Source organism: Cyanobium sp. Cruz-8D1 (genome assembly GCF_024345975.1).
Classification (GTDB): domain Bacteria; phylum Cyanobacteriota; class Cyanobacteriia; order PCC-6307; family Cyanobiaceae; genus Cyanobium.
In genome coordinates, this window is sequence record NZ_JAGQCD010000024.1 from 1 (window position 1) to 51,866 (window position 51,866).

Genomic DNA, 51,866 nt, shown 5'->3' on the forward strand with positions numbered 1-51,866 from the left:
GGGTGATCAACACCTGGGCCGACGTGCTCAACCGTGCCGGGCTCGGCATGGAAGTGATGCACGAGCGCAATGCACACAACTTCCCGCTCGACCTGGCGGCTGCCAGCGCCACCCCTGTGGCCCTGACTGCCCCGGCCATCGGCTGATCCGGTTCACCCCGTTTCCCTGGAATCCCCCTGATCGTCTGATCCTGGTTCGTCCTTGATCGCTTTGAACCCCCTGCCTGCGCAGGGGGTTTTTTGTTGGCTTCAGGCGCCTGCTCTGATGTCTGGCAGGCTCCAGATGGAAACCCGCCGGGCCGATCCCGGCAGTTTCTGGGTGGGCCACACCATCCTGGAGGTCAGGGCCCGCCGGATCTGAGCACGTCAAAACAACCGCTTCGTAGTCTCGCGCCAGTCACAGGACGCCATGGGCAGCAGCTTCGGCCACCTCTTTCGCATCAGCACCTTCGGTGAATCCCACGGCGGTGGCGTGGGCGTGATCGTCGATGGCTGCCCGCCGCGGTTGTCGCTCGATCTGGAGGCCATCCAGGCGGAGCTCGACCGCCGCAAGCCTGGCCAGAGCCACATCACCACCCCCCGCAAGGAAGACGATCGGGTCGAGGTCCTCAGCGGCCTGCTCGATGGCGTCACCCTCGGCACGCCGATCGCGATGGTGGTGCGCAACAAGGACCAGCGCCCCCAGGACTACAGGGAGATGGAGGTGGCCTTTCGGCCCTCCCATGCCGATGCCACCTACCAGGCCAAGTACGGCATCCAGGCCCGCAGCGGCGGCGGGCGCGCCTCAGCCCGGGAAACCATCGGCCGGGTGGCCGCCGGCGCCATCGCCAAGCAGGTGCTGTCCCGTGCCGCCGGCACTGAAGTGATCGCCTGGGTGCGCCGGATCCACGACATCGAGGCCGTGGTGGATCCGGCCACGGTGACCCTGGAGGCGGTGGAGCGCACCATCGTGCGTTGTCCGGATCCGGCGGTCGCCGCGCGGATGATCGAGCGCATCGAGGCGATCGGGCGGGAGGGGGATTCCTGCGGCGGGGTGATCGAGTGCCTGGTGCGACGGCCGCCGGTGGCTCTGGGCATGCCGGTGTTCGACAAGCTGGAGGCGGATCTGGCCAAGGCACTGATGTCCCTGCCGGCCACCAAGGGCTTCGAGATCGGCTCCGGCTTCGGCGGCACTCTGCTGCGGGGCAGCGAGCACAACGATGCCTTCCTGCCCAGCGAGGACGGCCGCCTGCGCACCGCCACCAACAACTCGGGCGGCATCCAGGGGGGCATCAGCAACGGCGAGGAGATCCGGCTGCGGGTGGCCTTCAAGCCCACCGCCACGATCCGCAAGGAGCAGCAGACCATCGACGCCTCCGGCGCCGCCACCACCCTGGCGGCGAAGGGTCGCCACGATCCCTGCGTGCTGCCCCGCGCCGTGCCGATGGTGGAGGCGATGGTGGCCCTGGTGCTGGCCGATCACCTGCTGCGCCAGCAGGGCCAGTGCAGCCTCTGGTGAAGCCGCCCACGCGAGCGGGCTCCCGCTGGATGCACGAGCCCCGCTCAAAGGAGGTAGGCCTGCTCACCACAGGCTGTTCACATGGTCATAAGAGCGGATCTTGCTGTCGGCGCTGAGCAGGGGAATCCCCAGCGCGCGGGCCTGGGCCACCAGGAAGCGATCGGCGGGATCGGCGTGGAACGGCTGCGGCAGGCGCGTGGCCGCCACGGCCACGGCGGGATCCAGAGCCAGAAAGCGCACGGCCGGATGGGAGGCCAGCAGCGCCAACCAGCGCTCCACATCAAGGCTGAGGGCGAGCCGACCCCGGTTCACCAGCATCGCCACTTCCCAGCAGCTGATCGCCGACACCAGCAGCCCTGGGGAACCGCCCGGACGGACGGCGCTCTCGATCTCCTGATCGATGGCGGCCAGGGCAGTCGCTGACAGCCGCAGACGATCCCCATCCGCCCACCAGATCAGCGCATGGGAATCAAGCAGGATCACGCCAGGGCTTCCCAGTCGTTCTCGCCGACGGGCGCGAACGGATCGTCGAAGCGCAGGACCGAGCCGCGCAGCTGTTCCAGTGGGTCGGAGTCGGGCCGGGCCGGGCGATAGGGGCGCACCTCCAGGGTGGGGCGGCCGTGATCGGTCACCACGAGCGGTTCACCGCTGGCCTCCACCTGGCGGAACAACTCCAGGGCATGGGCCTTGAAGTGGGATTTCGAGACCTGCTGCGGCGTGGCGGATGGCGCAGGAGGAGGGGAATCCATGCCACTCAGAATGACCATGGTCTTAAGACTATGGCATCCGGAGCCTTCCAGGGGTGACGGACTGAATCGCCTGCTGGGAGGCCAGCACCGTCGCCCCTGAACAGGAGAACGGGGGATTTCTGGCTCAGCCGTGCGTCGGACGACACGCCTCTGCCGGCGGGCAGGGAGTACCACTCCGCCAGGCAATGGACGAGCAAGATCACAGCCATCTGTTGTCAGCCCACAAGGGAGCGGCCCGAAGTGAGGCCCAGGGCTTCTCGCAGGGGAGCGCAGCGCCTGAGCACAACCGGAAAGCCCAGGCGCTGGAATCAAACCTGGGGCTGACGCACGGCCGGCGCTACACCGCGGAATCGAGGCCAACAATCTGCCTGTTGGGTTTCGCTGCGGGCTGCTGGCGTCACTGGAGAGTCTGGTGAGGCAGCTGGGCACGGGGCACAGCCAGCCGTCGCTCGGATGTTGATCTGCTGGTAATGGGCCGGGCAACGCCAGGCCCGGGTGCTGGACAAGCTCTATGCCCCACCCGCACCCCGGATGCCCTGGGCGATGAACTGCCCGCCGATGTCTTCGGGCCAGAGGATGGGTGCGGCAGCCCTGCAGACAAGTCGAGGCGCTGCTCTCCTGGGCCTGTCTGCTACCGACGCGCGGCGTCAGCGGCGCCAACCAGGGCTCCGCGCGGCCAGGGCATCAGCAGCCGTTCACGAGCAACAGCCAGGCGCAACCCGGAATTTTCCTCAGAATCTTCGCCGAACTGATCCCTTTTCCGCATGGCGGAGCGCCCAGAGATGGGGACGGCCGGATCACTGGCACACCCCCCCCCCCCCACAAAAACGCGCCGGAGGTCAGCATTGCAGCGTCTTTACGGCTTAGATGATGGCGATCGGCGGCATGCTCAAGCGACTAAGGTTTCCCATCGCTCTCTTGACGGCTTCGGCATGCACTGTGATCAACGCGGGCGATGCCGATGCCCTCCTTGTTTTTGAATTCATCCAGCAAGGCAGCGATGTTGGATTGAATATTGCTGGCTCACTCTCCGGTCTTCCGTCTGGCACCAACGGCAGCACCAGCCTTGGCTCAGTTATTGGACCAGACCTTGCTCTGGTCTCAACCGGCAATATTGCCAGCGGCCTGCAACTTGCAGTCTCAGGACCGGCCAGCTTTGGCCCCGGGGGCAGCACCACGTTCTCATTCAGCAGCTACACGGGCGACAACGTTGTTTTGTTTGGAATTTTTAACCAACTAGTTCTCGACAGTAGCTACGTCCAGGGAAATGTAATCAACGGCTCAGGTTTGTTTTCAGGGCAAACCCTGGCCGGCCTCAATCTGAGTGCCACCCCAGGCCTGCTCGGCACCTGGACCGTGGGCAGCGACAGCATCGAAGTGCGGGTTGGTACCGCTCCTCCACCCAGTTCCGTCCCGGGCCCCCTTCCCCTGCTCGGTGCGGCGGCCGCCTTCTCCCACAGCCGTCGCCTGCGGGCCCGTGTGCGCGCCGGCTCCGCGTCACAGGCCTGAGCTCTCGGCTTTGTCTTCCCTCTTCTGGCCCCGCCACGGCGGGGCCTTTTTGTTGACCTGATCCGTTGTTCTCCCCGTGGTGCCCGTGATGCCGGTGCGCAGTTTCAGCCAGCTAGCCCTGGTGTTCGCCCTGCTGTTCGCCCTGCTCGTGCTCGGCAGCCTCTTCCCCTTCCAGCCCCTCGATGCCGCCTGGCAGATCCGCCTCGGTGCCGTGCTGGTGAATGTAGCCACGCTGCCGCTGCTGGCCCTAGCGCTGCTGCAGCTGGCCCGCCACCTCGAGCCCCGCGATCCGCGCATCAGGGCGCGGCAGGAGCGTTTCGCGCAGCTGGCCATCGCCGCCAGCCTCGGTTTTCTGCTGCTGGCGCCGCTGCAGATCAGTGCCGGCCTGCGGCTGCAGAGCCGCGGCGGCGCCGAGCAGCGCAGCCAGTTGCAGCGGGCTGAGCGGCAGCTGGCCGGCCTGCACCAGGCGGTGGCCCAGGCAGCCAGCAAGGCCGACCTCAAGAGCCGCTTCCAGGCCTTGAACGGCCCCGGCGTATCGCCGGCCGATCTGGAGCTGCCGCTGCCACAGCTCAAGGCCCAAGCCACCATGGCGCTGGATCAGGCCCAGGTGCAGTTCGCCCGCCAGCGGGCGGCGTTGCCGGCCACGGATCCGCTGCGGTTGTTGCCGGAGCAATTGCGCAACACCGGCGCCTGCCTGGCCCTGGCCTGTGGCTTCGCGATCTTCGCGCGCCGCCGTGGCTCGGAGCTCTCGTTGCTGGAGGAAGGCCAGCGCAGTCTGCTCCGGATGCGGATGCAGCGGCCGAGCCGTTCAGCCACGGTCAGCCACAAGGAGTACATCCGCCAGCTCAGCGGCGAGCAGAAACGCGGAGATTGAGCCGGCCTAGGAGCGACCCCCTGTCGCCGATCGGCAGAGCCTGTTGGCACAGCCAAAGGCCGCCACGATCCCGGCGTGCTGCCGCGGGCCGTACCGATGGTGGGCCCTGGTACTCGCCGACCACCTGCTGCGCCAGCAGGGTCAGTGCTGCCCCTGGTGAGGGGGCTGCACTGACCCAGAAGCGGTTGTACCCGGAGTGCCTGAAGCTCTTCGGCAGGCGGCTGAGCTGATCTGTGGCAACCTGCCGAACAGTCGCTGCGCAACCCCGATCGGGTGATAGCCCGAGTGATCGACATCGGCGACTTCAACAGTGGGCAGCTGCTGCGACAGCCTGTGGGCGATGGACTTCGGGCCGAGTGCTGCAAGCGGGCCGAGGCGGGGTGGTTCTCGCCGCGTTCCTGGACCATCTGACACCACAAACTCGCGCTCACCGCCTTCGGGACTAAATCCTCCCAGCACCAAAACCTGGCTGGCGCCGATCATGTTTCACAACAAGAAAGCGAATCTCAGTGTTGTCTTGCCTGTAAACAACGGTATAAGGGAAAATCGCCATTGTCCTTCCACGCACAGGCCTCGAGCTCGCGGCGCTCCGAGCTCTGGATAAGCGGCGATGAACTCTACGATACGTCGAAACTCATTGACAAATCGAGAGGCGATGAGCGGTGATCCCTGCTGCCGATAGAAGGATGCTGCTTCGCTGACATCATTCTCGGCGCTTGGATGAATCGTGACCCGCATCAGGGGAAAAGGCTCTCAAGACGGCTGATCACCAGTTCGGCAGGCTCAGATTCGAGCCGTCCTGATTGCACGTCATCCAAGCGCCGTATCGCCAGATCATCCCAGTCACGTTCGAGGGGCTCATCCTGATCCAAGCCAGCGATCAGTTGTTCGAGCAGTTGCAGCCGCTCTGCTGATGACAGGCCCATGATCTTGACCTGCAATGAATCCAGTGAACCGCTCATGTTGGGTACTCGTCCTTCGAATTCCATTATGGCGAGGATGGCCAGAAAGCCACGACGTCTGCTCCTGGATCACGGATCCACGGTGCAGCCACCATGGCTCGGCCAAGGTGGCACCTTCTCATCAAATCGGTGGTTTTCGCCGAAGGTGGCCCAGCCCAGTTGAATCCGGCCGTGCGGTCAGCGCCTGGAGCAGGCGGTGCTGGCTGGGACTGACGGCGACAATCCGCAAGGCCAGCAGACGATTGATTCCAGCGGCACCGCCACCATCCTCAAAGCCAAAGGCCGCCACGATCCCGGCGTGCTGCCGCGGGCCGTACCGATGGTGGAGGCGATGGTGGCCCTGGTGCTCGCCGATCACCTGCTGCGCCAGCAGGGGCAGTGCAGCCTCTGGTGATGGCCTGATCAGGGCCGCAGTGCCAGTTCCGCCAGGAGCTGCCGCACCGGTTCCGCCGCGAAGGAGGCCCCCAGGGCAACGGCGTCGACCCCGGCCTCCAGCCAGGGGCGGACATCGCTGGGCCGGAGGCCGCCGGCCGCGATACAGAAGGGCAGCGGCGCGCCGAGGGGATCCCGCAGGCGCTGCCAGTAGCCCATCCCCACCGCACTGGCGGGAAACAACTTGACGATGGCGCAGCCCAGGGCCCGAGCCCGGTTCACCTCCGTGGGTGTCATCACGCCGGGCACCAGGACGAAGCCGGCCGCCGCCGAGCTCTCCAGCAGGGCACTGTCGAGGATGGGGGAGACGCCATAGGCAAAACCGGCCTCCAGCACGGCCTCCAGGGCCGCTGCGCTGCAGATCGAGGAAGCCCCCAGACGCAGATCGGGGCAGGCGGCGATCAGCTGCCGGCACTGGGCGATCCAGTCGGCGCCGGGACCCCAGGCGATCTCGACGTGCCGCAGCCCCAGATCAAACAGCTGCTCCAGCTGGGGAACCAGCAGGGAGGGCTGCCGATGACGAAGCACCACCAGCAGGGGCTGGTGGTGCAGGGACGCGATCAGGGACGCGCAGGTGGAGCTAGACGTAGGCCGCCACCGTCACGTCGCGGGAGATGAGCAGCTCCTGGAGCTCCTCCGCATCGACTGTCTCCTTCTCCACCAGGATCTCGGCCAGCTCATCCAGCACGGCCCGGTTGGCGAGCAGCACATCGGTGGCACGGCGGTAGGCGTCCGCCACGAGCTGGGAGACCTCCTCATCGATGGCGGCGGCGGTGTCCTCGGAGAAGTCTCGCTCGGCCGCGATGTCGCGGCCGAGGAACATGCCCCCCTGGGCACGGCCCAGGGCCACCGGGCCAAGGCGATCGCTCATGCCGAAGCGCGTGACCATCTGGCGGGCGACGCGGGCCACCTGCTGCAGGTCGTTGGAGGCGCCGGTGGTGACTTCGTCTTCGCCGTAGACGATCTCCTCAGCCACGCGGCCACCGAGGGCCACGGCCATCTGGTTCTGCAGGTAGGAACGGGAGTACAGGCCCGACTCCATCCGCTCCTCACTGGGGGTGAAGAAGGTGAGGCCACCGGCCTGGCCGCGGGGAATGATGCTGATCTTCTGGACGGGGTCGTAATCGGGCATCAGGGCACCCACCAGGGCGTGGCCGGACTCGTGATAAGCGACCAGACGCTTGCGGCGCTCGCTCATCACCCGGTCCTTCTTCTCGGGACCGGCCATGACGCGCTCAATGGCGTCGTTGACCTCATCCATCGACACCTCGGTGAGCTGGCGCCGGGCCGCCAGGATGGCCGCTTCGTTGAGCAGGTTGGCCAGGTCGGCACCGGTGAAGCCTGGGGTGCGGCGGGCCACCTTGTCGAGGTCCACGTCCTTGGCGAGGGTCTTGCCGCGGGCATGGACGCCGAGGATCTGGAGCCGGCCGGCGTAGTCGGGGCGATCGACCACCACCTGGCGATCGAAACGGCCCGGCCGCATCAGGGCCGAATCGAGCACGTCGGGGCGGTTGGTGGCCGCGACGATGATGATGCCGGTGTTGCCCTCAAAGCCGTCCATCTCGGTGAGCAGCTGGTTGAGGGTCTGCTCGCGCTCGTCGTTACCGCCGCCGAGGCCGGCGCCACGCTGGCGGCCCACGGCGTCGATTTCGTCGATGAACACGATGCAGGGGGCGTTCTTCTTGGCCTGCTCGAACAGGTCGCGAACGCGGCTGGCGCCGACGCCCACGAACATCTCAACGAACTCCGAGCCGGAGATCGAGAAGAAGGGCACACCCGCCTCACCGGCCACCGCCTTGGCCAGCAGGGTCTTGCCGGTGCCGGGGGGGCCCACCAGCAGCACGCCCTTGGGGATCTTGGCCCCCACCGCCGTGAAGCGGTCAGGGTTCTTGAGGAAGTCGACCACCTCGGTGAGCTCGAGCTTGGCGCCTTCGATGCCGGCCACATCCCCGAAGGTGACCTGGGTCTGGGGTTCCATCTGCACCCGCGCCTTGCTCTTGCCGAAGTTCATCGCCGGATTGCCGCCACCGCCCTGGGCGCGCCGCAACAGGAAGAACAGGCCGCCAAGCAACAGCAGCGGGAAGATCAGGCTGCCGATCGCCTGCTGCCAGGCCGCCGGCTCCCGATTGGGCTGCACGGCGATGTCGACGTTGTGGTCGGTCAGCAGCTTGAGCAGGTCCTTGTCGGGGGCGAGGTTGACGACGGCGCGCTGGCCGTCGTTCTCCACCACCTGGGCGGTGCCGCGGTCGGGGGAGATCAGCACCCGGGAGATCTCGTTGGCCTGCACGGCCTCGACGAAATCGCTGTAGCGCAGGGTGCGGGGGGCCCGGGCCGGGTCAGGGCGCTCCAGGAAGGCGGTGCCCACCGCGATCATCACGATCACCAGGAGCACGTAGAGCCCCGCGTTGCGCCAGCGTTTCTTCACGTCCCTGTCTCCTGTGTGAGAATGAAAGTAACAGAATGTTAAACGGCGTCCGGTGGCGGACGGGGCTCAGGCTGCGGCCCTGAGCACCTCCACCACGCTACGGAAGGCGAACCATTCCGGGATCTCCTCACCGCCGCGCAACATCTGGCGGAACTGGGTGCCGCTCAGTTTGCGGATGTGCAGCCCCCGGGCCTGGGCATGTTCGGCGGTGACGTAACCCTCTTCCTCGGTGTAAACGAGGTTGAGCGACGGCACCGTCTCCATGCCCAGTTCGGTGGCCTGGTCGCGGGCGAAGTCCTGGGCCTCGTAGGGGCCGTAGAAATCCTCACCGCTCAGGGACGATTTGCAGCCCGCCATGTCGCGGCCGATGATGAAGTGGGTGCAGCCGTAGTTCTTGCGGATGATCATGTGCTGCAGGGCCTCCCGCGGGCCGGCCATGTGCATCGCATAGGGCAGGTAGGCCCAGCGGATGCGGGGGTTATCCACCTCGGCCGCCAGACGCTCATAGGTGGCGAAGCGCACCTCTCCGGCGATGTCGTCCTCCTGGGTGGGACCGCAGGTGGGGTGCACCAGCACCACCGCACCCTTGCTCACGTTGGGGGCCTCGAGGGCCCGGGTGAACAGTTCGTAGTGGGCCCGGTGGATGGGGTTGCGGCACTGGAAAGCCACCACGTCCTCGCCGGCTGGCAGGGTGGCGCGCACCTCGGCCGGGGTGCTGCAGGGGAACACCCGCTGGGGCAGGGCCAGACCCTGGAGACGTCCGCCAAGGTAGAAACGGCCCCGCTCGGTGGCGATCATGCGCACCGCCGGGTGCTCCAGGGAGGTGGTGCCGTAGCAGCCCTTGGCCTCGACCACCTTGTCGGGCTCCCAGCGGCTCTCCACGGTGAGCAGCGCCAGGTCCTGCCCCTGGTAGGTGAGCAGCAGCCGCTCGCCCACGGCGATGGTGCTGTCGTCGGTGTCGAAGACGATCGGCAGACCGAACAGCAGACCGCTGGTGGTGCGGTGGCCCGCCACCACCGCGTCGTAGTCCTCCTGGTGCATGAAGCCGCGCAGGGGCGAAAAGCCGCCCACGATCAGCAGCTCCACGTCGCAGGCGTTGCGGTGGCTGCACGCCACCACCCGGTCCACCGAGGCGCGCACACCCGCCTGATGGTCGGGCGGCAGCATCAGATCGACGAGGCTGCCGCCATGGGGGGCGATCAGGTCGGAATGAGGAGCGGTATTGGCGAGCGTCATGGCGACGGGGCGGGCGTCACAGGAGATTGGGACCATCCTCCCAGACCGGCGCTCGGCCATGAAAAAGGGGCCCGCGGGCCCCTTCGCTGAACGGCTGATGGCTGGGTGGGTCTGTCCCGCCCGCGTCTTCAGACCTGCTCGAGACGGCCGTAGAGCTCGCCGGTGATCTTGACGTCGACGACCGCCTTGGTGCCCATGTCGGTATCCGAGGGCTGGATGGCGGTGAACACCCCGGCGAATTCCCCGGTGCTGGGATCCACCTTGGTGATGGACAGGTTCATCGTGCCGGTGCCATCCACGTAGCGCTTGACGGTTTCGCCGCTGAACTCATCACCGGCCGGAACCAGGCCCACGGCACTGCTGTAGCCGGTGGTGAGACCACGACCCTTGGGATCGAGGAAGTTGCTGGTGCGGTAGCTGGGGGCCCGATAGGGACCTTCAAAGTCGGTGCTGGTGCTGAGGGCAGAACCGTCGGCCGTGGCCCGCAGCTCCTTGCTGGAGAAGGTGAAGGGCACCTCTTCTCCGCCGGGCAGCAGCACGGTGATCGGCTGGAAGTCGATGCCACCCAGCTCCTTGAAGCTGAGGCCATTCGCCGTCACAGCGAGGTCGCCATAGACCTGATCCAGGCTGGAGGTGAAGCGGGTCAGGATCTTGCCGGCAACGAACTGGGCCTCCTGGCGCTTGTTGGCGGGCTCCCCCTTCACGAACACCTCGGAGGGGTGCATGCAGATCTCCTTGAGCTGGTAGCGGGCCGAGGGATCCAGGGAGATCGTGCCGCGGGCGGAATCGGGCAGGGTCGGGCAGTCGTTGGCCAGACCGGTGTTGTGAATGTCTTCGTAGGTGAGATTGGCCCGATCAACGGCCTTGGCCCCGCCGCTGCATGCGGACACCAGGGTCAGGCACAGAGCCAGCACGAGGGCCAGCAGGGGACGGAAACGCATGGGGAGAAGCCGCAGAGACGGAACGGGAACTGGGCTGGCCGGGATCCTACCGGTGCAAAACACCCATTCCAGGCGGCTTGCCTGGGCTCTCAACAACCTGTATGAGAGGACGATGTCCCTGAGCCGCACCCACCCGATCGACGACTCCACCCCCTTGTCGCCGCCCTCTCCAGCACCGGCCGCCCCCGACCTCCAGCAGCCCCTCGACGCCCTGCTCCGGATCGCCGAACAGCGGGCCCAGGAGCCCGAAGCCCTGCTTGACCTGCTGCGTCGCATCGAACACCTGCACCGCAGCATCCAGGACGGCCCCTTCCGCAGCAGCCTGCCCAGCGATCGCAACGGCCTGTTCACCCTGCTCGCCGAGATGGAAAGCAGCGGTGGCTGGCCCTACATCCCGCGGCTGCAGCTGCGCACGTTCATGGATCTGCTGGCACCGGAACCCGAACCGGAGCCCTGAGCGCCATCACCTCGGCCAGCGCCGAGAGCAGCTCGTGGGCGAGGCCCAACTTGCCGGTGGGGACGACACGGCGCTCCCGTTCCCCAGGGCCAAGCAGCCAGCCCTCGTTGCTGGCCGCCGCGAAGCCCGCATCGGCGCGATCGATAGGGTTGGCGAACAGGAGGTCGCAGCCCTTGCGGGCGAACTTGGCCCGGGCCTCCTGGAGCACCTCGCCGCTCTGGGCCGCGAACCCCAGGATCGCCTGGGCCGGCGGACGGCGTTGCACCAGGCCCGCCAGCAGATCGGGCACCGCCTCCCAGTCACTGCGAAGCGCGTCCGCCATGGCCTGCTTGGGGAGCTTGGAGCTCTCCGGGGCGACGCGGCGATGGTCGGCGACGGCGGCGGCCATGGCGACGGCATCGGCACCGCCCTGCAGCCGCTCCAGTGCCGCCTCCATGGCCGCGGCGGTGGAGGCGGGATGGCAGCGCAGCCCCTCCAGCCATTCCGGGGCCACCGTGAGCGGGCCATGCACCAGGTCGACGCTGGCGCCGCGCAGGCGGGCCGCCTGGGCCAGCAGCACGCCCATGCGGCCGGTGCTGGGATTGGTGAGGCAGCGGGCCGGATCAAGGGGCTCCCGGGTGGGGCCGGCACTCACCAGCAGGCGGCGCCCCCGCCAGTCGCGGCGGCAACCGGCCAACAGCACGGATTCCAGGGCCAGCAGCAGCAGCTCCGGGGCGGCCATGCGCCCATCGCCCACCCGGTCGCAGGCCAGCAGGCCGCTGCCCGGCTCCAGGGGCAGCACCCGCTCCCAGCCCTGCAGCTCCCGCCAGTTGCGGCGCACCGCCGGGGCGGCCCACATGGCGCTGTTCATGGCCGGGGCGGCCAGTACGGGGGCCTCGCAGGCGATCAGGGTGCTGGCCAGCAGGGTGTCGGCCAGGCCATGCACCCAGCGGGCCAGGCTGGTGGCACTGAGGGGGGCCAGCAGCACCACCTCGGCCCACTCGGCCAGCTCGATGTGCAGGGGCCGGGCCGCCCGGTGGCTCCACTGGTCGGCCTCGACGTGGCAGGGGGCACGGCTGAGGCTGGCCAGGGCCACCGCGCTCACCAGCCGCTCGGCGCTGGGGCTGAGGACGCAGCGCACCTGGGCAAACCGCTGCACGAGGGCGCTGACCACCAGGGGCAACTTGACGGCCGCGATGCTGCCGCTGATCAGCACCAGCACCCGCCGCCCGGCCAGCGGATCACTGGGGCCCACGGCGGAGACGGCCGCGGCCTCACTCCTCATCGAAGGGTTCCTGATCCACCAGATGCACGTAGGGCTGGATCAGATCGGGTCGGTGGATGGCCAGGGCCCGCAGCAGGTGCCAGTCGGCGAGGCCCGCGAATGGTGTGGGGTAGTCGTCGTCGTCCAGACGCCGGGCGAGCTCGGCGATGGCCTCCTCGTCGAAGGCTGCAAGCCGCTCGGGGGTGATGGACAGGCTGGAGTCAACCAAGGTGGCGGCCGAGAAGGGGGACAGGATGGTGATAATGGCGATCGAAGGGGAATTAGCTCAGCTGGTAGAGCGCTGCGATCGCACCGCAGAGGTCAGGGGTTCGAGTCCCCTATTCTCCATCCACCAGTCTGGCCGGCGACAGCCAGCCGCCAGCCCAGTCGCCAAGGCCACCAGCCAGCACCAGACCCCCACTTCCGCACCGATGAACTGGAGCAGCGACGCGGAAACAAGCCTCAGGGAGATTCCCTTCGTGGTGCGGCCACTGATTCGGCGGCGGATCGAATCCCTGGCCCGCGAGGCCGGCCTGGACGGTGTGGATCTGGCCTTCTACGAGCAGGCCAAGCAGCGTTTCGGACGGAAGTGAGACGGCGATGGGGTAAAAGAGGGGGTTGATCAGGGGCCCGCTCCATGTCGCAGTCCAAGCGAGAACAGGTTGTCAGTCATCTGCGCTACATCCGACAGGAGCTGCGTGAGATGCACCAAGGGGTGATGGAAGATGGCCTGCTGCCCGAGGCCGGGGAGGTGCGGGGTGTGATGGCCCAGATGGAGGCCCTGCTTGAACTGCTGGAGGGCAAGGGCTCCCGCAAGAAGGACGGGGACGGCTGAACGCGACGCCCGAGACCGACGAGTCCTGCCGTCAAGCCCCCGCAGGGACGCTCCGGTCAGCGGCTGCCCCCCCTTGCCCCAGCCCGAAGCGCTTGGTTTGCTGGTGTCGTCCCCATCACCTGCCCGGGCCTTGGCCTCGGGCTTTTTTATTGGCATCCCCTATCGGTGGGGGGAAAATGCTGTCAAGACGCCAGAGATGGTGTAAATAAGAGAGCGCAGGGTTTGGGTCGGGTGATGGGGATCACCGCCAGTGGCTTTCCACCCTCGGGTGTTGAGCCCCCTGCTCCCCCTTCTCATCAGCGGCAGGTTTCCACCATTGCCTCCCCGCTTCCAGCAGACCCGCTTCCAGCAACGCATCACCCAGTCGGGTAATTTGCTGGAGGCCTGGGCGCAGAACCCCTGGCGGCGCCTTTCGCTGCTGCTGATCGTGCTGCTGAGCGGGTTCGTGGTCGGGGGCAGCGTCGGTTCGATCATTGGCGCCCTGTCCCTGTTTGATCCCCTCGGGGCCCTGGTCTGTGTGCTGGCCATCGAGCTGGCGGCCCGTGTGCGGGGCAGGCTGCTGGCCCAGCCCCTGAAACTGCGGCTGCAGGTGCTCGACATGGCGCGCATGGGGCTGCTCTACGGCCTGCTGCTGGATGGCTTCAAGCTGCTCTGAGGCGTGCCTCAGGTGGCGGCGAGCAGATAGAGCAGGGCCATGCGGATCGGGATGCCGTTGCGGACCTGCTCCTCCACCAGGCTGCGGCCGGGATCATCGAGCAGCTCGCCGGCAATCTCCACGCCCCGATTCACCGGGCCGGGATGCAGCACCGGCACCCCATCGGCGCAGAGCGCCAGGCGCCGGTGGCTGAGGCCGTACTGGCGGTGGTAAGTGTCCAGGCTTGTCAGCAGGTGCTGCTGCATCCGCTCCTTCTGCAGGCGCAGGGTCATCACCGCATCGGCCCCGGGCAGGGCCGCCTCGAGGCGACGCTCCACCTGCACCCGGCCCCGGGCGGCCACCGGATCGATGCTCTGACCGGGGGGGGGTGCCAGGACGAAATCGGCGAAGCACTCGGGCAGCAACGTCGGCGGGCCGCAGAGCACCACATCGGCCCCGCAGGCGGTGAGGGCCCAGAGGTTGGAGCGGGCCACCCGGGAATGGAGCACGTCGCCGACGATGACGATGCGCCGGCCCCGCAGGCTCTCAGGAGTGGGGGCCTCGGGGCAGAAGTGCCGGGCCAGGGTGAACAGATCCAGCAGGCCCTGGCTGGGGTGGCTGTGCAGGCCATCACCCGCGTTGAGCACGGACACCCGCTCGCCACAGCGATCCAGGTCGCGGGCCAGGCTGTGGGGGACACCGGTGCAGCGGTGGCGCACCACCAGGATGTCGGCCCCCATCGCCACATAGGTGCGGGCGGTGTCCAGCAGGCTTTCCCCCTTGCTGAGGGAACTCGAGGAGGGGGAAAAGCTCTGCACCTCGGCCGACAGCCGCTTGGCCGCCAGCTCGAAGCTGGTGCGGGTGCGGGTGCTGGGCTCGAAGAACAGGCTGGTCATCAGCCGGCCCTGCAAAGCGGGCAACCGGCGCGCACCGGCCACCGGCAGGGCCCGGAAGCGCTGGGCCAGTTCGAGAACGGTGGCGAAGTCGGCGACCGAGAAGGACGCCAGGTCGAGCACGTGGCGGTGACTCCAGCCGCTCAAGGCGTCCTGCTGCCGTCGAATGTCCCAACCGTAGAGGCCAGCCTGGCGAGCAGCCCATCGTGGCGAGGGGTGCGATCGCCCCTGGCTCGCCGGCTGACGCTGCGGCTGCCGCGCAGGTACCAGCGCCAGGGCAGTTCCTGCCCTTGGGAGAGGCCGATGCGCTGGGTCTGCACCACCCCCGCCTCGTCGCCCTCTGGAGGCTGCTGCTGCTGCACCGCCAGCTCGCGCGGCCGGTGGGCCAGCCAGAGGCCCGAGGCCGGAGAGGCCACGGTGCCGTCATGGCCGCGGTCGAGGCCGAAACGGCGGGCCAGCAGGCCTGGCCCGGCGGCCACCCGCTCCGGTTCCCCCGGCAGGGCGGCCGCCCGCAGCAGCACCCCGTTGGCCCAGTCGCAGCGGCCGGTGACGACGTTGACGCAGTGATACATCCCGTAGGTGAGATACACGTAGAAACGGCCGGGCTCGCCGAAGAAAGTGGCGTTGCTGGCCGAACGGCGGCGGTAGCCATGGCAGGCCGGCTCCGATTGGCAGTAGGCCTCGGTTTCCACGATCACGCCCCAGAGCAACGCCCCATCGGCCTGGCGCTTCAGCAGCAGGCAGCCAAGCAGCTCCGGGGCCACCACCTCGGCGGGACGGGCAAAGAAGCAAGGGTCGATGGCGGCGGCCTCTGGGTCGTTCATGGGTGGCACCGCTGGGGAATGGTGCGGGGAAGCGGACCGGGTCCGCCGCGGGAGGGCCAGCGCCGCGTGGCGGGGCCAGAGTGGCCGCAGCCCTGCATCGCCAGGGGCCCGCCGATCGAGAGATCCTCCATGGAAACCGCCAGCTTCAACCTCGGCACCGTTCTGCTCGCCGTCAGCGGCCTGTTTGTGCTCACCACCCTCTACTTCGGCACCAAGGGCGGCTACTACGACACCGACGACTACGACGGCAACGGCACCGCTCACTGATCAGCGCTCACTGATCAGCGCCCACTGAGTTCGGTGGGCTGATCAGGGGCGACCGAGCCACTCCGCCTCGGGACAGTCGCCGGTGGTGGGGAGGTCGTCGGCATCGGCGGAGCGGCTCACGCAGGCCAACCGGGTGCTGACGGCCCCGATCGAGGCGAGGCGGACGCTCTCCTCCCAGCTGTGGCGCTCGTCGCCATCCTCGTCGTCGTAGCGGAGGGTGACCAGATCGCCTTCAATCTCTGCCACCAAAGCCCTCTCGATCCAGCGCTGCTGGTCCAGCAGGTAAACCCAGACCGGCCGCTGCTCCAGGCGGAATTGCTCGAGCTTGCGATGCAGCATCATGACGCCGCGGATAGGGTCCATCCTAGGCAGCACGGCGCCGGCCGCCATGTTCACCATGACCCGATCGATGCCCAGCACCGCACCAGGCCCCAGCACAGTTCCTGGCCCCGTCGCCGGCCGTGAGGAGATCCGGCTGCAGCTGCGCAGCTGGCCTGAGGTGGAGGCCTACCTGGCCCACTGCCGCGGGGTGATCGTGCCGCTGGGCTCCACCGAGCAGCACGGCCCCACCGGCGCCATCGGCACCGACGCCCTCACCGCCGAGGCGGTGGCCCTGGAGGTGGGACGGCGCACGGGTGTCCTGGTGACGCCCGCCCAGGCCTTCGGCATGGCCGAGCACCACCTGGGCTTCGCCGGCACGATCAGCCTGCAGCCCTCCACCCTGCTGGCCGTGCTCCACGACGTGGTGCTCTCCCTGGCGCGCCACGGTTTCGAGCGCATCTATGTGATCAATGGCCACGGCGGCAACATCGCCACGGCCCGGGCCGCCTTCGCCCAGGCCTATGGCACCGCGGCGGCCCGGGGCCTGCCGGGCGCCGAGCGCTTGCGCTGTCGACTGGCCAACTGGTTCACCGCAGGTCCAGTGATGCGGGAGGCCCGCGAACGCTATGGCGATCGGGAGGGACACCATGCCACCCCCAGCGAGATTGCCCTCACCCTGCATCTGGAGCCCAGCCTCCGCGCCAAGCAGCGGCCCCTGCCCGAGGCGGCACCCGCCGGGCCGATCCACGGCCCCGAGGACTTCCGCCGCCGCCATCCCGACGGCCGCATGGGCTCCGACCCCTTCCTGGCCACGGCCGACGACGGTGCCCGCTTCCTGGAGCTGGCGGCCGCGGCCCTCAGTGAGGACCTGGCCGCCTTCCTGGGGCCGGAAGGGGAGGCCGGTTAAGTTCAGGGCCTGAAGCGCGGAGCGACAATGCAGCGGATCACCGAAGAGGACGTGCGCAAGGTGGCCCAGCTCGCCCGCCTGGCGTTGCCCGAGGAGCGCATCGCCACCTACACCGGCCAGCTCGAACGGATCCTCGACTACGTCGCCCACCTCGAGCAGGTGGACACCGAAGGCGTGCCTCCCACCACCAGGGCCGTGGAGGTGGTGAACGTGACCCGCCCCGATGTGGTGGACCCCACGCCGGTGCGGGAGGAGTTGCTCTCTCTGGCTCCCCAGCGTGAGGGCGATTTCTTCCGGGTGCCCCGGATCCTGGCCGACTGAACCGATCCCGGCCGACGCAACCCTCAGCGCACTGGTGAGACGGCGGTGCGGTGCAGGAGCTCCAGCACCCGCCGGCGGGCATGGCGGGTGGGCATCAGCCTGGCGATGGGGCGCAGCCGGCTGCGGCGTTTCTTGTGGGAGCGAACGCCAAGGAAGATGTCGTAGAGGAAGTTGAGGCTGTCGGTGCGGCTCTCGAACAATCCCAGCCGCTGGGGCGAACCCTTCGCATCGAGAATCGGTTTGGTGGCGTGGTAGGCGGGCTGGTATTCGAACCAGGGGATCGACGGCCAGAGGTGATGAATCAGGTGATAGTTCTGACCCATGATCAGCCAGTTCATCAGCCTGCTGGGATAAACGCGGGCATTGTGCCAGCGGTTGCGGGACTGGAAGGGCCGGTGGGGCAGATAGTCGAAGAACAGGCCGAGGGTGACCCCCACCATCAGGGCCGGGGCGAACCAGCAGTTGAACACGAACGGCAGGAAGTTGTGGCGGGCGGCCGCCACCACGATGAACACGAACACCGTGCGGGCCAGCACCCACTCGAACAGCTCGTTGCGGCGCCAGAGGCGATGCCGGAAGAAAAAGACTTCGTGATAGAAGAATCGCGGCGCGATCAGCCACAAGGGACCGAAGGTGCTGACGATGTGATCCGGGTCGAGCTTCGGATCGTTGACGTGGGCGTGGTGCTGCAGATGCACCCGCGTGAACACCGGGAAGCTGAACCCCAGCAGCAGGGCGGCACCGTGGCCCATCACCGCGTTCCAGAAGCGGTGGGGATGGGCGGCGTTGTGGCAGGCGTCGTGGATCACGGTGCCCTCCAGGTGCAGGGCCAGGAAGCCCAGGGCCAGCAGGGGCGGCAGGGGCCAGCCGCCCACGAACCAGCCCCAGATCGTCAGGGCCGCCAGGCCGTAGCCCGCCAGGAACAGACCCACCGTGGGGTTCCAGGCCGCGGGCGGATCGAGGAATTCCCTCGGGACGCTGCGCCGCGGCACGGCCGTGGTCGCGGCCACGGCGGCGGACGAGGGTGCCAGCGTGTCTGTCATGACCTGGGCCAGCTCTGGAGTCCCAAAGGAGGACCCAGATTACGGAAGACGCCCCGTCGCCGCGACTGGGGCCAGGCAGGAACCGTCACGGCTGGTTGGGGCCGACTGGCAGGGTGGGGAGGTTGGCGGTGACGTCCACCAGGGGGAACTCTGCGGAGCCCCAGCCATCGGGGGGCAGCAGCGACGGGGCGCTCGGGCCCGGGGCCGCAGCGGCGCCAGCGGCAAAGGCACCGTCGGTCCAGGCCAGCAGCAGCCCCCGCAGCGACCCGCCCCCCTGCTCGTAGGTGGAGCGCAGGTTGAAGTGGTCACCATCTTTGGCCAGCACCAGTCGGTGGCCGCCGCCGGCGTTGCGCGCCTCCAGCGCCATGGGCCTGAGGGCCTCGGGCCCCGAGGGCACCACCCAGTCGCGGCTGCCGCTCACCACCAGTGCCCGCGCAGTCATGGTGCGGGCTGAGCCATGGTCAAACAACAGCGACATCGGCGGACTGACCGCCACCACCGCCTTGACGCGGGGATCGACCAGGCCGGCCTGGTCGGCCGAGGTGAGAAAACTGCACTGCAGCACCCAGCTGATGTTGCGTTCTGGGTTGGTGACGTCCTTGCAGAAGCGATTGAGCAGGGCCGCGCTGGGACGGGCGCCGGCCAGCTGCAGCACCGTGGTGGCGCCATAGGACTGGCCCATCGCCACGACGTTGTCGGTGCGCAGGCCCGCCGGCAACGCCAGGCTGCCCGCCGCCGCCGCATCGATCACCGCGCCCATGTCCATGGGCCGCAGCTTCAGGTCCTCCGGCTTGGGGGGCGGCATCTGGCCGGAGAGCATGGCCTGCTGCTGCGACCGGTCGCTGCCGGGGTGGCGGGGCAGCAGCACCGTGTAGCCATGGCTGGCCAGGTGCTGGCCCCAGCCCTCGAAGCTCTCGGGATCGTCCCAGAGGCCGTGGGAAATCAGCACGAGGCGGCCATTGGCGCCTGATTCGGGCTGAATGGTGACCACCTGCAGGGGGTTGGGGCGGTGGGTGACGGGGATCGCCAGCTCCTGCCGTTTCACCGCCAGCGGGCCGGCCTGGATGAGGGCCTGGTTGATCCCGGCGGCGGGCAGGGAGGTCACCAGGTCGTTGCCCAGGCGTTGCTGGTTGGTGAGTCGATCGATGGCCAAGACCACCCGCTGCAGATCCACCGAAGCGCTCTTGCCGGGCAGGGCCTCGAGCACCTCCAGCAGGTTCAGGCTCCCCTTCGCCTGGCTGGTGGCCAGCGAGGCGGCCAGCTCCTTGCTGTCCATCGGCTGACGCACCCCCTCCACCAGCACCACCGAAGAGAGCAGCAACAACACCTGGTTGACCAGGGGCGACCCCACCGACTGCTCGGCGAAGGCCTTGATCGGCAGGGGGAGGGGGGTCTGGAACCCCTGCACCAGCCGGCGGCCGATCGCCCCATCGGTGGCCCGGTCCAGCTCGGCGAGATCGCTGTCGCCGGAGAGCAGTTTGCGCTGATCCCGGAGCTCGCTGAGCTGGATCGTGAATGGGGTATCGATCAGGGGAAGCATCAGCTGGATCTCTTCCAGCGCCTGGCCAGGAGCCCCCGCCAGCAAGGACCCTGCGCCCAGGAGCAGCGCCGTGAGCTGGCGGAGAGGGCTCTTCATGCTTTTGTTCCCGATGGTTGGAGCGTAGGTGTGTCGTCTGTGCGACACCCCTGGGCCGGCCTGGATCGCTGTTCGATGCCCACCGGGGGACTTGAACCCCCACGACCTGAGCCACTGGAACCTAAATCCAGCGCGTCTACCAATTCCGCCAGGTGGGCGCTTGGGAACTCTAGACAGGCAGGCCGGATCCACCCGAAGGAACCCGCCCCGTCGTCACCGCCCAGAATGGGCCCAGACGTCACCACGGCCATGCTTGCCACCCTCGGAGGCTTCCTGGCCCTGCTGCTCGGGCTGCTGCTGCTGCTGCTGCCCCTGCTGGCCTCCGAACTGAGTCGGGCCAGGGATTCGGTCTGGGGGGCCGTGGTGCTGCTGCTGGGCCTGGTGCTGGTCACCAGCGCCGAGCGACTCACGGGCGCACCGATGCTGGCGGTGCTCTGCGGCGGCCTGCTGATCGGCCGGCTCGGCGTGGAGGTGGGCCAGGGCCGCTGGCGCTTGCTCAGTGAGGAGGAGCGCCAACGGCTCTGGTCCGTGGAGCGCTGGCAGACCAGCCTCAGCCAGCTCGGGGCCTCCCTCGGCCGCCTGCTGCAACTGGCCAGCGGCGTGGTGGCCGGGCTGGGGTCCTGGCTGGCGGAACGGCGCGCGGCCCGCCCCGCCAGCACCAAGCGCTGGGTGCGGCCCGAAGCGGAAGCGGCGCCGGCAGAGGTGGCGCCGGCAGGGATCGAGACGCCTGCGGTAACGGTGGACGATCCCCCCGTGGTCAGCGGCTTCGAGGCGATCGACGCCCTGCTGGAGCAGGCGGCTCCAGAAGTCCTGCCCGAGCCGGCGACGTCGGTGGAAGGGGAGGGTCTCGGCGAGGCGGGATAATCCAGCCTTCTCGCGCCCCGGCGACGTGACGGCAAGCCCGGCGTCCTACAAGGACACGCTCAACCTGCTGCAGACGCCCTTCGCGATGCGGGCGAACGCCAAGGTGCGGGAGCCGGAACTCCAGGCGTTCTGGAAGGCGCACGATCTGTATGGGCGGCTGAGCCGCGGCAACCCGGGCGAACCCTTCACCCTCCACGATGGACCGCCCTACGCCAACGGCGCCCTGCACGTGGGGCACGCCCTCAACAAGATCCTCAAGGACATCATCAACAAGCACGCCCTGCTGCAGGGCAAGCGGGCCCGGTTCGTGCCGGGGTGGGACTGCCACGGCCTGCCGATCGAGCTGAAGGTGCTGCAGGGCCTGGGCAGCGAGGAGCGGCGGCAGCTCACCCCAATCGACCTGCGACGCCGGGCCCACGCCTACGCCCTCGAGCAGGTGGAGGGCCAGATGGGCGGCTTCCGGCGCTGGGGCATCTGGGCCGACTGGGACGAGCCGTACCTGACCTTGAACAAGGCGTACGAAGCGGCCCAGATCGCCGTTTTCAGCAGGATGGTGCTGGCCGGCCACATCTACCGGGGCCTCAAGCCGGTGCACTGGAGCCCCAGCTCCCGCACCGCCCTGGCCGAAGCCGAGCTGGAGTACCCCGACGGCCACACCTCCCCCAGCGTCTACGTGGCTTTTCCGGTGGTGGAGCTGCCGGACCCCGTGGCAGGGCTGCTGGCGGCGGCCGGCATCGACGGACCCACCGATGCGGCCCACCGGGAGCAGCTGTTCGTGGCCATCTGGACCACCACCCCCTGGACCCTGCCGGCCAACCTGGCGGTGTCGGTGAATGGCCAGCTCGACTACGCCATCTGCCGCGACGGCACCACCAACGGCGGCACCCCCCGCTATCTGGTGGTGGCCGCCCAGCTGGTGGAGCAGCTGCGCACCAGCCTGGAGCGCCCGCTCGAACCGCTGCTCACCCTCAAGGGGGCCCAGCTGGAGGGGATCCAGTACCGCCATCCGCTGCTGGATCGCACCAGCCCGGTGGTGATCGGCGGCGACTACATCACCACCGAAACCGGCACCGGCCTGGTGCACACGGCCCCGGGCCACGGCGTCGACGACTTCCACACCGGCAACAAGTACGGCCTGCCGGTGCTCTGCCCCGTGGACGAGGCCGGCACCCTCACCGCCGAGGCGGGCCCCTTCGCCGGGCTCAACGTGCTCAAGGACGCCAACCCGGCGATCATCACCGCCCTGCGGGACGCCGGCCTGCTGCTGGCCGAGCAGCGCTACGAACACCGCTACCCCTATGACTGGCGCACCAAGAAACCGACCATCTTCCGGGCCACCGAACAGTGGTTCGCCTCCGTCGATGGCTTCCGCGCCCAGGCCCTGGAGGCGATCGCGGCGGTGGAGTGGCTGCCGGCCAGCGGCCGCAACCGCATCGAGGCCATGGTGCGCGACCGGGGCGACTGGTGCATCTCCCGCCAGCGCTCCTGGGGGGTGCCGATCCCCGTCTTCTATCACCGCGAGACGGGCGAGGTGCTGCTCAACGCCGACACCCTGGCCCATGCCGAGGCGCTGATCGCCGAGCACGGCGCCGATGTCTGGTGGGAACGGGACGAGGCGGGACTGCTGCCGCCGGCCTGGGCCGACCAGGCCGACCAGTGGCGCAAGGGCACCGACACCATGGATGTCTGGTTCGACTCGGGCTCCTCCTGGGCCGCCGTGCTCGAAGGCCGGGGACTGGGCTACCCCGCTGATCTGTATCTCGAGGGCTCCGATCAGCACCGCGGCTGGTTCCAGAGCAGCCTGCTCACCTCGGTGGCCGTGAACGGCCAGGCCCCCTACCGCCGGGTGCTCACCCACGGCTTCACCCTCGATGAGAAGGGCCGCAAGATGAGCAAATCCCTCGGCAATGTGGTGGATCCGCTCGTGCTGGTCGAGGGGGGCAAGAACGAGAAGCAGGAGCCGGCCTACGGCGCCGATGTGCTGCGGCTGTGGGTGAGCTCGGTGGATTACTCCGCCGACGTTCCCCTGGGTCCGGGGATCGTCAAACAGTTGGCGGATGTGTACCGCAAGGTGCGCAACACGGCCCGCTACCTGCTGGGCAACCTGCACGATTTCGTGCCGGCGGAGCATGCCGTGCCGATCTCGGATCTGCCCCTGCTCGACCGCTGGATGCTGCAGCGCACCACCAGCCTGATCGAGGAGGTGAGCGCCGATTTCGAGCGCTTCGAGTTCTACCGCTTCTTCCAGGCCCTGCAGAACTTCTGCGTGGTGGATCTCTCCAACGTCTATCTCGACATCGCCAAGGATCGCCTGTATGTGAGTGCGGCGGGGGACGCCCGGCGGCGCAGCTGCCAGACCGTGCTGCACCTGGTGGTGGAACGGCTGGCGGGGCTGATCGCGCCGGTGCTCTGCCACATGGCCGAGGACATCTGGCAGAACCTGCCCTACCCGGTGGCCGAGGCGTCGGTGTTCGAGCGTGGCTGGCCCACGGTGCCGCCGGCCTGGGCGGCGCCGGAGCTGGTGGCGCCGATGCAGCGGATCCTGGAGCTTCGCGCCCAGGTGAACCGGGTGCTGGAGGGCTGCCGGGGCCGCGGCGAACTGGGCGCCTCCCTCGAGGCCCAGGTGCAGCTGGAGCTGGCGGACACCAGCCCCTTGGGAGAGGCCCTGGCCCTGCTGGCCGCCAGCCCCCACCCCGACGTCGACAACCTGGCCGACTGGCTGTTGGTGTCGGGCCTGCGCCTTGGCGGCCCGCCATTGGACGCGATCCTGGCGGAGATCGGGGAGGAGGGCGTCACGGTGCGGATCGCCCGGGCGACGGGCAGCAAGTGCGAGCGCTGCTGGCACCACGAGGACGACATCGGTGCGCACCCCAGCCATCCCAGCCTGTGCGGGCGCTGCGTGGGTGTGCTGGAGCGCCAGGGGGTGGGCACGGCCTGATCGATCAACTCCCTGGCCCAACTTGGCCTCTGCAGTGATACCTCCAGGTACCGATGACATCCATCATCCCTGGAAAATCTGGTGATATCGTGATGACTGAATGACACCGTTCAGCCTTTTCGTTGTCCGCTCACCCCATGCGCTGCCCAAAGGGATAAGGTATGTCCAAGCTCTCTTGGCAGGACATGCTGAACGGGCCAGCTTTCTTCATCAATCTCGATCGCCGGCCGGAACGCTGGCAAAGCAACTTCGATCAACTACAATCGGCTGGATTCAGCAGCATCCATCGCTAGCCTGCGTTCGATGGTGCAACAGGGAATGTGAAGGAAAGCCTGAGGAGCTTCGGGATCGACACGCTGGCGGACATCGACCATTTTCTGAGCCTGCCGGGTGCCCAGGGTTGTTCCGTTTCCCAGCTGAGGCTGCTACAGCACATTCTTGATCAAGGCTATCCATTCGCAAGCATCTTTGAAGACGACATCAGGTTCTCCAGGCACTGGCAGCGGTTGGCACCGGCCTACAGGAAGGCGACGCCTGAAAACGTCGACCTGTTGCACCTGGGATCGCAGATTCAGTACGACAGCCTGCATCGGTGGCACCCGGCTCGGCGACTGAATCGATCCAGGCGGCTGACCCGCTTCAGCCTGAAGGCATGGCCCTGGCCATCACGACTGCTGGGCGATGTGGTGCAGGGGCCCGTGTATTGCCTGCATGCGATCACCATCACGCGCAAAGGATGCCAGCAGCTGATGCAGTTTCTGACGACACAACGGATTGGAATTTACATTCCGGACTGCATGATTCATGCTGCCATGGCCGGACGGGAACACATCTCAGGATTCCCGCTCCGCTGGTGTGCCTGGAATGCCGGACGACTTCTCCTGACGGATCAAGAAAGGGGGACCAATCCACACTGGGTGCGCCGCAACTGTGGCCTGGTCCATCAGGACGAGGCCTTCGGTACGGATATTCAACCGCGCGCGGAGAGTGGACCGGTCTGAGGTCGGCTGCGACCGTTCCTTCAACAGTGGAACCAGCTGGGCGCCAAGGCTGAAGGCCCCTGCCAGCAGGCCGACCAGGGCGATCGTCACGCTCCACAGCTGAACCGGCCGCAGGGCCCCGAGCAGATCAAGGACGGACATCTCGGCAGGATTCAGCACCTGCAGCCCTGGCCTGGCCGGCCCGGCCGGCGGCGCTCCCATCTCCAGCACCTTGTCCTTCCAGTCGGCCAACACCCCATTGAATTCATTGGAGCTGAGCGCGGTCGCCTCCAGGGGCAGGGTCTGCACGTACCAGTCGTAGCCCGATTCCAGCAAGCCTTCGGCCTTCAGGCCCGCTTCCACGATGACGAGCAGCGGCAGATGCTTCGTATAGGCCATCGCCGCTTCGATCTGATTCCAGGGTGTCGGCAGTCGGGTATCTGTGAGGCTCACCTGGCGCGGGCAGCCGCGCTTGTCGAGGCCGGCGGGGAAGTAGGAGCGCTCCAGGGCGATGACGACGATCCCGGAGCAATGCTCCATCAGCTCGGTGATGGCCTTCAGGGGCGCATCGGCGCTGAAGGTGTTGCGACCGACCGTTTTCGGGGTCAGCGATTCGCTGCGCAGGCGATCCTCGATCAAACGCACAAACGACTCCTGCTCCGCTGTGGCGGTGGCGCCCACACTCACGAAGATGAGTTTCTCCTCCATGGGTTGGAACCCATCACTGATCGGAGGGTAGTGGTGTCGTCGCTGCCATGCCCGTGTCAGAGGCCCAGATCGGACAGGCCCGGGTGATCGTCGGGGCGGCGGCCGAGGGGCCAGTGGTACTTCCGATCGCTTTCCTGAATGGGGAGGTCGTTGATGCTGGCGATGCGGGTGTGCATGAAGCCCTGATCATCGAACTCCCAGTTTTCGTTGCCGTAGGAGCGGAACCAGTGGCCGGAATCGTCGTGCCATTCGTAGGCGAAACGGACGGCGATGCGGTGGCCGTGGAAGGCCCAGAGTTCCTTGATCAGGCGATAGTCGAGCTCCCGGGCCCATTTGCGGGCCAGAAACTGCTCGATGGCCGCGCGGCCGCTGACGAACTCGGCGCGGTTGCGCCAGATGCTGCCTGGGCTGTACGCCAGCGCCACCCGGGCCGGATCGCGGCTGTTCCAGCCATCCTCGGCCAGGCGCACTTTGGTGGCGGCCGATTCGGCATCGAAGGGGGGCAAGGGGGGCCGGGGGGCTTCCGGAGCGGTCATCGAAGCGGCGATTCCACAAGGATGAAAAGGCTAAATCAGGTTTCCAGGATGTCCGGCGTTGTCCGATGAAGGGCTGGCTTCCAAAGGGAATCGCGCCGCGGTTAGCCCGCTCTCTGCGCACCACAATCGGCTTCAGTGCCGCCATCGGGTGTCCGCCTGCCGCCGCCGCTGCCGATGGAAAAAGACAAGCCACGCACCACTGGCGTGGGTGCCGAAGCCGGAAGGCTGGTACGGTCAGCCCCATGACGATCACTCCCCCGTAGTCCACCGCCACCGTGCCTGCACCCGGTCGGCCCGCGGCCGGGAGACCTGAAAGGGATTGATCCGTCCAAGCTTTTCCATGACCTTCTCCATCAAGGAGTGGTGGGGCCAGCCCCACCGCGACATCCTCTCGGGCCTGGTGGTGGCCTTCGCCATGATTCCGGAGGCGATCGCCTTTTCCGGCATCGCCGGGGTGGACCCCAGCGTGGGCCTGTTCGGGGCCTTCCTGTTGTCGGTGACCCTGGCAGTGGTGGGGGGCCGCACGGCAATGATCACCTCCGCCACCGGCTCCACGGCCCTGCTGATGACGGGCCTGGTGCAGCAGGGTGAACTGCTGGGGAAGGGGCTCGGCCTTCAGTACCTGCTGGCGGCGGGACTGCTCACCGGGGTCTTCCAGATCGCCTGGGGCTACCTGCGGCTGGCCCACCAGATGCGCTTCGTGCCGCAGCCGGTGATGGCGGGGTTCGTCAATGCCCTGGCGATCCTGATCCTGCTGGCCCAGCTGCCCCAGCTGGGGCTCGATGTCTTTCACCCGGAGACGGTGGTGGTCGAGGCCGGCCAGCTGCCGGCGGTGTGGGCGTTGATGCTGCTCACCCTGGCGATCATCTACCTGCTGCCGCGCCTCACCCGGGTGGTGCCGTCGGCCCTGATCGCCATCCTGATCACCACCGGGATCTCGATCGGCCTGGGGCTCGATCTGCCTACGGTGGCGAGCCTGGGCACGCTGCCCGCGGGCCTGCCTCGGTTCGCCCTGCCCCAGGTGCCCCTGAGCTTCGGCACGCTGGGCCTGATCCTGCCCACGGCCCTGGCCATCTCGCTGGTGGGGCTGATGGAGACCTTCCTCACCCAGGACATCCTCGACGACCTCACCGACCAGACCAGCCACAAGAACACCGAGGCCCGGGGCCAAGGCATCGGCAACATTGTCAGTTCCCTGTTCGGCGGCATGGCCGGCTGCGCGTTGGTGGGGCAGTCGGTGATGAACGTGGGCTACGGCGGCCGCACGCGGCTGTCGACGCTGGTCTCGGGGGTGAGCCTGCTGGCGATGATCCTGCTGGCCCGCGATTGGGTGAACCAGATCCCGATGGCCACCCTGGTGGGCGTGATGGTGATGATCGCCATCAACACCGCCAACATCGGTTCGATCACGGGGATCCGGCGGATTCCCAAGAGCGACACCGCCGTGATGCTGCTCACCGTGGGAATCACCGTGATCACCCACAACCTGGCGATCGGCCTGCTCGCCGGTGTGGCCCTGGCCGGGATCCTGTTCAGCCGCAAGGTGGCCAAGGTGATCGCCGTCGAGAGCCGTCTCGTCGACGCGGGCCATCGGCTCTACACGGTGCGCGGCCAGCTGTTCTTCGTGAGCAGCATCTACTTCCGGGCGGGTTTCGAGATCCACGAACACCCGGCCAGGGTGACGATCGACATGGCCGACGCCCACATCTGGGACCAGAGCGGCGTCGCCGCCCTCGATCAGGTGATCCGCCGGCTCAAGCTGGGTGGCAGCGTGGTGGAGGTGGTGCACCTCAACCGCGAAAGCACCGATCTGTTCGCCCGCATCGGCCATGCCGAGGAAGCCGGTGGCGGCGGTGGTGCGCTCGGCTCGCTGCAGTGAGCCAGCCTGGAGAGCCCTAATAGGGGATCGCGTAGGTGTTGCCCCGCTCGCAGAGCACGACGACGCCAACAAACACTGCCGACGAGGACCAGGAGCAATTGTGGGTTGCTCATGGCGAAAGGATGGGCTTCATGGAATAGATTTTGAGCGGGAGCACCTGGCGCTCTCCATCACCAGGCCACACGGTGCTGGGGATGCAGATGCCATCCTTACGGTGGTGGTTCTGGTGCGTGGTGGTGCTAGCTAATCAGTGTCTTGACCTGGGGCGCCGGCGCTCCACGAAGTAGACCTTCCACACTTAAGTCCTCATCAATATCTGGCCAATAGATTCCAAAGCCAGCCCCTGCAATCTCCCAATTCACACGCTCCTGAGAGGTGGCGTGCAGAAGACGGGGATACCAGGCGAGAGGCACCGAAATGGCTCGTCCATCATCCAGGTCGACAGTCAGCTTGTCTTCTGTGCAGGCAACGCCTGTGACCCGCTCGCCAGGGTTAGCCATGAAACTCCTCCCATGCTTTCAGCAGGATAGCTCTGTTCTTGCTGACCAGCCGCTCAATCTCACGAAGCTCGTTGGCCTTAAAACCAAGGCTGGAGGAAAGTGCGACAGGAGAGAGCCAGACTTTGCATGATGCCTGATCTCTATCCACATGAACATGAGGAGGTTCGTTTGGCACGTGACTGTAGAAGTAGAACCTGTACGGGCCGCTTCTGAGGATTGTCGGGATCCGTCATCACATCATCAACTCAACGATAGCCGGCTCAGGCCTGCGCAGGGATATCGACCATTGCCCGATGGCCTACCGCCTTCAATAGGGAATCGAGTAGGTGTTCCCCCGCTCGCTGCGCACCAGGAAGGCTGACGAGATCTGCCGGTAAGTGGCCAGGGTGGTGCGGCCATTGCTGGGCTCGGTGATCAGCAACTTTCCGCATTCCTCCTGATCCCCCGAGCCGCAGGTCCAGGGCTCGCCCACCTTCTCCATCTCGATCTGCTTGCCATCGGAGCGGAAGGTGACCGTGAACGAGGTGGAGCCGCCCGCGACCTGGCAGGCTTCGGATCGGCCGTTGAAGCTGCAGGTCTGCCAGGCGGTCTGGGCGTGGGCTGCCGGGAGGGCCGGGAACACCAGGGCGGCAACGGCACACAGGGCCACCAGGGGGGATCGTATCGGGCAGGGGCACCGGGGAAGTCCACTCTGGCCCCCGCCGAGCCCAGAGCCGCCCTATCAATACCGCAGCGCATCAACGCTCAAGGTCACCCGCACGCAGGATGACGATCAACACATCCAGGAGTTCAGACATTTCCACACGATTCAAGGTGCCGACCACTCCAGAAATGATGAGGCAGGCCTGCATTTAACTTGCGACAGGTCGGAATAGGGAAAGGGAATGAGTATGCCTCACCTATTGCAGGTGGGCCCATGCAGCTTCCTCTTCTGAGTTCAGCCAGTCGGCCGCCAGAGCCGTTTCACTCAAGACAACTCCGCTGATGACAGACTCAGGATCATCACTGGGAACAGAAACGAACACCTTGGACCCCGTCTTCAGATGGACAGGATTCTGGATTCGCATACGCCCACCTGTTTCAACAAGAGCCTCAAATATGTTTTCCATTGGAAGTGGGTCGGTTGGCCTACGCCAGCGCTCGCCCAGCATAACTCCAATGTTGACGATTTGAAAGCAATCTCTAGCACTGCTCCTGAGGTGGGTGGTTGAAGTGTCACAACGTCTACGGTTTGGCCAGAGGAATCATTTGTCGTCCATGACGGCGATAGATCTGGAAATCACTATCCGTCGTCAGAAGTAACGGAGAGTCGTTGATCTCTGCCAGGCGAATCAATGCGGCATCCGCCAGAGAAGCAGGGACATTCTCATAGCGCTTGAAAAGTGCACTTACAGAGCCTATCTGCTCCTGGAGTACGAAAGGCAATTGAACGACTCCTCGCTCAATGAACTGCAGGGCCAACGCAGGATCAAAACCGGAGCGCCTGAGCAGAAAGCAGGTCTCAGCGACCACAGCCTCACAGCTCAGCAGTGGAGGCGGCAATCGCCTGAACTGCTCAATAGCCCATTTGTGATGGGTGTCGTTGCGACTCAACAGCGCCACCCAAGGTCCCGTATCAAGCAGAACCGTCATGAACGATTCGCCCCGAAATCAGCCAGGAAGGCAGGGTTGGTTGACAGATCGGCGGGCCCGCCTTCGCAACAGCCCACGAGATCGGCCAACAGATCAGCCGCGGAGGGTGGTGCTGCGTCATCCACGCCCTGCTCTGAGGATTGGAGAAACGCCGTCAACGCGCGTCGAACCAATTCAGACTTGCTGAGATGGCGCCGTTGAGCCTGCTCCGTGAGCTGCGCATCAAGGGCCTCGGTCAACTTGAGCGAGATCACCGCCATGGCAAGCACCGAGCCATCGACGACCCGATCCTACCTGCTGCCAGGCTGTATTACGGCTCAGCCCCCCAACCCACGGCAGGCGCGCAGCACCACATCGGCGCAGCGGCCGTAGGTGGCGGTTCGCCAGGCGGGGCTGTCGATCAGGAAGGCATCGCGCACCTGGCGGCGGATCGCCTCCCGGTCGGGGGTGGGGCGATCGGGCACGGCGTGCAGCCAGGCATCGGCACGCAGGGCCGCCAGCACCTGATCGATCGGCCGGGTGCCGAACTCCAGGGCCAGGTAGGTGCCCGAGCCCGTGCGCTGCAGCATCAGCCAGGTGACGGCGACGAACCAGAACTGGACGCCGGCGAACAGGAGGGTCTGGCCCAGCCAGAGCCAGCGGAAGCCCGGCCGCCGCAGCAGGGATCCGCCCACGGCCTTCCCGCTCACAGCCGCCCCACCCGCTCAGCGAAAGGCCGCAGCTGCAGCGCCTCGCGCCACTCCTGTGGAGGCCGGGCCCAGCCCTCCTCCCAGCGCTGGGCGAACAGGGGCTTCGCCTCCAGGCCCATCTGCAACCCAATACGGGTCGCCTCCACCAGCTCCGGCAGCAGCTCGGGGGCCCCGAGGGTGGCCGACAGCAGGGCCTGGGCCGTGAGCACGGCCCCCAGGGGGTAGGGGAACTGGGTGAGATGGAAGGCCTGCAGGCCGATCTCGCCCGTCACCGTGGTGTCGAAGCCGGTGACCACGTGCCAGAGGTCGTGGGTCTGGCTGAGCCGCAGCTCCACATAGGCCGCGTCGGTGCTGGGCGCCATGCCGGCATGCAGGTTGGGGTCGTAGCCCAGCCGGGCCAGCGACGCCGCATACGCCTGGCCGAGGCTGCCCTCGGGCATGTTGGCCAGCTGCTCCAGGTCGTGGGCCGGGGGGGGGATCGAGCGCGCCTCGATCAGGGCGGCGCAGGCCGGATCGCGGCGCAGCTGCTCGGCCATCAGGGCATAGGAGGGCGTCTCCAGCAGGGCCTCAGCCAGGGCCCCCACCAGCTCGAGGTCGGTGTCGCCGCCGGTCATGGCCACGAACGTGCCGAGGACCCGGAACAGCTGGGGCGGCAGCTCCTGGGCCTCGAACGACGCCGCGGTGGGCGCGGGGGTGGGGCGGAAAACGGCAGTGGTCATCGGGGTGAACACGAAAGAACATGAGCAGTCCTCACGTCCGAGAAATTATGAGCATCCCTCGCCTTTGCCAATGAGATGCGAGGATCGCTCAGGTTTTCAGGATGGGTCGCTTCCCGTCATGGCCAACGCACCCGCCACCCCCGGCGAGCCCTCGCCCCTGCGCCGCCAGCCCCGCCAGGCCCGCAGCCAGGAGCGGGTGCGGCGGATCCTGGCGGCGGCCGAGGAGCTGTTCGTGACCGGCGGCGTCGGCAGCACCACCACCAACGCCATCGCCGCCAAAGCCGGGGTGCCGATCGGCTCCCTCTACCAGTTCTTCCCCGACAAGGGGGCCATCCTGCGCAGCCTCGCCCAGCTCTACGCCGAGCAGCTGCACGGGCTGCTCACGGCCTTCTTCGACCGGGGGGACGGCCGCTGCCTCTCGCTGGAGGCCTCGATCACCGCCGCGGTGGCCCTCACCGATCGCTTCTTCCGCGACCACCCCGGCTACCCGGCCATCTTCCTGGATGTGCAGACCGCCACCCCCGAGCTGCTGGCCATCGAGGCGGAGGCCGACGTCCGGCTGATCAACGACTGGAGCGGCCTGATCGCCCTCAAGGCCGCCGCCGAGGGGTCCGACCTCAGCGCGGAGGAGGGCCACCTGATCGCCTGGGTGCTGGTCAAGACCGTCGGCCACCTGCTCTGGCTGGCGGCCACCCAGGAGCAGGGCCGCCGCGACCGGCTGGTGGCCGAATGCGGCGACCTGGCCATCGCCTACCTGCGTCGGCGGCTGGCGCCCGGCTGATCAGGCCCAGAGCGACTCCAGGGTGTAGGGGCCGCCCTCCTTGACCCAGAAGGAGCCGTCGAGAAAGCGTTGGCTCCGGTCGAGCCCGTCGATCGCCTCCATGTCTTCAGGAGCCAGCTCGGCCTCGGCGGCGGCGAGGTTCTCGGCCAGGCGCGCCGGCGACACCGACTTGGGGATCACCGCCGTGCCCCGCTGCAGGGCCCAGGCCAGCACCACCTGGGCCGGCGTGAGGTCCCGCCGGGTGGCGATCGCCGTGATCGTGGAGTCCTCCAGCAGCACCGGCTGGCCGGGAGGCCGCATCTGGGGGGGCAGGCCCGGGGTGCCCAGGGGCGAATAGCCCGTGAGGTGCACGCCATGGGCCTCGCAGAAGGCGAACAGCCCCTTCTGCTGCAGATAGGGATGCAGCTCCACCTGGTTCATGGCCGGCCGGAGGCGCGCCTGCCCCAGCAGGCTGTAGAGGCTGGCCATGCCGAAGTTGCTGACGCCGATGTGGCGGCACAGGCCCCGCTCCACGGCCGCTTCCATCGCCGCCCAGGTGGCCGCGAGGGGCTGGGTCTCAAGCGACACCAGATCCTCGGCACCCTCGGGCATCAGCACGCCCGGCCGGAAGGCCACGGGCCAATGGATGAGATAGAGGTCGAGGTGGTCGAGCTGCAGATCGGCCAGGGTGCGCTCCAGGGCCGGGGCCACGTCCTCGGGGGCATGGGCGTTGTTCCACAGCTTGGAGGTGATCCAGAGGTCGTCGCGCCTCACCGGGCCGGAGCGGATCGCTGCCGCCAGGGCTTCGCCGATCTCCGCCTCATTGCCGTAGATGGCGGCGCAGTCGATGTGGCGGTAGCCCAGCTGCAGCGCCGCCGTCACCGCCGCGCCCACCTCCCCGGGAGGGGCGTTCCAGGTGCCCAGGCCAAGCATCGGCATCGCAGCGCCGTCTTCGAAGTGGAGTGTCTTCAAGGCGGTGAACCCCAGGTGCCCATCACTCCACCCTGGCCTTGGCACGGAAGTCAACCAAAGCGAAGCGCCGGGCCTGCGGCTTCTGCGATTCGATCACCAGCTGCAGACGCTCCCCCTGCCGTCCGACTCGGCTTTCGACCACCTTGTCGACCTCCTGGCCCTGGCCGTCGAGCACAGCGAACGTCACCTGGATGTCGCCGCAGGGACGCTCCAGGCAGGCGACTTCCATCACATCGATGAGGCCGCCGCCATAGAGGCGGGGCTTGCGGCAGATCCCCTGGCAGCGGCGGGTGAACACCCCCTGATCCGATTCCACCCAGCCATCGGCGAGCAGGTCCTGGCGGCTCTCGCCCCTGCCGCCGGCGGCCGGCTTCTCGGCCAGGGACGCCCGCAGGCCGGCCGCCATCCAGCCGGCGCCGAAGCCCGCCGCCACGAGCACCAGGGCCAGCAGCCGCTGCAGGAACGGAAACCGGGAGGGACCGGACGCCGGGGGAAGGGCCGGCGGCGAAGGGGGGCGTCCCCCGGGGGGCACCGGTTCCATCTCGACGATCAGGTCGTCAATGGTCTTCCCGCTCGCCGCGTTCGGCTCGCTCTTGCCGGTCCTTGCCATCGTCGTAGGCCATCAGTGAACGGAACATCAACCCGCCGCCACTGCCGATCAGGGCGAACATCGTCAGCAGGTTCCAGAGCGAGGTGGGCTGGAAGCTCATGATCAGGGTCTGCAGGATCCCCACCGCCAGGGCCGCCACCGAGGCCAGCACCAGGAACCAGCCCCAGCGCTGGTTGCGCAGGGCAAACAACAGACACACCCCGATCGTCAGCGGGATCAGCAGCAGGCCGAAACCGCCGCCCAGGCCCTGGGAGAAGCCGAAACCGCCGCCCCAGCCGCCGCCCCAGGCCGCACCGGCACCACCCCAGCCGCCCGCGGCGCGCCGCCCGAAGCGAAGGCCCAGGCCCATCGGCACGGAGCTGACCATCACCTGGTTGAAGAACAGGAACGCGCCCATCGAAAAGAGCACACCTCCCAGCAGGAAGGTGAAAAAGTCCCGGATCGGATCCCTCGAGCCCATGCCCTCTCTGCCACCACGGTCATGGTGGCCAGGGCCTCAGGGTTTGTCTGCCAGGAACGCTCAGCCGGCCGGCCGGCAACCCTCGAACCACATCACGTGGCGGGCATGGTCGTAATCCTTGTACTGGCCCGTCAGCTGGATGCCCTGGCGGCCAGACAACTGATCTGGGTCAGGAAGCGGAACTTGCCGAACTTCAGGGCCAGATCGTTGGTGGACCTTGGAATGTCGTAGTCGATGCGATAAGCGCCACCGTCTTTGGTGACATAGGCCACCCGGCCCTTGATCGTGAAGGTTTTTCCCTGGTAGCGGGAGGGAATCGTGGCCGCGTTGGTGTCGGCTTCCTGGGAGATCTGCTGCGACAGCATCAAGGCCTCGATGACGACCGGGGCGGCCGACGCCATGGCCCCCCGGCTGCGCTCTGCGGCGGCGATGCCTTCGGAGCCACCCTTCAAGGCGCCCAACATGGCGCACAACTCGGTGCGGGCGCCATTGGCACCGGCCAACATGCCAGCCGGGAGTTTGGCCTCCATCTTGACCGTGGCGGCACCCGCCGCCGACTGGGCCGTGGCGATGATCGGGAACGGCCTGGCAGCACCCGATCGGGGCTGCTCCAGCAACAGGCTGCCATCGTCAGCCTCTTCACTGAGGATGTCGTAGCCCCGGCCGGCAGCAATGCCGCGCAGCTGGCGAATCGCCACCGGCACAGACAGGTCGTCGACGCTGACTGCCGCGTTGAAACAAATCCCGGACAGGGGGTTGCCGACCTGGGCGAAAGTGTCTTCGCAGCTGCCAGCGCGGGCCGCCGAAGGCAGGGCCAGGGCCAAGGCCAGACCGCCCAGGGGAACCACGAATCGAAGGGCTGGAAGGAATAAACGCGTCACTCGCTGTCGGTTGCCGACTCTACCGAGGCCCTCAAGGGAGGAGACTTTCGCAGGATTCGCTGCGGTTGCTGAACGACTGATCAGATGGCCGGGCAGCGGCTCGTTGTCAGGCCACAGCAAAGACATCCTGCATGGCGTCCGCCAAGTCCTTCAGCATGGGTCCGCTCTCACCGGAGTAGGACGACCCGTGCATGACGGCAAGGGTCTCCGGCTGAAGCTGGGCGCAACCGGCAAGCCACCCTTGCGTCTGTGGGGTGTAGGGCAGATAGCCGGCCAATGGGCCCTGCTGCATTTGCCGCATGCCAGCAAGGGCTGGGCCGATCAGATCGTGAGTGACAACGGGCTGAACGTCGCCGAAGTGATGAAAGAGATCGGAGCAGAAGAGGGTTTTCCGGGTCTCCTCAAACAACAGGCCGGCATCCCAGCCATGGGGCAGATGGGGCGAAGGAAAGAACCGAAAACGATACGTCCCTGTTTCCAGAACATCCTCAGGCATCAGACCACGGGCAGGTCTGATGGCGTAGTCATCGACGCTGACGACTTTCCCGACGAACGTGCAGACCGGCTCGGCCTCTGGCGCCGCTTCCAGCCAGTGGTTGAGGCCACCGATCTCGTCGGATTCAAAATGGCTCCAGGCCACGTAGCGAAGCTTGCCTGGATCCATCAACGTCGCCACCGCGTCCCTCAGGAGGGGATGCATTCCCTTCAGGCCGGCGTGAAACAACAACGGCTGTTCATCACGAACCAGAAAGTGATTGAACTGCAGATCAAGCTCTGGGACGTAGATGGATAACCGGAACAGATCCGGCGCAATCTCTGTGACGTTGGTCATGGTGGATGCAGGAGCGCAACAGTGGTCCAAGCAGCCAGATCATTCTGCTGCCGTTCCTTCCCAGGCCCCCGGATCCCGGTAGGTCTCCGCCGGCAGCGGTCCCGCCAGGCGCCGCTCATCGCTGGGGTTGAGGGGTCCGGCCAGCAGTTCGGCCGCGGTGATACGGGCCGATGGCGGCAGGGCCGGCTGGTCGGGGTCGAAGGCGGTGGGGTGGGTGATGCTGCTGGAGAAGCCCCGGAAGATCAGCAGCTCAAAGGGTTCGTCCTCCCCCGGCGCCGGCAGGAGGCCGACCAGGCGCAGCACCCGGTCGGGGCGCTCGCGGCTGATCGTCTCCAGCGCCGCCAGCAGGGCCGCAACGGAGGGGGAGGCGGCGTCGGTCATGGGCTCAGAACTCGCCGGCCACCCGACCCAGCCGCGGCAGGCGCACCACCAGCCACTGCAGCAGCCCCACCGCGTAGGCCACCAGGGCCACATAGCCCACGAAGGCGGCCACCCCTGGCGTCCACGCCCCGCCGAACACAAAGGCGAACACCCTGGCCACCACCCCGTGCAACCCCAGGGGGGCCTCCAGCCAGGCCCGGCAGAGGCGCAGGCTGGCGTCGGCGCCACCCATGCAGGGCAGGGCGGTCACGGCCAGGCTCGCCCCGGCCAGCGACAGCAGGGTCAGGCTCCAGCGCCAGAGGCGCAGGGTGAGGGGCAGGGCGCGCCAGGGGGGCATGTCGGCCAGCTCCTCGTTGAGATCCACCCAGAACCACAGGGTCACCACCACCAGCAGCGGCGCCACCACCAGCAGCAGGAAGCCGGCGGGGCGGTTGTCGGTGAGCAGCAGCAGGGCGATCAGCTGCAGGCTCGCCACCTTCCAGTAGAGACCCATCAGACGCACCAGCGCCTGCTCCTTGCGGAGGGCCGCCCAGAGGAGCAGCACCAGCGGCAGCCCAACGGCGAACAACATTCCCAGCCGCACGTCGAGCCAGACCAGGGAGCGATAGAGCTGTTCCGGCACGTCCGCTCGGTTCGGTAAGACGCCATTATCCGTGTGCTCCCCAGGCGATAGGGTCCGGTGATGGGTTCCCTCCCCTCCTTTCCCTGGCTGCAGCGTCGCCCCGACGGCCCCTGGTGCCGCACCGCCCTCGGCCGGGACGCCTCTCTGCAGGAAGCGGTCAACCAGGTGTTCGAGCAGCTCCGGGGCGCCCCGGAGGCCGACCTGGCCCTGGTGTTCGCCTCCGCCAGCTACGCCAGCGATCTGCCGCGGCTGCTGCCCCTGCTGCAGCAGAAATTGAATGCCGGCCACTGGCTCGGCTGCGTCGGCGGCGGTGTGGTGGGCACCGATCCGGCCGGCGCGCCCCATGAGATCGAGCACCAGCCGGCCCTGGCGGTCACCCTGTTGCGGCTCCCCGGCGCCAGCCTGCGCCCCTTCGCCATTGACACCACCGCCCTGCCCGACCTCGATGGTCCGGCCGAGCCCTGGCGCGAGCGGGTGGGGGCCGAGCTGGAGGAAGGCCAGTCGATGCTGCTGCTGCTCGATCCCACCGGCACCGCCATCAACGACCTGATCAGCGGCCTGGATTACGCCTATCCGAACACCACCAAGGTGGGCGGCATCGCCGGCCCCCACAGTGCCGCCCACGGCTCGCTTCTCTTCAGCAGCGGGGCCAGCGGCGACACAGGTCGCGGCACAACGGACACCGCCGACACCGTCCGCACCGGCGCTGTGGGCTGCCTGATCAGCGGCTCCTGGCGGCTCGATCCGCTGGTGGCCCAGGGCTGCCGGCCGATCGGCCCGGTGCTGGAGGTGGAGCAGGCCCAGCGCAATGTGGTGATCGAAGTGAGCTGCGGCAGCACCCGCAACAGCCCCGTGGCGGCCCTGCAGTCGATCCTCACCGACCTCACCCCGGCCGAGCGGGAGCAGGTGAAGCACTCCCTGTTCCTCGGTGTGGGACGCAGCGATTTCAGCCTTCCCACGGCCGACCTCACCCCCGTGGCGGAGGTCCCCGGCTCCTTCCTGGTGCGCAACCTGATCGGCGTCGATCCCCGCAATGGCGCGGTCGCGGTGGGCGAACGCATGCGCGTCGGCCAGAAGGTGCAGTTCCAGCTCCGCGATGCCGAGGCCTCCCGGGACGAATCCCGTCAATTGCTGGCCGGCCAGTCGCGGCGTCGCCGCGAGCCCCTGGCCGCCTTCCTGTTCGCCTGTCTGGGGCGGGGCGAAGGCCTCTACGGCGAAGTCGACGGCGACGTGAGCCTCTGCCGGGAGGTGTTCGGCACCGTGCCCATCGCCGGTCTGTTCTGCAACGGCGAGATCGGCCCGGTGGGCGGCACCACCCACCTGCACGGCTACACTGCCAGCTGGGGCTTCCTGGTGCCGAACGAGCCGCCCGGGGGCAGCGCCGCGCCGCTCTGATGGTGCGCCAGCACGTCAATCCGCTCAGCCGGATCCACCAGCTGGCACGGCCCCTGCCGCCGCTGATCGAGCTGTTCGCCGATCCCTGCCGGCCCCTGCATCTCGACATCGGCTCCGCCCGGGGCCGCTTCCTGCTGGCCATGGCCCCCCTGGCGCCGCAGCGCAACCACCTCGGCCTGGAGATCCGCCGGCCCCTGGTGGAGGCCGCCGAGGACGACCGCCGCCGGGACGGGCTGACCAACCTGCGCTTCCTCTACGGCAACGCCAACGTCAACCTGCCGGACTGGCTGGCACGCCTGCCCGCCGGCCAACTGGAGCTGGTCACGCTGCAGTTCCCCGACCCCTGGTTCAAGCTGCGCCACCGCAAGCGCCGGGTGCTGCAGCCTGCCCTGCTGCTGGCGATCGCCGCCGCCCTCGCCCCCGGCCGCAGCCTGTTCCTGCAGAGCGATGTGGAGACGCTGATCGCCCCGATGCGGCAGCTGGTGGAGGTCAGCGGTGCCTTCGAGGCCGCCGGGCCCGAGGAGTGCGGCCCCGAGCGCAATCCCCTGCCGGTGGCCACCGAGCGTGAAGACCAGGTGCTGGCGGGGGGCCTGCCGGTGCACCGCAGCCTCTACCGCCGCAGCAGTGCCCCTTTGCCGCCGCTGGCCGATCTGGAAGCCCAGCTGGAGCCCACCACCAGCGGCACCGATAATCGCCTCGACGCTGCAGCGGATTGATGGTGCCTGCCCCAGCTCCCGTGCCCCTGCTGCTGCGCTGGCAGGGGCTGCTGGCCGGCCGGCCCGCCGGCCGACTCGGCGCCCACCTGCCCCTGCTGGCGGGCTGGATCCTCTGCGCCCTGCTGGCCGGCCTGCCCCTGGTGACCCGGGCGGGCCTGAGCCTGCTGATCGCCGCCTCCGCCCTGCTCTGGGTGGTCTGGGCCCTGCGCACCCCGCCGGGTCGCCTCGGCGCCATCAACCTCTGGCTGCTGCTGGTGATCGGCATCGCGGTGGTGGCCACCGGCTTCTCGCCCGTGCCCAAGGCCGCCCTGGTGGGGCTGGTCAAGCTGCTCAGCTACCTGAGCGTCTACGTCCTGATGCGCCAGCTGCTGGCCACCGCCCCGGTGTGGTGGGACCGGCTGGTGGGCGCCCTGCTGGCCGGTGAACTGATCACCAGCATGATCGGCATCCGCCAGCTCTACGAAGCTCCTGGCGCCCTGGCCCGCTGGTCGGACAACAACTCCGTGGCCGAGGGCACGGTGCGCATCTACAGCACCCTGGAGAACCCCAACCTGCTGGGCGGCTACCTGCTGCCGATCCTGCCCCTGGCCGTGGTGGCGCTGCTGCGCTGGCAGGGGCGGGGCCGGCGCCTGTTCGCCCTGGCCAGCCTGGTGCTGGGCCTGGTGGCCCTGGTGCTCACCTACAGCCGCGGCGCCTGGATGGGCCTGGTGGCCTCCCTCGGCCTGCTGGCCCTGCTGCTGGTGCTGCGGCAGACCCGCGACTGGCCGCCGTTGTGGCGGCGCCTGTTCCCCCTGCTGCTGCTCGTGGGCGCCACCGTCGTGCTGGTGCTGCTGGTCACCCAGGTGGAGCCGCTGCGGGTGCGGGTGATGAGCCTGGTGGCGGGCCGGGAAGACAGCTCCAACAACTTCCGCATCAACGTCTGGACCTCCGCCCTGGCGATGATCCAGGACCGCCCCTGGATCGGCATCGGCCCCGGCAACAGCGCCTTCAACCTCATCTATCCCCTGTATCAGCAGCCCAAGTTCAACGCCCTCAGCGCCTATTCGATCCCCCTGGAGCTGCTGGTGGAGGCCGGCATTCCGGGGCTGCTCGCCGGGCTGGGCCTGCTGCTGAGCGCCGTGAAGGTGGGTCTGGGCCAGTGGCGCAGCAGCGCCCCCCTGGCCCTGCCGAGCCTGGCGGCGGTGGCCGTGTTCGCCGGGCTGGGGGTGCAGGGCCTCACCGACACGATCTTCTTCCGGCCGGAGGTGCAGCTGATCGGTCTGTTCAGCCTGGCCACCCTCGCCGCCGCGGCGGCGGATCCCCTGCCATGAGGCTGATCGCCGGCTTCGACGCCGGCCAGACCCACACCAGCTGCCGCCTGGCGCTGGTGGGGGAAGGCCAGTCGTCCCATGTGGGCAGGGTGATCGGCGAGGGCGAGGGCCCTGGGGTGTGCCACCTGGCGGCCCCTGAGGGCCCTGGGCGTTTCGGCGCGGCCCTGCGGGAGAGCCTGGTGCGGGCCCGGGCCCATCTCGTCGACGCCCGCCAGCCCGCCGGCACGGCCGTTCTGGTGGCGGCCGCCGTCGGGGCCAGCGGCATTGAGCAGGGAACGGCGGTGCAGGGGCAGGGCCGGGCACTGGCGGCGGCCGCCCTGGGGCTGGCCCCGGAGCGGCTGGTGGTCACCGGCGATGAGCGCACCGCCCTGCGGGGGGCCTTCGGGGACGGGGCCGGCCTCGTGGTGATCAGCGGCACCGGCAGCATCGCCGTCGGCCGTGACGGCCATGGCCGTGAGCACCGCTGCGGCGGCTGGGGCTGGCTGCTGGATGGGGCCGGCTCAGCCATGGACATCGGCCGGGACGGCCTGGCCCTGAGCCTGCAGATGGCCGACGGCCGCCTCCCCGACACCCCCCTGCGGCGGACCCTGTGGGCGGCCCTGGATCTGGACCCGGACGACCCGGGGTCTCCGCAGCGGCTCAAGGCGCTGGTGGTGGCCGACGGGTTCGGCCCCGCCGGCTTCGCCCGTCTGGCGCCGGTGCTCGACCGGCTGGCCTCTGCGGGCGACCCCCAGGCCGTCGCCGTGATGGAGAGAAACGCGGCGGCGCTGGCGGCGCTGGCGGCGGGGGTGGCCCGGGGCCTGGATCTGGTGGAGCCAGCGGTGTGCCCGATGGGCGGGGCGCTGATCCATCTGGAGCAACTGCGCCGCCCCTTCGCCCGCAGCCTGGACCAGGTCTTGCCCGGCAGCCGCCTGGTGACGGCCGCCGGTGATGCCTGCCAGGGGGCCCTGGCGATGGCCGCCGCCCTGCTGGCAGGGCCTCCGACTTAGGCCGCCAGCGGAACCAGGGCCAGGGCGCCGCCGAGCACCGCCAGGAGCAGGGCCAGGCGGGCGGTCCAGACCAGGGGCAGACGCCGCATCGCCAGGAACGAACCACCACTCACCAGCAGCGAGGCCGCCAGGGCGCCGGCCCACCAGCCAAAGGCGGAGCCATCGACGGGGGCCTCACCGCCGTGCAGCAGGGCGTGCAGGGCCACCGCACCGGCCACCAGGGAGCCAGCGAAGGCCAGCCCGGGGCTGCGGCCATCACGGTGGGAGCGCAGGATCAGCAGCGCCACCGCCGAGATCGCCAGGGCGGCCAGCACCTCAGCGAAGGGCAGGGCAAAGCCCGTGGCCCCCACCAGGCCCCCCAGCACCGCACCGGCCAGGCCCCAGAGCAGCAGCTCGGCGGACACGTAGGAGGCGGCCGCACCGACGCCGACCAGCAGCAGCAGGTGATCGACCCCGGAAATGGGGTGGAGGAAGCCGTGGCCGAGGCCGCCGTGGGCCAGGCCATGGGCCTGGGCCGGCTGGCCGATCAGCACGAAACCGAGGCTGGCCGCGCCCCCCAAGAGGATCCAGGAGCGGAGGCCGGAAAAGTGGGTCATCGAGGTTCCCGGTCCGCGCCGGGGATGGAAGGAACGGTTCACGGCGAGCGTTCTGGCTGAGGGTGACCCCATCACAGCTGCGGGACAGCGCCGGAATGACGACGGGGCGAACCCAGCCGTGCACCGGACTTTCCTCGTTTCCTCCCGGAGGTGGACCCCGGGAACCGTGAGCCCATTGTGACCGCAGCCGGTGACGTTGCCGCCCGATGACCGCAGCTTCTGACCGGGAAGGGGGGAGGATGGCCCCCAAGGGTTCCTTCCCTTCACGGGGAGGACGCAAGGAGGAAAGGCGGTGAGGGGTTTCCCGAGTCCGCCGCTGTCCCGCAGCTGTGATGGAAACCTGGCTTCCCGGCCCGGCGTCCTCAGTCAGAACGCTCACCCCCACTCGACCCATTTCCTGCCGGCGAGGACCGGAGACTTTTCATGACACTGCCTTCTTTGGCTGAGCGGCGCGGCCTCCTGCCGATCGCCCTCGCCGTTGTCTGCGCCCTGCCCCTGCTGTTGGCCGCCCCGGCTTCGGCCCACCACGTGATGGATCTCACCGGCATGAAGCCCGGTGTCCTCACCGGGCTGCTGAGCGGCCTGGCCCACCCGATCCTCGGGCCCGACCACCTGCTGTTCCTGCTGGCCATCGGCCTGGTGGGCATCGTCCAGCCCTTCCGCTGGGTGCTGGCCCTGCTGGGCTGCGGGCTGGTGGGCAACGCCCTGGGGCTGGCCCTGCCGGGCTTCCCCTGGATCGAGCCGCTGGTGGCCCTGTCGGTGGCGCTCACCGGCCTGGTGCTGGCGCGCCGCCTGCCGCCGGCCGTGCTGGTGCCCGCCTTCCTGCTGCACGGCTACGCCCTCAGCGGCGCCGTCCTCGGCTGGGAACCGGCCCCGATCGGCTTCTATCTGGCCGGACTGCTGGTCAGCCAGGCGCTGCTGCTTCTCGTGGCCCTGACAGCGGTGAGGCGCTGGCGCCAGAACGCTTCCAGCGCTGCGGTGAGTCTCACCGCCGGCCTGCTGATGGGCATCGGCCTGGCCTTCACCTGGTCGGCCGTGGTGGCCTGAACCTCAGGTGCCGAGCAGGGCGGTGCACTCCAGCCGCTCCTGGTTGGCGGTCCGGCGGGAGGCGCGCAGCCGGATCGCCTCCGCCAGGTACTCGGCGTCTTCTGCCACCCCGCAGAAACGGGCCGAGCCCCAGGTGTGCAGCCAGGGCAGGCCAAGGAAGTAGAGGCCCGGCACCTGGGTGAGGCCCCGCTCGTGGGCCGGATGGCCGGCGCCATCAAAGACCGGCACCTCCACCCAGCTGAAGTCCGGGTGGTAGCCCGTGCACCAGATCACCGCCGCCAGGGGCTCCGTCGCCAGATCGAGGGGCTCGGACGGACCGGGGGGCGGCGTCCAGCAGGGGACATAGGGGGGCTCCTCAGGGGCGCTGAGCCCGTGGGCGGCGATGTGGTCGTCGATGCTGCGGCAGATGCGGCTGTGGACCGCGTCGGCCCCGTCGAGGTTGGCGGCCAGGTCGCCGGCGAAGTGGATGTGGTCGTGGCCGAGCTCGGCCAACCGACCGTGCAGCACCATCCCCTCGAGGGCACGGCGGCGCAGGTCGATCTCCCGGCCACCGTCGCGGCCGGTGAGGTAGTGGTTGGTCTTGCCCCGCACCGCCCGGGGGTCGGCGTGCTGGTCAATCGGCATGGCGTAGTAGCCCATGCGATCGAGCCAGTCGACCACGTCGCGGCCGCGGTAGCGGCGCGGGGAACGGGGGGCGCTGCCGACGCTCAGGTGCACCCGGCGGCCGGCCAGGAAGAGGTCTTCGGCGATCTGGCAGCCCGACTGGCCACTGCCCACCACCAGCACCGGGCCAGCGGGCAGCGACGCGGGGCTGGTGTAGTCGCGGGCATCGATCTGCAGGATCCGCTCGGGCAGGCGGCCGGCGAGGGGATGGCGCTTCGGGCGGTGGTAACCGCCGGTGGCCAGCACCACCTGATCGGCCTCGATGGCACCCTCGTCGGTGCTGAGGCGAAACCCCGAACCGCTCGCCTGCAGGCGCCGAACAGCCACCCCTTCCCGCACCGGCACCTGGATGTGGTCGGCGAAGCGCTGGACGTAGCGGACGATCTCCTCGCGGCCCATGAAGCCTTCGGGATCCTCGCCGTCATAGGGGAAATCAGGCAGGCGGCACTGCCAGTTGGGGGTGACCAGACAGAACGACTCCCAGCGCTGGCGCGCCCAGGCATGGCCGATGCGGTGGCGCTCCAGCACCAGGGGACGCAGCCCCCGTTTCTGCAGGCAGTGGGCCACCGAAAGGCCGGCCTGGCCGCCGCCCACCACCACCACCGCGTGCCGCTGCGCCGCGTCCGAACCCCTTGCCACAGCCACCCCAGCTCCAGAAGAAAGCCGATGCTGGCCGCCGCTGGCGATACCTCCTGTAACGACCGCCACGGATCAGCTGGGCGCCCTCCGTAGCGGTGAGCGGCGCCGGGATTCGGTGGCATCGGCGACACAGAACAAAAGTTCATCCGTGGCACGGTCCCCCATGCCGATTCCACCGACTGCACTTCCCCATGCCCCAGGTCAGCCGTCCCGCCAACCAGACGGGCGATTTCCTTGTCGATTACGAGGAAAAGGTCTTCCCCGACGTCAAGGCCGAACCGGGTGAGAAGGCCCTGGTCACCTTCCACACCGTGGCCTTCGAGGGCTCCATCGGCCTGGTGAACCTGCTGCAGGCCAGCCGCCTGATCAACAAGGGCTTCGAGACCTCGATCCTGCTCTACGGGCCAGGCGTGACCCTGGGTCTGCAGCGGGGCTTCCCAAAACTGGGCGACGCCGCCTTCGACGGCCACCTCAACTTCGGCGCCCGCATCGAGAAGTTCATCGGCCAGGGCGGCAAGGTCTACGCCTGCCGCTTCGCCCTGCAGGCCCTCTACGGCCACGGCGAAGGCGCCCTGATCCCCGGGATCATCCCCGTCAATCCCCTCGACGTGCTCGACATCGTGCTGCTGCACCGCAAGGAAGGCGCCTTCATCCTCGACACCTGGACGCTCTGAATGCCCGCCACGGTCACCGTCGCCGCCGCCCAGATCCGTCCGGAGCTCTACAGCCTGGAGGGATCGGTGGCGCGGGTGCTCGCCGCCATGGAGGAGGCCGCCGCGGCCGGGGTGGAGCTGATCGTCTTCCCCGAAACGTTCCTGCCCTACTACCCCTACTTCTCCTTCGTGGAGCCGCCGGTGTTGATGGGGACCTCGCACCTGAAGCTCTACGAGCAGGCGGTGACGGTGCCCGGCCCCGCCCTGGGCCGCATCGCCGCCGCCGCCCGCCAGCTCGGCCTGCACGTGCTGCTGGGCATCAACGAGCGCGACGGGGGCAGCCTCTACAACGCCCAGCTGCTGATCGACGCGGCCGGTGAGCTGGTGCTGAAACGCCGCAAGCTCACCCCCACTTATCACGAGCGGATGGTGTGGGGCCAGGGCGACGGGGCCGGCCTCCAGGTGGTGCCCACCGCCCTCGGCCGCATCGGCGCCCTGGCCTGCTGGGAGCACTACAACCCCCTGGCCCGCTTCAGCCTGATGGCCCAGGGGGAAGAGATCCACTGCGCCCAGTTCCCCGGCTCCCTGGTGGGGCCGATCTTCACCGAGCAGACCGCCGTCACCCTGCGCCACCACGCCCTTGAGGCCGGCTGCTTCGTGGTGTCCTCGACCGCCTGGCTGGAGCCGGAGGACATCGAGCGGATCACGCCCGATCCGGTGCTGCAGAAGGCCTGCCAGGGGGGCTGCCACACGGCCGTGATCAGCCCGGAGGGCCGCTACCTGGCCGGGCCGCTGCCCGATGGCGAGGGGCTGGCCATCGCCGAACTCGACCTAACCCTGATCACCAAACGCAAACGCATGATGGACAGCGTCGGCCACTACAGCCGCCCCGACCTGCTGGGGCTGCTGATCAACCGCAGCCCCGCCCGCCAGCTGCATGAGCGCCCCCTCGAGCCTGCCGGCGAGACGGCTCCGGGCCTGCCGCTGCTGGAGGAGCTGCACCATGGCTGAGCACGATCGCCGCGCCCTGGGCCGCAAGCTCACCGAACTGCAGGTGCACGGGGTCGTCGACCCGGCGGTGCCCGGCAACCCCGGCCGCCGCGGCGGAGCCGGCCCGTCGGATCACCGCGCCCTCAGCATCGATGGCACCACGGTGATGGTGCCCGTCTACAACGCCCTGGCCGGCAGCTCGCCCTACCGGCTGGAATCCGCCCCCAGCGGCGGCCTGCAGGTGAGCGGCACCACCGCGGGCTTCGCTGCCGACGAAACCTCGGCCCTGGCCGTGGAGACCCCGCCCGAGCCGCGCTTCTACGGCCTGAGCACCGCCGAGGGCATCCCCTACCGCACTATCGCCCTGCTGCACGGCCGGGACGTGCTGGCCACCACCCTGCTGCAGACCTGCATCCGCTTCCGGGACCGAACCCAGTCGTGCCAGTTCTGCGCCATCGAACAGTCGCTGGAGGACGGCCGCACCCTCGTGCGAAAGACGCCGGCCCAGGTGGCGGAGGTGGCCGAGGCGGCGGTGCGTCTCGATGGCGTACGCCAGCTGGTGCTCACCACCGGCACCCCCAACAGCGACGACCGGGGCGCCCGGCTGATGGCCGAGACCGCCGCCGCCGTCAAGGCCCGGGTGGACCTACCGATCCAGGCCCAGTGCGAGCCCCCCGAAGACCCGGCCTGGTACCGGCGCATGAAGGACGCCGGCGTCGACAGCCTCGGCATGCACCTGGAGGTGGTGGAAGAGGGGGTGCGGCAGCGGATCCTGCCGGGCAAATCCGAGCTGGGGCTGGAGCGCTACATGGAGGCCTTCGCGGCGGCGGTGGCGGTGTTCGGCCGCGGCCAGGTGTCCACCTACCTGCTGGCCGGCCTGGGGGACAGCGCCGCGTCGCTGGTTGCGGTGAGCGAGCGGCTGATCGCCCTGGGGGTCTACCCCTTCGTGGTGCCCTTCGTGCCGATCGCCGGCACCCCCCTGGAGGCCCATCCCGCCCCCAGCACCGACTTCATGGTGGCGGTGTACGCGGCCGTGGGCGACCGGTTGCGGGCCTCCGACCTGCGCTCCGACGCCATGGCGGCCGGCTGCGCCAAGTGCGGCGCCTGCTCAGCCCTGTCCCTGTTTGAAGCCGGTCCCGAGCCGGCCACCCCCTGAGCGCGGCCATGTTCTTCATCGACCCCTCCAGCCACGACATCGGCCGCAGCGCCAGCTCGGCCCCAGCCGCCTTCACCCCCTCGGTGCGGCGGGGGGTGGCGATCGAGGCCGAGGACTTCCGCCTCTCGCCCACGGCCAGCTCCCAGCGCTTCTCCTTCCACCTGCTGCGGCGCGGCACGCCGCTGGAGGAGGGCTACTGGCAGCTGCGCAGCGCCATCTTCTGCCAGGAGCAGCACCTGTTCGAGGCCACCGACCGGGATGAGAAGGATGGCCACGCCTATCCCATCGCCGCCCTCGACCACAGCGCCGGCAGCGGCAGCGGCGTGGTGGGGGTGGTGCGGATCCTGGAGGAGCGCCCTCGCCTCTGGTACGGCGGCCGGCTCGGGGTGCACGGCGACCACCGCCGCCACAACCAGATCGGCAAGGGCCTGATCTGGAAGGCGGTCACCACCGCCAATGGCTGGGGCTGCGACCGCTTCCTGGCCACGGTGCAGCTCCAGAACGTGCGCTTCTTCCAGCGCCTGCACTGGACATCGATCGAGGTGCTGGAGATCCGCGGCCTGCCCCACCACCTGATGGAGGCCGACCTCGCCTACTACCAGCCCGGTCTGGAGCGGCGGCCCCTGGCTGCGGTGGCGTGAGCCGGCCGGAGGCGCCGGATCCGCCCCTGGCGGCCCTGGCCGCCCGGCTGCGCCGGCTCAGCGGCCTCACCGGCAAGACCGACATCCAGTCCCCGGCGGCCACCTTCCCCCACCAGCCCTTCCCCGCCCTGGGGCCCGCCGCCGCCCTCGGCGATGACGCCGCCCTGCTGCCGCCGCTGGCCACGCCGCTGCTTCTGGCCTGCGAGGGCCTGGACCCGGCCCTGGTGGCGGACGACCCCTGGTTCGCCGGCTGGTGCGGGGTGCTGGTGAACCTCAGCGACATCGCCGCCATGGGCGGCACGCCGATCGCGGTGGTGAACAGCCTCTGGTGCCGCAGCGCCGCCCAGGCGGAACCGATCCTGGCGGGCCTGCGCCGGGCCTCGGAGGTGTTCGGGGTGCCGGTGGTGGGGGGCCACACCAACCTGCACAGCCCCTACGACGCCCTGGCGGTGGCGGTGCTGGGCACGGCCGCCGGCCCGGTGCTCTCGGCCCGCGCCGCCCGTCCCGGCGACCACTGCCACCTGCTGATCGACCCGAACGGCGGCTTCCGCGGCGACTCCCTCTGCTGGGATGCGGCCACCGATGCCGAGCCCGCCCGGCTGCGGCGCCAGCTGGCCCTGATGGCGGCTCTGGCGGCCGACGCCAGCGTCCATGCCGCCAAGGACATCAGCATGGGCGGCCTGGTGGGCACCGCCGCCATGTTCTGCGAGGCGGCCGGCTGCGGCCTGAGCCTGGATCTGGCGGCGATCCAGCCCCCCGAGGGGGTGGCGCTGGAGCCATGGCTCACCTGCTTCCCCAGCTTCGGCTTCCTGCTGGCCGCCCGGCCCGGACAGGGGAGCCGGCTGGCGGAGCGTGTCGCCGCCTGCGGCGGCCTGCTGCTGGCGCCGGTGGGCACGTTCACGCAGGAACGCCGATTGGTGCTGAACCAGGGGGGACAGCAGCAGGAGATCTGGCGCGCTGAGGAGCCCCTCACCGGTTTCGGGGCACTGTCGTGATCAAGCTGTCGTGCTCGCCACCACAACCGTCACGACCCTGACGCACAATCCAGCCAATGGGTGGTGGGGGGCGCCATGCCGGAAGTGGAGCTGACGCTGGAATGGCCGGACGGCGGCAGGAGCCGCCTCTATTCCCCGTCCACCGTGATCCTCGAGCACCTCGCCCCGGGCCAGACGCTCTCGGTGGCGGAGCTTCGGACCAGGGGCACGTTGGCGCTGCGGCAGGCCTCTGAGCGGGTGCGGGCCCGCTACGGCTTCGCCTGCACCCGGGCCGATGAAGAGGAACGGCGCCTGCTGGAGCAGGCCTCCCGCTTCGGTGAACAGGAGCTGGTGGGGATCGGGAGCGCCTAGTCGGACAGCACCCGCTCGATGCGGCGATCGGGGATCAGCCACATCAGGGCCACCAACGCATAGACCGCCTGGCCAACCGCCGGGGAGCGCAGGCTCGCCAGCATCGCCACCAGATAGAGGGTCAGGGAGGTGTGCCCCTTCCAGTCGCGGCCCACGGCGCGGCGCAGCAGGGAGTCGGGGCCCTGGCTGGCGATGATCCGCCCCTGAAGGATGAAATAGGCGAGGGCCGCCATCACCATCACGACGCCATAGAGGAACGACGGGGCGATCGCCCGGTGGTTCTGGCCCATCCAGCCGGTGGCGAACGGCACCAGCGACAACCAGAACAACAGATGCAGGTTGGCCAGCAGCACCGGGCCGCTGACGCGCTGCAGCGTGTGCAGCATGTGGTGGTGGTTGTTCCAGTAGATGCCGATATAGACGAAGCTCAGCAGATAGCTGAGGAAGACAGGGATCAGGGGCACCAGGGCCGCCGGTGCGGTGTCGTGGGGCACCTTGATCTCCAGCACCATGATCGTGATGACGATGGCCAGGACACCGTCACTGAAGGCCTCCAGGCGGGTGGTATTCATGGCGTCTGCAAAAGGATCTGGCTGCTTATGGCAGCAGCGACGCAGAGTGCAGCAAAAAAGAAATGAATCGCTACACAGGCCAGACAGGCTGGCACCACTGAACAACCGTCAGATGATGCATCCTGCGGGCCCAAGTGGCGACAACGGGCGTCTTCGCCGAGCCCGAAGCTGGGTAGAGAAAGGAGGCACCCTCTAGGAGGAAGACCTGATGAGAATTCGCCTCCGAAGACGCCTGCTCTCGCTGGCCTCCGTGGCTGCCCTGGTTGTCACCCTGATGATCCAATGGCCAGCCACGGCCATGGCCAGCCATGCCTCCTCCATCACCCCCATCGCCATCGCCATCGCCACCATGTCCGACAAGATGTCCGCCAAAGCCAAGGAAACCGAAGGCAAGCTGGAGTCCGCCTATGGCGAAATCACCGGTGATCCAGGCCACCAGGTGAAAGGCAAAGCCAAGCAGGTGCAAGCCTCCGCCATGAACGCGACAGAAGCCGTGAAGGACGGCACCAAAGCCCTGGCCCGCAAGGCCAGTGACGCCTCCGACAAGCTGGCGGACAAGATCAATTAAGCGCTATTCCAATCCATTCACCCCCTATCAACAGGAGACCCCAATGCTGGAATCAATCGCCGTCATTCTGGTGATTCTCTGGTTGCTTGGACTGGTGACGTCCTACACCATGGGCGGCTTCATCCATCTTCTGCTGGTCATCGCCTTGATCGTCATTGTCTCCCGGCTGCTCAGCGGCCGGACCGTGTGAGAGCGAGGCGATTCCAGGGATCACAGGGCCTTGGCCAGGCGTTGCCGCAACTTGAGCAGCGCCTTTCGTTCCACATGCTGCACCTTGTGCTTGGACATGCCGATGCACGTGCCGATCTGGGCCAACGACGGGGATCCGTCTTCGGTGTAGCGAAGGCGAAGAACCTGACGTTCGGTGGGGTTCAGCTGGGTGATCTCACAGTGGAGCCAGTGGTAGTCGTCCTGCAGACCGGGCTCGCTGGGATCACCGATCAGATCGGTCAGAGACACCTCCCCATCGCCACTTCCGAGGGTCTGATCAAGGGAAAGAGTCTGCAGGTCGTGGGACGCCTGAACCACGGTCTCCAGCCGTTTGACACTCTCACCCAGCTCGGCACCGATCGCCGCCAGCGACAGGGGCTGGGCCGAGGCCATGCGAAGCGCCTGAACTTTGCGGGCCAGGGCCGCCATCTGGGGCGGTACCCGGATCAGCCCCGTCGTCTCCTGGAGATGGCGGTGCACCGACTGGCGGATCCACCAGGAGCCGTAGGTGGAAAACCTGCAGCCCCGCTCGGGCAGGAAACGCTCCACGGCACGGATCAGGCCAAGGTTGCCGGCCTGGACCACATCCATCGGATCCAGATGCATCAGACGGATGCGGTTGTGCTGCTGCTTGCAGAGGGACACCACCAGGCGCAGATTGCCCGTCACCATGCGCCCGAAGGCCCGTCGCCCCCGCCGTTCCAGACCAGGGCCCGGAGCCGGGTGGGAACGCCATTCCTGCACCAGGGCGCCGAGATGCAGTTCCTCTGAAGGTGTCAGCAGGGGAATGCGACCGATCGTGCGCAGATAGTCCCCAAAGCAATCAGACATGGGACCAGCAAAATGGGGCCACCTGCATCGTGGACCCACCTGGAAAACCAGCACGCATGAAGCGCCCATCTGCGGCAGATGGGCTGCGGATGGGCTGCAGATAGGCTGCAACAAGCCTATTCAGGACTGGCAGGGCACAGTCTGCCACTGGCATCCACCCCTTCAACGTTCATCCCGAGGAGAACAGTTCATGTCCCTGATTTCACTGATCATCACCCTGATTGTCGTCGGGGTGCTGCTGTGGCTCGTCAACAACTACATCCCCATGGATGGCAAGATCAAACGCATCCTGAACATTGTCGTCGTCGTGGCGGTTGTGGTGTGGCTGCTCAACATTCTTGGCCTGATGGACTCGCTGCGCAGCATCCGCATCGGCCGATGAGATGGCCCCTCTTTCCATCCCAATCTGAGAGTTTGTCTTCCGTGGTGCCGTTGTCTATCTCTTTCTGCTGGTGCTGCTGCGGCTGACGGGGAAGCGCCAGGTGGGCCAGCTCGCCACCTTTGATCTGGTGCTGCTGCTGATCCTGTCCAACGCCGTTCAGAACTCCATGAATGGCGGCGACAACTCACTGATC

65 protein-coding genes, 2 tRNA genes, 4 pseudogenes and 2 riboswitches (1 of these 73 running past the window's edge) are annotated in these 51,866 nt (G+C 68.3%); of the genes and pseudogenes, 34 read left to right on the forward strand and 37 right to left on the reverse strand.

The features are described 5' to 3' along the window. Together KBZ33_RS14035 and aroC are read left to right on the forward strand one after the other, a co-directional pair. Positions 1-146 (forward strand): annotated as a pseudogene (locus KBZ33_RS14035) (photosystem II q(b) protein); the annotation flags it as partial. Between the two features lie 262 nt (positions 147-408). Next, positions 409-1,497: a chorismate synthase gene (gene aroC, locus KBZ33_RS14040; protein WP_254953909.1), complete on the forward strand. Its 1,089-nt coding sequence runs from the start codon at positions 409-411 to the stop codon at positions 1,495-1,497. Between the two features lie 63 nt (positions 1,498-1,560). Here the strand turns inward: aroC and KBZ33_RS14045 are convergent, their stop codons facing one another. Together KBZ33_RS14045 and KBZ33_RS14050 are read right to left on the reverse strand one after the other, a co-directional pair. Further along, positions 1,561-1,980 carry a type II toxin-antitoxin system VapC family toxin gene (locus KBZ33_RS14045; protein ID WP_254953910.1) on the reverse strand — a complete coding sequence of 140 codons (420 nt, stop codon included), beginning with the start codon at positions 1,978-1,980 and terminating at the stop codon, positions 1,561-1,563. After that, positions 1,977-2,246, reverse strand: coding sequence for a type II toxin-antitoxin system Phd/YefM family antitoxin (locus KBZ33_RS14050; protein WP_255011812.1), 270 nt, complete (start codon positions 2,244-2,246; stop codon positions 1,977-1,979). The genes KBZ33_RS14045 and KBZ33_RS14050 overlap by 4 nt, the downstream gene beginning before the upstream one ends. Before the next feature lie 870 nt (positions 2,247-3,116). On the opposite strand from KBZ33_RS14050, the gene KBZ33_RS14055 reads away from it, so the two are divergent. The 3 genes and pseudogenes from KBZ33_RS14055 to KBZ33_RS21860 form a co-directional block, all read left to right on the forward strand. Further along, complete coding sequence (locus KBZ33_RS14055; protein ID WP_254953914.1) at positions 3,117-3,755, forward strand: hypothetical protein; 639 nt, start codon at positions 3,117-3,119, stop codon at positions 3,753-3,755. Between the two features lie 88 nt (positions 3,756-3,843). After that, complete coding sequence (locus KBZ33_RS14060) at positions 3,844-4,629, forward strand: hypothetical protein (RefSeq protein ID WP_254953917.1); 786 nt, start codon at positions 3,844-3,846, stop codon at positions 4,627-4,629. A 48-nt stretch (positions 4,630-4,677) separates the two neighbouring features. After that, positions 4,678-4,789 (forward strand): annotated as a pseudogene (locus KBZ33_RS21860) (chorismate synthase); the annotation flags it as partial. A 326-nt stretch (positions 4,790-5,115) separates the two neighbouring features. On the opposite strand, the gene KBZ33_RS21865 reads toward KBZ33_RS21860, so the two are convergent. Beyond that, positions 5,116-5,367, reverse strand: coding sequence for a type II toxin-antitoxin system RelE/ParE family toxin (locus KBZ33_RS21865; protein ID WP_396108540.1), 252 nt, complete (start codon positions 5,365-5,367; stop codon positions 5,116-5,118). Further along, a complete protein-coding gene (locus tag KBZ33_RS14065; protein ID WP_254953919.1) occupies positions 5,367-5,591 on the reverse strand; it encodes an addiction module protein in 225 nt (74 codons plus the stop codon). The genes KBZ33_RS21865 and KBZ33_RS14065 overlap by 1 nt, the downstream gene beginning before the upstream one ends. A 212-nt stretch (positions 5,592-5,803) precedes the next feature. On the opposite strand from KBZ33_RS14065, the pseudogene KBZ33_RS14070 reads away from it, so the two are divergent. After that, positions 5,804-5,985: pseudogene (locus tag KBZ33_RS14070) on the forward strand (chorismate synthase); the annotation flags it as partial. 8 nt (positions 5,986-5,993) lie between these two features. On the opposite strand, the gene KBZ33_RS14075 reads toward KBZ33_RS14070, so the two are convergent. From KBZ33_RS14075 to psbO, 4 genes are all read right to left on the reverse strand, one after another. Further along, a complete protein-coding gene (locus tag KBZ33_RS14075; protein ID WP_396108542.1) occupies positions 5,994-6,554 on the reverse strand; it encodes a bifunctional 4-hydroxy-2-oxoglutarate aldolase/2-dehydro-3-deoxy-phosphogluconate aldolase in 561 nt (186 codons plus the stop codon). Positions 6,555-6,603: 49 nt separating this feature from the next. Then, the gene (gene ftsH3 / locus KBZ33_RS14080) at positions 6,604-8,448 is read right to left on the reverse strand and encodes an ATP-dependent zinc metalloprotease FtsH3 (RefSeq protein WP_254953928.1); all 1,845 of its coding nucleotides are present in this window, start codon (positions 8,446-8,448) and stop codon (positions 6,604-6,606) included. Positions 8,449-8,514: 66 nt separating this feature from the next. Beyond that, positions 8,515-9,684 carry a sulfate adenylyltransferase gene (sat, locus tag KBZ33_RS14085; protein ID WP_254953930.1) on the reverse strand — a complete coding sequence of 390 codons (1,170 nt, stop codon included), beginning with the start codon at positions 9,682-9,684 and terminating at the stop codon, positions 8,515-8,517. A gap of 128 nt (positions 9,685-9,812) precedes the next feature. Continuing rightward, positions 9,813-10,625: a photosystem II manganese-stabilizing polypeptide gene (gene psbO / locus KBZ33_RS14090; RefSeq protein ID WP_254953932.1), complete on the reverse strand. Its 813-nt coding sequence runs from the start codon at positions 10,623-10,625 to the stop codon at positions 9,813-9,815. A gap of 112 nt (positions 10,626-10,737) precedes the next feature. Here psbO and KBZ33_RS14095 point away from each other — a divergent pair, with 112 nt between their 5' ends. Beyond that, the gene (locus tag KBZ33_RS14095; protein WP_254953934.1) at positions 10,738-11,082 is read left to right on the forward strand and encodes a hypothetical protein; all 345 of its coding nucleotides are present in this window, start codon (positions 10,738-10,740) and stop codon (positions 11,080-11,082) included. Here the strand turns inward: KBZ33_RS14095 and coaBC are convergent. Next, entirely contained in the window at positions 11,042-12,346 is a 1,305-nt protein-coding gene (gene coaBC / locus KBZ33_RS14100; protein ID WP_254953936.1) for a bifunctional phosphopantothenoylcysteine decarboxylase/phosphopantothenate--cysteine ligase CoaBC, read from the reverse strand. The genes KBZ33_RS14095 and coaBC overlap by 41 nt on opposite strands. Further along, positions 12,336-12,554 (reverse strand): DUF2555 domain-containing protein, encoded by a 219-nt coding sequence (locus KBZ33_RS14105; protein WP_254953938.1) that lies wholly within the window; start codon positions 12,552-12,554, stop codon positions 12,336-12,338. The genes coaBC and KBZ33_RS14105 overlap by 11 nt, the downstream gene beginning before the upstream one ends. A 46-nt stretch (positions 12,555-12,600) precedes the next feature. On the opposite strand from KBZ33_RS14105, the gene KBZ33_RS14110 reads away from it, so the two are divergent. The 4 genes from KBZ33_RS14110 to KBZ33_RS14125 all read left to right on the forward strand — a co-directional run bounded on the left by KBZ33_RS14110 (position 12,601) and on the right by KBZ33_RS14125 (position 13,815). Further along, a tRNA-Ala gene (locus tag KBZ33_RS14110) sits at positions 12,601-12,673 on the forward strand. 83 nt (positions 12,674-12,756) lie between these two features. Further along, positions 12,757-12,918: a PCP reductase family protein gene (locus KBZ33_RS14115; RefSeq protein ID WP_254953940.1), complete on the forward strand. Its 162-nt coding sequence runs from the start codon at positions 12,757-12,759 to the stop codon at positions 12,916-12,918. Between the two features lie 44 nt (positions 12,919-12,962). Next, the gene (locus tag KBZ33_RS14120; RefSeq protein WP_015109473.1) at positions 12,963-13,160 is read left to right on the forward strand and encodes a hypothetical protein; all 198 of its coding nucleotides are present in this window, start codon (positions 12,963-12,965) and stop codon (positions 13,158-13,160) included. Between the two features lie 316 nt (positions 13,161-13,476). Further along, positions 13,477-13,815, forward strand: a complete 339-nt coding sequence (locus KBZ33_RS14125; protein WP_255011813.1) for a DUF565 domain-containing protein — start codon at positions 13,477-13,479, stop codon at positions 13,813-13,815. A gap of 8 nt (positions 13,816-13,823) precedes the next feature. Here KBZ33_RS14125 and KBZ33_RS14130 read toward each other — a convergent pair whose 3' ends face one another. Genes KBZ33_RS14130 through KBZ33_RS14140 form a run of 3 tightly spaced genes read right to left on the reverse strand, consistent with a single transcriptional unit; the run spans position 13,824 to position 15,642 of the window. Further along, positions 13,824-14,834, reverse strand: coding sequence for an aspartate carbamoyltransferase catalytic subunit (locus tag KBZ33_RS14130; protein WP_254953944.1), 1,011 nt, complete (start codon positions 14,832-14,834; stop codon positions 13,824-13,826). Continuing rightward, complete coding sequence (locus tag KBZ33_RS14135) at positions 14,831-15,511, reverse strand: DNA-3-methyladenine glycosylase (protein WP_254953946.1); 681 nt, start codon at positions 15,509-15,511, stop codon at positions 14,831-14,833. The genes KBZ33_RS14130 and KBZ33_RS14135 overlap by 4 nt, the downstream gene beginning before the upstream one ends. Further along, positions 15,508-15,642, reverse strand: coding sequence for a hypothetical protein (locus KBZ33_RS14140; protein ID WP_254953947.1), 135 nt, complete (start codon positions 15,640-15,642; stop codon positions 15,508-15,510). Before KBZ33_RS14140 ends, KBZ33_RS14135 begins: the two co-directional genes overlap by 4 nt. Between KBZ33_RS14140 and KBZ33_RS14145 the strand changes: the two genes are divergently transcribed. Continuing rightward, complete coding sequence (locus tag KBZ33_RS14145; protein WP_254953948.1) at positions 15,641-15,778, forward strand: hypothetical protein; 138 nt, start codon at positions 15,641-15,643, stop codon at positions 15,776-15,778. The two genes, KBZ33_RS14140 and KBZ33_RS14145, sit on opposite strands and share 2 nt — an antisense overlap. A gap of 42 nt (positions 15,779-15,820) precedes the next feature. Here KBZ33_RS14145 and KBZ33_RS14150 read toward each other — a convergent pair whose 3' ends face one another. Next, positions 15,821-16,117, reverse strand: a complete 297-nt coding sequence (locus KBZ33_RS14150; RefSeq protein ID WP_254954037.1) for a DUF6679 family protein — start codon at positions 16,115-16,117, stop codon at positions 15,821-15,823. Between the two features lie 70 nt (positions 16,118-16,187). On the opposite strand from KBZ33_RS14150, the gene KBZ33_RS14155 reads away from it, so the two are divergent. Further along, positions 16,188-17,006 (forward strand): creatininase family protein, encoded by an 819-nt coding sequence (locus KBZ33_RS14155; RefSeq protein WP_254953950.1) that lies wholly within the window; start codon positions 16,188-16,190, stop codon positions 17,004-17,006. Between the two features lie 27 nt (positions 17,007-17,033). Continuing rightward, the gene (gene gatC / locus KBZ33_RS14160) at positions 17,034-17,327 is read left to right on the forward strand and encodes an Asp-tRNA(Asn)/Glu-tRNA(Gln) amidotransferase subunit GatC (protein ID WP_254953951.1); all 294 of its coding nucleotides are present in this window, start codon (positions 17,034-17,036) and stop codon (positions 17,325-17,327) included. 23 nt (positions 17,328-17,350) lie between these two features. On the opposite strand, the gene crtR is transcribed toward gatC, so the two are convergent. The 3 genes from crtR to KBZ33_RS14175 all read right to left on the reverse strand — a co-directional run bounded on the left by crtR (position 17,351) and on the right by KBZ33_RS14175 (position 20,164). Continuing rightward, a complete protein-coding gene (gene crtR / locus KBZ33_RS14165) occupies positions 17,351-18,370 on the reverse strand; it encodes a beta-carotene hydroxylase (RefSeq protein ID WP_254953953.1) in 1,020 nt (339 codons plus the stop codon). An 85-nt stretch (positions 18,371-18,455) separates the two neighbouring features. Further along, on the reverse strand, positions 18,456-20,006 hold the full coding sequence (locus KBZ33_RS14170) for an alpha/beta fold hydrolase (protein WP_254953955.1): 1,551 nt from the start codon (positions 20,004-20,006) through the stop codon (positions 18,456-18,458). A gap of 76 nt (positions 20,007-20,082) precedes the next feature. Then, positions 20,083-20,164 (reverse strand) — tRNA-Leu (locus KBZ33_RS14175). Between the two features lie 91 nt (positions 20,165-20,255). On the opposite strand from KBZ33_RS14175, the gene KBZ33_RS14180 reads away from it, so the two are divergent. From KBZ33_RS14180 to KBZ33_RS21870, 3 genes and pseudogenes are all read left to right on the forward strand, one after another. Continuing rightward, positions 20,256-20,870 (forward strand): Ycf66 family protein, encoded by a 615-nt coding sequence (locus KBZ33_RS14180; RefSeq protein WP_254953957.1) that lies wholly within the window; start codon positions 20,256-20,258, stop codon positions 20,868-20,870. A gap of 25 nt (positions 20,871-20,895) precedes the next feature. Further along, a complete protein-coding gene (gene ileS, locus KBZ33_RS14185) occupies positions 20,896-23,808 on the forward strand; it encodes an isoleucine--tRNA ligase (RefSeq protein ID WP_254953959.1) in 2,913 nt (970 codons plus the stop codon). Between the two features lie 320 nt (positions 23,809-24,128). After that, a pseudogene (locus KBZ33_RS21870) lies at positions 24,129-24,377 on the forward strand (glycosyltransferase family 25 protein); the annotation flags it as partial. A gap of 264 nt (positions 24,378-24,641) precedes the next feature. On the opposite strand, the gene KBZ33_RS14190 reads toward KBZ33_RS21870, so the two are convergent. Further along, complete coding sequence (locus KBZ33_RS14190; RefSeq protein WP_254953961.1) at positions 24,642-25,496, reverse strand: hypothetical protein; 855 nt, start codon at positions 25,494-25,496, stop codon at positions 24,642-24,644. A gap of 56 nt (positions 25,497-25,552) precedes the next feature. After that, entirely contained in the window at positions 25,553-26,032 is a 480-nt protein-coding gene (locus KBZ33_RS14195; protein ID WP_254953969.1) for a nuclear transport factor 2 family protein, read from the reverse strand. Between the two features lie 340 nt (positions 26,033-26,372). On the opposite strand from KBZ33_RS14195, the gene KBZ33_RS14200 reads away from it, so the two are divergent. Further along, positions 26,373-27,911, forward strand: coding sequence for a SulP family inorganic anion transporter (locus tag KBZ33_RS14200; RefSeq protein WP_254953971.1), 1,539 nt, complete (start codon positions 26,373-26,375; stop codon positions 27,909-27,911). Between the two features lie 239 nt (positions 27,912-28,150). On the opposite strand, the gene KBZ33_RS14205 is transcribed toward KBZ33_RS14200, so the two are convergent. The 7 genes from KBZ33_RS14205 to KBZ33_RS14235 all read right to left on the reverse strand — a co-directional run bounded on the left by KBZ33_RS14205 (position 28,151) and on the right by KBZ33_RS14235 (position 31,451). After that, positions 28,151-28,411, reverse strand: a complete 261-nt coding sequence (locus KBZ33_RS14205) for a DUF2442 domain-containing protein (RefSeq protein ID WP_254953976.1) — start codon at positions 28,409-28,411, stop codon at positions 28,151-28,153. Continuing rightward, positions 28,404-28,637 carry a DUF4160 domain-containing protein gene (locus KBZ33_RS14210; RefSeq protein ID WP_315859208.1) on the reverse strand — a complete coding sequence of 78 codons (234 nt, stop codon included), beginning with the start codon at positions 28,635-28,637 and terminating at the stop codon, positions 28,404-28,406. Before KBZ33_RS14210 ends, KBZ33_RS14205 begins: the two co-directional genes overlap by 8 nt. A gap of 81 nt (positions 28,638-28,718) precedes the next feature. Then, entirely contained in the window at positions 28,719-29,060 is a 342-nt protein-coding gene (locus KBZ33_RS14215; RefSeq protein WP_254953977.1) for a hypothetical protein, read from the reverse strand. A gap of 575 nt (positions 29,061-29,635) precedes the next feature. Continuing rightward, a complete protein-coding gene (locus KBZ33_RS14220; RefSeq protein WP_254953978.1) occupies positions 29,636-30,043 on the reverse strand; it encodes a type II toxin-antitoxin system VapC family toxin in 408 nt (135 codons plus the stop codon). Beyond that, positions 30,040-30,303: a ribbon-helix-helix protein, CopG family gene (locus KBZ33_RS14225; RefSeq protein WP_254953979.1), complete on the reverse strand. Its 264-nt coding sequence runs from the start codon at positions 30,301-30,303 to the stop codon at positions 30,040-30,042. Before KBZ33_RS14225 ends, KBZ33_RS14220 begins: the two co-directional genes overlap by 4 nt. A gap of 57 nt (positions 30,304-30,360) precedes the next feature. Then, positions 30,361-30,717, reverse strand: coding sequence for a DUF2817 domain-containing protein (locus tag KBZ33_RS14230; protein WP_254953981.1), 357 nt, complete (start codon positions 30,715-30,717; stop codon positions 30,361-30,363). Positions 30,718-30,728: 11 nt separating this feature from the next. Beyond that, positions 30,729-31,451: a Coq4 family protein gene (locus tag KBZ33_RS14235; RefSeq protein ID WP_254953984.1), complete on the reverse strand. Its 723-nt coding sequence runs from the start codon at positions 31,449-31,451 to the stop codon at positions 30,729-30,731. 118 nt (positions 31,452-31,569) lie between these two features. Between KBZ33_RS14235 and KBZ33_RS14240 the strand changes: the two genes are divergently transcribed. After that, entirely contained in the window at positions 31,570-32,232 is a 663-nt protein-coding gene (locus KBZ33_RS14240) for a TetR/AcrR family transcriptional regulator (protein ID WP_254953986.1), read from the forward strand. Here KBZ33_RS14240 and KBZ33_RS14245 read toward each other — a convergent pair whose 3' ends face one another. The 7 genes from KBZ33_RS14245 to KBZ33_RS14275 form a co-directional block, all read right to left on the reverse strand. Next, the gene (locus KBZ33_RS14245) at positions 32,233-33,150 is read right to left on the reverse strand and encodes an aldo/keto reductase (RefSeq protein ID WP_255011814.1); all 918 of its coding nucleotides are present in this window, start codon (positions 33,148-33,150) and stop codon (positions 32,233-32,235) included. Between the two features lie 55 nt (positions 33,151-33,205). Further along, positions 33,206-33,793 carry a hypothetical protein gene (locus tag KBZ33_RS14250; protein ID WP_254953990.1) on the reverse strand — a complete coding sequence of 196 codons (588 nt, stop codon included), beginning with the start codon at positions 33,791-33,793 and terminating at the stop codon, positions 33,206-33,208. Beyond that, positions 33,741-34,253: a hypothetical protein gene (locus KBZ33_RS14255; RefSeq protein WP_254953992.1), complete on the reverse strand. Its 513-nt coding sequence runs from the start codon at positions 34,251-34,253 to the stop codon at positions 33,741-33,743. The genes KBZ33_RS14250 and KBZ33_RS14255 overlap by 53 nt, the downstream gene beginning before the upstream one ends. A gap of 131 nt (positions 34,254-34,384) precedes the next feature. After that, positions 34,385-35,101 carry a hypothetical protein gene (locus tag KBZ33_RS14260; RefSeq protein ID WP_254953993.1) on the reverse strand — a complete coding sequence of 239 codons (717 nt, stop codon included), beginning with the start codon at positions 35,099-35,101 and terminating at the stop codon, positions 34,385-34,387. 139 nt (positions 35,102-35,240) lie between these two features. Then, positions 35,241-35,966, reverse strand: coding sequence for an MBL fold metallo-hydrolase (locus tag KBZ33_RS14265; RefSeq protein WP_254953996.1), 726 nt, complete (start codon positions 35,964-35,966; stop codon positions 35,241-35,243). 39 nt (positions 35,967-36,005) lie between these two features. Continuing rightward, a complete protein-coding gene (locus KBZ33_RS14270; protein WP_254953998.1) occupies positions 36,006-36,347 on the reverse strand; it encodes a hypothetical protein in 342 nt (113 codons plus the stop codon). Between the two features lie 4 nt (positions 36,348-36,351). Beyond that, complete coding sequence (locus KBZ33_RS14275; RefSeq protein ID WP_254954000.1) at positions 36,352-36,969, reverse strand: DUF3177 family protein; 618 nt, start codon at positions 36,967-36,969, stop codon at positions 36,352-36,354. A 60-nt stretch (positions 36,970-37,029) separates the two neighbouring features. Between KBZ33_RS14275 and KBZ33_RS14280 the strand changes: the two genes are divergently transcribed. From KBZ33_RS14280 to KBZ33_RS14295, 4 genes are read left to right on the forward strand one after another with little or no spacing between them, the layout of a single operon-like run. Further along, a complete protein-coding gene (locus KBZ33_RS14280; RefSeq protein ID WP_254954002.1) occupies positions 37,030-38,364 on the forward strand; it encodes an FIST N-terminal domain-containing protein in 1,335 nt (444 codons plus the stop codon). A 2-nt stretch (positions 38,365-38,366) separates the two neighbouring features. Continuing rightward, the gene (gene trmB, locus KBZ33_RS14285; RefSeq protein ID WP_254954039.1) at positions 38,367-39,080 is read left to right on the forward strand and encodes a tRNA (guanosine(46)-N7)-methyltransferase TrmB; all 714 of its coding nucleotides are present in this window, start codon (positions 38,367-38,369) and stop codon (positions 39,078-39,080) included. Then, entirely contained in the window at positions 39,080-40,390 is a 1,311-nt protein-coding gene (locus KBZ33_RS14290) for an IctB family putative bicarbonate transporter (protein ID WP_254954004.1), read from the forward strand. Before trmB ends, KBZ33_RS14290 begins: the two co-directional genes overlap by 1 nt. Beyond that, positions 40,387-41,379 (forward strand): BadF/BadG/BcrA/BcrD ATPase family protein, encoded by a 993-nt coding sequence (locus tag KBZ33_RS14295; protein ID WP_254954006.1) that lies wholly within the window; start codon positions 40,387-40,389, stop codon positions 41,377-41,379. Before KBZ33_RS14290 ends, KBZ33_RS14295 begins: the two co-directional genes overlap by 4 nt. Here KBZ33_RS14295 and KBZ33_RS14300 read toward each other — a convergent pair. Then, positions 41,376-41,975 (reverse strand): HupE/UreJ family protein, encoded by a 600-nt coding sequence (locus KBZ33_RS14300; protein WP_254954007.1) that lies wholly within the window; start codon positions 41,973-41,975, stop codon positions 41,376-41,378. The two genes, KBZ33_RS14295 and KBZ33_RS14300, sit on opposite strands and share 4 nt — an antisense overlap. A 24-nt stretch (positions 41,976-41,999) precedes the next feature. Then, a riboswitch (cobalamin riboswitch) is annotated at positions 42,000-42,159 on the reverse strand. A 49-nt stretch (positions 42,160-42,208) separates the two neighbouring features. Continuing rightward, a riboswitch (cobalamin riboswitch) is annotated at positions 42,209-42,373 on the forward strand. Positions 42,374-42,398: 25 nt separating this feature from the next. On the opposite strand from KBZ33_RS14300, the gene KBZ33_RS14305 reads away from it, so the two are divergent. Further along, entirely contained in the window at positions 42,399-43,022 is a 624-nt protein-coding gene (locus tag KBZ33_RS14305; RefSeq protein ID WP_254954015.1) for a HupE/UreJ family protein, read from the forward strand. Positions 43,023-43,025: 3 nt separating this feature from the next. On the opposite strand, the gene KBZ33_RS14310 is transcribed toward KBZ33_RS14305, so the two are convergent. Next, positions 43,026-44,324, reverse strand: a complete 1,299-nt coding sequence (locus KBZ33_RS14310) for an MSMEG_0569 family flavin-dependent oxidoreductase (RefSeq protein WP_254954017.1) — start codon at positions 44,322-44,324, stop codon at positions 43,026-43,028. Between the two features lie 191 nt (positions 44,325-44,515). On the opposite strand from KBZ33_RS14310, the gene KBZ33_RS14315 reads away from it, so the two are divergent. Genes KBZ33_RS14315 through KBZ33_RS14340 form a run of 6 tightly spaced genes read left to right on the forward strand, consistent with a single transcriptional unit; the run spans position 44,516 to position 49,110 of the window. After that, positions 44,516-44,998 (forward strand): MSMEG_0572/Sll0783 family nitrogen starvation response protein, encoded by a 483-nt coding sequence (locus tag KBZ33_RS14315; RefSeq protein ID WP_254954019.1) that lies wholly within the window; start codon positions 44,516-44,518, stop codon positions 44,996-44,998. Next, a complete protein-coding gene (locus KBZ33_RS14320) occupies positions 44,999-45,988 on the forward strand; it encodes a Nit6803 family nitrilase (protein WP_254954021.1) in 990 nt (329 codons plus the stop codon). Then, on the forward strand, positions 45,981-47,123 hold the full coding sequence (locus KBZ33_RS14325) for an MSMEG_0568 family radical SAM protein (RefSeq protein WP_254954023.1): 1,143 nt from the start codon (positions 45,981-45,983) through the stop codon (positions 47,121-47,123). The genes KBZ33_RS14320 and KBZ33_RS14325 overlap by 8 nt, the downstream gene beginning before the upstream one ends. A gap of 8 nt (positions 47,124-47,131) precedes the next feature. Next, the gene (locus KBZ33_RS14330; RefSeq protein ID WP_254954025.1) at positions 47,132-47,764 is read left to right on the forward strand and encodes an MSMEG_0567/Sll0786 family nitrogen starvation N-acetyltransferase; all 633 of its coding nucleotides are present in this window, start codon (positions 47,132-47,134) and stop codon (positions 47,762-47,764) included. After that, a complete protein-coding gene (locus KBZ33_RS14335) occupies positions 47,761-48,759 on the forward strand; it encodes a sll0787 family AIR synthase-like protein (protein ID WP_254954027.1) in 999 nt (332 codons plus the stop codon). Before KBZ33_RS14330 ends, KBZ33_RS14335 begins: the two co-directional genes overlap by 4 nt. A gap of 60 nt (positions 48,760-48,819) precedes the next feature. Continuing rightward, complete coding sequence (locus tag KBZ33_RS14340; protein WP_315859206.1) at positions 48,820-49,110, forward strand: MSMEG_0570 family nitrogen starvation response protein; 291 nt, start codon at positions 48,820-48,822, stop codon at positions 49,108-49,110. On the opposite strand, the gene KBZ33_RS14345 is transcribed toward KBZ33_RS14340, so the two are convergent. Next, positions 49,107-49,682: a TMEM175 family protein gene (locus tag KBZ33_RS14345; protein ID WP_254954030.1), complete on the reverse strand. Its 576-nt coding sequence runs from the start codon at positions 49,680-49,682 to the stop codon at positions 49,107-49,109. The genes KBZ33_RS14340 and KBZ33_RS14345 overlap by 4 nt on opposite strands. Before the next feature lie 250 nt (positions 49,683-49,932). On the opposite strand from KBZ33_RS14345, the gene KBZ33_RS14350 reads away from it, so the two are divergent. Further along, positions 49,933-50,250, forward strand: coding sequence for a CsbD family protein (locus tag KBZ33_RS14350; RefSeq protein ID WP_254954031.1), 318 nt, complete (start codon positions 49,933-49,935; stop codon positions 50,248-50,250). 43 nt (positions 50,251-50,293) lie between these two features. After that, positions 50,294-50,440 carry a lmo0937 family membrane protein gene (locus tag KBZ33_RS14355; protein WP_254954032.1) on the forward strand — a complete coding sequence of 49 codons (147 nt, stop codon included), beginning with the start codon at positions 50,294-50,296 and terminating at the stop codon, positions 50,438-50,440. Positions 50,441-50,460: 20 nt separating this feature from the next. On the opposite strand, the gene KBZ33_RS14360 is transcribed toward KBZ33_RS14355, so the two are convergent. Further along, positions 50,461-51,291 carry an RNA polymerase sigma factor RpoD/SigA gene (locus KBZ33_RS14360; RefSeq protein WP_254954033.1) on the reverse strand — a complete coding sequence of 277 codons (831 nt, stop codon included), beginning with the start codon at positions 51,289-51,291 and terminating at the stop codon, positions 50,461-50,463. Here KBZ33_RS14360 and KBZ33_RS14365 point away from each other — a divergent pair. After that, the gene (locus KBZ33_RS14365; RefSeq protein WP_255011815.1) at positions 51,290-51,673 is read left to right on the forward strand and encodes a Thivi_2564 family membrane protein; all 384 of its coding nucleotides are present in this window, start codon (positions 51,290-51,292) and stop codon (positions 51,671-51,673) included. The two genes, KBZ33_RS14360 and KBZ33_RS14365, sit on opposite strands and share 2 nt — an antisense overlap. Before the next feature lie 70 nt (positions 51,674-51,743). Continuing rightward, on the forward strand, positions 51,744-51,866 hold the 5' portion of the coding sequence (locus KBZ33_RS14370; protein WP_254954034.1) for a YetF domain-containing protein. Its footprint extends 282 nt past the window's final position; the window shows 123 of its 405 coding nt (coding positions 1-123); its start codon is at positions 51,744-51,746; the stop codon falls past the right edge of the window.

Coding starts and splice junctions, on each gene's coding strand:
- aroC (WP_254953909.1), top strand. CDS start 409: ATGGGCAGCAGCTTCGGCCACCTCTTTCGCATCAGCACCTTCGGTGAA.
- KBZ33_RS14050 (WP_255011812.1), bottom strand. CDS start 2,246: ATGGATTCCCCTCCTCCTGCGCCATCCGCCACGCCGCAGCAGGTCTCG.
- KBZ33_RS14055 (WP_254953914.1), top strand. CDS start 3,117: ATGGCGATCGGCGGCATGCTCAAGCGACTAAGGTTTCCCATCGCTCTC.
- KBZ33_RS14060 (WP_254953917.1), top strand. CDS start 3,844: ATGCCGGTGCGCAGTTTCAGCCAGCTAGCCCTGGTGTTCGCCCTGCTG.
- KBZ33_RS21865 (WP_396108540.1), bottom strand. CDS start 5,367: ATGCGGGTCACGATTCATCCAAGCGCCGAGAATGATGTCAGCGAAGCA.
- KBZ33_RS14065 (WP_254953919.1), bottom strand. CDS start 5,591: ATGAGCGGTTCACTGGATTCATTGCAGGTCAAGATCATGGGCCTGTCA.
- sat (WP_254953930.1), bottom strand. CDS start 9,684: ATGACGCTCGCCAATACCGCTCCTCATTCCGACCTGATCGCCCCCCAT.
- psbO (WP_254953932.1), bottom strand. CDS start 10,625: ATGCGTTTCCGTCCCCTGCTGGCCCTCGTGCTGGCTCTGTGCCTGACC.
- KBZ33_RS14095 (WP_254953934.1), top strand. CDS start 10,738: ATGTCCCTGAGCCGCACCCACCCGATCGACGACTCCACCCCCTTGTCG.
- coaBC (WP_254953936.1), bottom strand. CDS start 12,346: ATGAGGAGTGAGGCCGCGGCCGTCTCCGCCGTGGGCCCCAGTGATCCG.
- KBZ33_RS14115 (WP_254953940.1), top strand. CDS start 12,757: ATGAACTGGAGCAGCGACGCGGAAACAAGCCTCAGGGAGATTCCCTTC.
- KBZ33_RS14120 (WP_015109473.1), top strand. CDS start 12,963: ATGTCGCAGTCCAAGCGAGAACAGGTTGTCAGTCATCTGCGCTACATC.
- KBZ33_RS14135 (WP_254953946.1), bottom strand. CDS start 15,511: ATGAACGACCCAGAGGCCGCCGCCATCGACCCTTGCTTCTTTGCCCGT.
- KBZ33_RS14145 (WP_254953948.1), top strand. CDS start 15,641: ATGGAAACCGCCAGCTTCAACCTCGGCACCGTTCTGCTCGCCGTCAGC.
- KBZ33_RS14140 (WP_254953947.1), bottom strand. CDS start 15,642: ATGGAGGATCTCTCGATCGGCGGGCCCCTGGCGATGCAGGGCTGCGGC.
- KBZ33_RS14150 (WP_254954037.1), bottom strand. CDS start 16,117: ATGCTGCATCGCAAGCTCGAGCAATTCCGCCTGGAGCAGCGGCCGGTC.
- KBZ33_RS14155 (WP_254953950.1), top strand. CDS start 16,188: ATGCCCAGCACCGCACCAGGCCCCAGCACAGTTCCTGGCCCCGTCGCC.
- gatC (WP_254953951.1), top strand. CDS start 17,034: ATGCAGCGGATCACCGAAGAGGACGTGCGCAAGGTGGCCCAGCTCGCC.
- crtR (WP_254953953.1), bottom strand. CDS start 18,370: ATGACAGACACGCTGGCACCCTCGTCCGCCGCCGTGGCCGCGACCACG.
- KBZ33_RS14170 (WP_254953955.1), bottom strand. CDS start 20,006: ATGAAGAGCCCTCTCCGCCAGCTCACGGCGCTGCTCCTGGGCGCAGGG.
- KBZ33_RS14180 (WP_254953957.1), top strand. CDS start 20,256: ATGCTTGCCACCCTCGGAGGCTTCCTGGCCCTGCTGCTCGGGCTGCTG.
- KBZ33_RS14190 (WP_254953961.1), bottom strand. CDS start 25,496: ATGGAGGAGAAACTCATCTTCGTGAGTGTGGGCGCCACCGCCACAGCG.
- KBZ33_RS14195 (WP_254953969.1), bottom strand. CDS start 26,032: ATGACCGCTCCGGAAGCCCCCCGGCCCCCCTTGCCCCCCTTCGATGCC.
- KBZ33_RS14200 (WP_254953971.1), top strand. CDS start 26,373: ATGACCTTCTCCATCAAGGAGTGGTGGGGCCAGCCCCACCGCGACATC.
- KBZ33_RS14205 (WP_254953976.1), bottom strand. CDS start 28,411: ATGGCTAACCCTGGCGAGCGGGTCACAGGCGTTGCCTGCACAGAAGAC.
- KBZ33_RS14220 (WP_254953978.1), bottom strand. CDS start 30,043: ATGACGGTTCTGCTTGATACGGGACCTTGGGTGGCGCTGTTGAGTCGC.
- KBZ33_RS14225 (WP_254953979.1), bottom strand. CDS start 30,303: ATGGCGGTGATCTCGCTCAAGTTGACCGAGGCCCTTGATGCGCAGCTC.
- KBZ33_RS14235 (WP_254953984.1), bottom strand. CDS start 31,451: ATGACCACTGCCGTTTTCCGCCCCACCCCCGCGCCCACCGCGGCGTCG.
- KBZ33_RS14240 (WP_254953986.1), top strand. CDS start 31,570: ATGGCCAACGCACCCGCCACCCCCGGCGAGCCCTCGCCCCTGCGCCGC.
- KBZ33_RS14245 (WP_255011814.1), bottom strand. CDS start 33,150: ATGCCGATGCTTGGCCTGGGCACCTGGAACGCCCCTCCCGGGGAGGTG.
- KBZ33_RS14250 (WP_254953990.1), bottom strand. CDS start 33,793: ATGGCAAGGACCGGCAAGAGCGAGCCGAACGCGGCGAGCGGGAAGACC.
- KBZ33_RS14255 (WP_254953992.1), bottom strand. CDS start 34,253: ATGGGCTCGAGGGATCCGATCCGGGACTTTTTCACCTTCCTGCTGGGA.
- KBZ33_RS14265 (WP_254953996.1), bottom strand. CDS start 35,966: ATGACCAACGTCACAGAGATTGCGCCGGATCTGTTCCGGTTATCCATC.
- KBZ33_RS14270 (WP_254953998.1), bottom strand. CDS start 36,347: ATGACCGACGCCGCCTCCCCCTCCGTTGCGGCCCTGCTGGCGGCGCTG.
- KBZ33_RS14280 (WP_254954002.1), top strand. CDS start 37,030: ATGGGTTCCCTCCCCTCCTTTCCCTGGCTGCAGCGTCGCCCCGACGGC.
- KBZ33_RS14290 (WP_254954004.1), top strand. CDS start 39,080: ATGGTGCCTGCCCCAGCTCCCGTGCCCCTGCTGCTGCGCTGGCAGGGG.
- KBZ33_RS14295 (WP_254954006.1), top strand. CDS start 40,387: ATGAGGCTGATCGCCGGCTTCGACGCCGGCCAGACCCACACCAGCTGC.
- KBZ33_RS14300 (WP_254954007.1), bottom strand. CDS start 41,975: ATGACCCACTTTTCCGGCCTCCGCTCCTGGATCCTCTTGGGGGGCGCG.
- KBZ33_RS14305 (WP_254954015.1), top strand. CDS start 42,399: ATGACACTGCCTTCTTTGGCTGAGCGGCGCGGCCTCCTGCCGATCGCC.
- KBZ33_RS14315 (WP_254954019.1), top strand. CDS start 44,516: ATGCCCCAGGTCAGCCGTCCCGCCAACCAGACGGGCGATTTCCTTGTC.
- KBZ33_RS14320 (WP_254954021.1), top strand. CDS start 44,999: ATGCCCGCCACGGTCACCGTCGCCGCCGCCCAGATCCGTCCGGAGCTC.
- KBZ33_RS14325 (WP_254954023.1), top strand. CDS start 45,981: ATGGCTGAGCACGATCGCCGCGCCCTGGGCCGCAAGCTCACCGAACTG.
- KBZ33_RS14330 (WP_254954025.1), top strand. CDS start 47,132: ATGTTCTTCATCGACCCCTCCAGCCACGACATCGGCCGCAGCGCCAGC.
- KBZ33_RS14345 (WP_254954030.1), bottom strand. CDS start 49,682: ATGAATACCACCCGCCTGGAGGCCTTCAGTGACGGTGTCCTGGCCATC.
- KBZ33_RS14355 (WP_254954032.1), top strand. CDS start 50,294: ATGCTGGAATCAATCGCCGTCATTCTGGTGATTCTCTGGTTGCTTGGA.
- KBZ33_RS14365 (WP_255011815.1), top strand. CDS start 51,290: ATGGGACCAGCAAAATGGGGCCACCTGCATCGTGGACCCACCTGGAAA.
- KBZ33_RS14360 (WP_254954033.1), bottom strand. CDS start 51,291: ATGTCTGATTGCTTTGGGGACTATCTGCGCACGATCGGTCGCATTCCC.